Raw genomic sequence first — 47,193 nt, forward strand, 5'->3', positions numbered from 1 at the left:
AGTAGATCAGCGAAATGAACAGGTACGCCTCCACCCCGAATCCGCGCCATGCCGCGTCGGACAAGGCTGCCTTGGCCGCCAGCGTCAGGTCGAAAATGCCGATGATCACCACCAGCGACGTGTCCTTGAACAGCGCGATGAAAATGCTGACCAGCGGCGGAATCACGATCTTGAGCGCCTGCGGCAGGATGATCTTGCGCATCTGCTGCCAGTAGTTCAGGCCCAGCGAATCCGCGCCTTCGTACTGCCCCTTCGGGATGGCCTGCAGGCCGCCGCGCACCGTTTCCGCGATGTAAGCCGCGGCGAACATGATGATGGCGATTTGGGCGCGCAGAAGCTTGTCGATCGAAAAGCCTTCCGGCAGGAACAGCGGCAGCATCACCGACGACATGAACAGCAGGCTGATGAGCGGCACGCCGCGGATCAGCTCGATGTACACGACGCACAGCGCCTTGATGGCCGGCATCTTCGAGCGCCGGCCCAGGGCCAGCAGCACGCCGATCGGGAACGCGAAGGCGATGCCGAACGTGGACAGGATGAGCGTCAGCGGCAGGCCGCCCCAACGCGCGTTTTCCACGTAGGTCAGGCCAAACACGCCGCCCCACATCAGGAGCGCCACGGCCGTCAGGCCCACGGTCCAGATGACGGCCAGCTTCCAGTTCCAGAAGCGGCGGATGCCGCTGCAGACGATCACCGCCACCAGGATGATGGTGGCGATCAACGGCCGCCATTGCTCATCGTAGGGATAGGTGCCGAACAGGATCAGCCGGTGTTTTTCAATGATGAACGCCCAGCAGGCGCCGCCGGCTGCGCGGCATTCCTGCGCGTTGGCCGCGTCGAAACTGGCCTTGATGAGGGCCCACTCGACCAGCGCCGGGATGGACATCAACAGGAACCACGCCAGCAGCACCGTGATGAGGATGTTCAGCGGCGACGAGAAGAGGCGCGTGCGGAGCCACGCCCACGGTCCCGTCTGATTGCTGGGCGGCGGCAGGGCTTCGCTGGGGGTATGCGTAGTGCTGCTCATATCAACGCTCCACCAGCGCAATGCGCTTGTTGTACCAGTTCATGAAGATCGAGATCGACAGGCTGACCGTGAGGTACGCGCCCATGATGATGAGAATGCCCTCGATGGCCTGGCCCGTCTGGTTCAACGTCGTGTTCACCACCGACACGATGTCGGGGTAGCCGATGGCGACTGCCAGCGAGCTGTTCTTCGTCAGGTTCAGGTACTGGCTGGTCATCGGGGGGATGATCACGCGCAGCGCCTGCGGCAGGATCACCAGGCGCAGCACCTTGGCGCGCGGCAGGCCCAGCGAGCCGGCGGCTTCCCATTGGCCGTTGCTGACCGCCTGGATGCCAGAGCGCACCACCTCGGCGATGAACGCCGACGTGTAGATCACCAGACCAGCCAGCAGCGCGGCGAATTCCGGAGACAGCGTGAGACCGCCCGAGAAATTGAAGCCCTTGAGCTCCGGCATGTTCAGCGTCAGCGACGCGCCGCTGACCAGCCAGCCGATGAACGGCAGGCCGATCAGAAGGCCAATGGCCCAGCGGCCCAGCGGGAACATGTGGCCGGTAGCCTCGTGGCGCTTCTTGCCGTAATGGCCCAGGATGATGATCGCGAGGATCGCCAGTCCCAGTCCGCCGAGCATCCAGTCGAACGAGTTGCCTTCCAGCGCCGGGACCTTGAGGCCACGGTTGGAAATGAACACGCCCGGCAGCGGATTGTGCGCCTGGCGCGGACCCGGCATGTTCTCGGTGATCAGCGCATACCAGAAGAACAGCTGCAGCAGCAGCGGCACGTTGCGCATCACCTCGACATACACAGAGGTGATCTTGGCCACGAGCCAGTTCTTGGACAGGCGGCCGATGCCGATGAGCGTGCCGAGGATGGTCGCCAGCACGATGCCGAGGACGGCGACGCGCAGCGTGTTGAGCAGGCCGACCACGATGGCGCGGCCGTAAGTGTCTGAGGGGGAATAGGCGACAGCGGTTTCGCCGATGGCGAATCCGGCCTCGCGGTTCAGGAAGCCGAAGCCCGTGGCAATGTTGCGCACGGACAGGTTGTGGAGCGTGTTTGAAACCAGGAACCACACGGCCCAGGCTACCGCGGTCAGCGCAATCACCTGGTAGACCACGGAGCGTACGCCGGGATCGTTCCAGTTCAGACGCCGAGGGGGTGCCGAAATCGGGGCGTTTTTGTTGGGAGTCATCATGATGAATCTACAGAAGTCGGACACCGGGTGGCATGCCGGAAAAGCCGCGCCACCCACTTCTGCCGCCCGCCCGAAGGCGGGTTAGGGCCTGTCCAGAATACACGTCCTGTGCAGACAGGCCCTAGGCATGACGGAGAGCCGTGCTCCGCCATGCCAGGCAGCCGCGCGTTAGCGCACCGGCCAGCCGTACATCAAGCCACCTTGCTTGTACGAAGCGTTCAAACCGCGCTCCAGCTTCATCGCGCTGTTCTTGCCCAGCGTGGATTCGAAGCTTTCACCGTAGTTGCCCACGCTCTTGATGATGTTGTAGGCCCACTTGTCGTCCACGCCCAGGTTCTTGCCCATGCCCGGGGTCACGCCCAGGATGCGCTGGATGTTGGGGTTGGGGCTCTTGGTCATTTCATCGACGTTGGCCTTGGTGATGCCGTATTCCTCGGCTTCCAGCATCGCGTTCAGCGACCAGCGCACGATGTTGAACCACTGCTCGTCGCCCTGGCGGACCATGGGGCCCAGCGGCTCCTTGGAGAAGTCTTCCGGCAGGATGACGAACTTGTCCGGGTTCTCGAGCGTGGTGCGGGTCGAGGCGAGCTGCGACTTGTCGGTCGTGAAGGCGTCGCAACGGCCGGCCGAGAAGGCGCGGATGATTTCGTCGTACTTGTCGATCACGACCGGCTTGAATTCGATCTTCTGGCTGCGGAACCAGTCAGCGAGGTTCAGCTCGGTGGTGGTGCCCGGCTGCACGCAGATGGTGGCGCCGTTCAGTTCCTTTGCGCTCTTGACGTTCAGGTCCTTGGAGACCATGACGCCTTGGCTGTCGTAGTAGTTCACGCCCACGCCGATCAGACCGAGCGTCGTGTCGCGCGTCAGCGTGACGGTGGTGTTGCGGGTCAGCACGTCGATTTCACCGGACTGCAGCGCGGTGAAGCGTTGCTGGGTGTTCAGCGGCGTGAACTTGACCTTGCTGGCATCGCCAAACATCGTCGCGGCGATGGCGCGGCACATGTCCACGTCGATGCCCTTGTATTCGCCCTTGCTGTCGGCGATGGAGAAACCCGGAATGCCCGTCGAAACCCCACACTGGACAAACCCTTTCTTTTTGACGTTATCGAAGGTTGCGCCAGCGTTGGCAGCCGAGGATGCAGCAAACAGGGCAGCGCCAATGGCAGCGAGTTTCAGTACTTTCATCGTGATCTCCGTGTGGGATGAAGCGGAATCCAAAGCTAGGGCCGGGTTGGACCCACGCATGGGGCGGATGGTAGCGTCCGCAAAGCACGCGGCGCATCCGGGAATTCCCTTGAAATATAGGGACACTGGATGAAATGAAACGCTGTTTTTGACGAAAAACAGGGACGCGCTTTCAGCTTTGCGCACCGATGTTTCAGCCGGTGGAATGACGCCGAACCGCGCGGCCCACGCCAAGAGATGTAGGCCACCTTACTGTCCCCGAGTTACTATGGCGGCTTCATCTGACAGCCGCCATGATCGAATTCCAGCACGTATTCAAATCATATGGTCGCGGCCGCAATATCCTGGCCGACATCAACTTCCGCGTGAGCGCGGGAGAATTCGTTTTCGTATCGGGGCCGTCCGGCGCCGGCAAGTCCACCCTGCTCAAGCTGATCGGCGGGCTTGAACCCGCCAGCCGCGGTTCGATCCAGGTAAACGGCCAGCGTCTGGACAAGCTGCCCGCGCGCGCCCGGCCCTATCTGCGTCGCGCCGTGGGCGTCATCCTGCAGGACACGCACCTGCTGTTCGACCGAAGCGCGTTCGAAAACGTGATGCTGCCGCTGGCCGTCCAGGGACACCCCTGGGATTCCGCCGCGTCGCGTGCCCGTGCCGCCCTGGACAAGGTGGGGCTGTCGGGCAAGGAAGACCTCAATCCCATCGAGCTCTCGGGCGGCGAACAACAGCGCCTGGCGATCGCCCGCGCCATCGTCAACCGGCCCGCGATCCTGATTGCGGACGAACCCACCGCCAACCTCGACCACGACAACGCGCAACGCATCATGAACGTGTTCCGCGACTTCAACCGCGTCGGCGTCACCACGCTGATCGCCTCGCACGACCAGGAACTCATGGCGCGCTACGCCACCCGCACGCTGCGGATCGAGCCGGGCAAGTTCGCCGACTCCCACGGCCCCGCGACGCCGCCGGACGGCGCGGCCACCCATGGCGCGCATGGCGCAACGGCGGCGCCCGTCCGTCCCGGCCGCACCGAGCCGGGCCTCGGCCATCCGGGAGAGTCGGCATGAACGCCTGGCTGCGGCAACACCGCTACGCGCTTCTCGTCACCCTGCGCCGGCTGATCAAGCAACCCTTCTCATCGCTCGCCAACCTGCTGGTCATGGCGTTGGCGCTGGCGCTGCCGCTGCTGGGCAGCGCAATCCTGGTCTCGGTGCAACCGGTGGCGCGGGAAATGTCCGTCACGCCGGAGGTCACCGTCTTCATGCGCGTGGACGCGCCTGCGGGCGCCGCGGCCGACGTCGCCAAGCGCATTCAAGCCGACTATCCGCAAGAGGTGCGCGCGGTGCGCGTCGTGGGCCGCGAAAGCGCCCTGGCGGACCTGCGCGCCAACCCCGCCTGGCAGGAAGCGCTGGCCGTGCTGCCGGGCAACCCGCTGCCCGACGCGGTCGTCGTCACGCTGGCCGACGGCGACAACCTGGCCGGACGCGCCGACACGCTGGCCTCGGCCTGGAAGCAATGGAACCACGTGGACCTGGTGCAACTGGACAGCGCGTGGGTCCAGCGGTTGGAAGCCATTCTGCGGTTTGCCCGGATCGGCCTGGGATTCCTGGCCGCGTGCGTGGCGGTCGTGGTGCTGGCCACCGTGTTCAACACCGTACGCATGCAGGCGCTGTCGCAACGCGAGGAAATCGGCGTGGCGCGGCTGGTCGGCGCCACCGAATCGTTCGTGCGCCGGCCGTTCCTGTACCTGGGCGCGTTGTCCGGCGCGTTGGCTTCGCTGCTGGCGATTGGCGTGGCGTCCGTGGCGCTGTCTCCGCTGAACGAAGCCCTGCTGGGGCTGGCCCGCAGTTATGGGGCCGAATTTGCCCTGCACCTGCCCGGCGCCCCCGTCCTGATCGGTGCGGTGGTGGCGTCTGCCGCGCTCGGCGCGCTGTCCGCGCGCTGGTCGGTCACGCGCAGCACGCGGTTCTAAGCCGCCCCCTATAGCGGTTTGGCCGCTGGTCCGGGCGCGCTGCCCGGACCAGCCATGCGCTTCGTCCCGAGCCCAAAAGCGTGAATCTGTATAATGAGATCAATTCTCATTGCACCCAGACTCCGCTGTTTCGTCCTCATGCCAGCCCCGGACCCCGCCGCCACTGATGATTTGACCGGGCTGTATGTCGAGCACAGCACCTGGCTGCAAGGTTGGTTGCGACGGCGCGTCGGCGACACGTTCGCAGCCGCCGACCTGGCGCAGGACACGTTCCTCAGCCTGCTGGACCGCAAGACCGCGGCTTCCGAGATCCGGAAGCCGCGTCCGTTCCTGGCCACGGTCGCCGGACGGCTGCTTGCACACCGGCATCGCCGGCAACTGCTGGAAACGGCGTACCTCGAAGCGCTGGCCTGCCTGCCCGAGGAAGTGGCGCCCTCGCCGGAAATGCGGCTGATGGCGGTTGAAAGCCTGCAGCAGATCGACCGCGTGCTCGACGGCCTGCCTCCCAAAGTGCGCGAAGCCTTTCTGCTGGCGCACCTGTTCGAATTGAGCTACGCCGAGATCGCCGAACGGCTGGGCGCCTCGGCCAGTTCGGTCAAGCAGTATCTGACCCGGGCCAACCGCGAATGCATGTTCGCGCTGGCGTACTGACCACATGACCTCCCGCAGAGATACGCTGACGCTGCCCGGCGGCCGGGTCATCACCCGGGCCACAGCCGATGCGGCGGCGGACTGGCTCACTTTGCTGATGTCCGGAGAAGTTGGCGACGCGCAACGGCTGCAATGGCGGCAGTGGCGCCAGGCGCATGCCGACCATGAAGCGGCCTGGCAGCACGTGGAGTCCGTCACCGGCCGGATGAAATCATTGGAACGCGCGCCGGCTTATGCGGCCCTGTCGCCGTACGGGCCAGCTGGCAGGCCGACCCTTACCGCCCGCCGGCGGGCCACCCGGCTGCTGCTATGGGGTGGGATCGCCACCGGCGCCGGATTGCTCGGGTCCCGCACCGGCATCTGGCAGACCCGCATGGCCGACTATCGCAGCGGCACCGGTGAGCAGCGCAATTTCACGCTGGAAGACGGCACCCGTCTGACGCTCAACACGGATAGCGCCGTGAATCTGCAGTTCGATGACACCCAGCGCCGCATTCTGCTGGTGGCGGGCGAGATCATGGTCGCCACGCGGCACGAGCCGGCGCGGGCGGATGCGCGGCCGTTGCTGGTGGCGACCGCCGAAGGCACCGTCCGCTCGCTGGGCACCCGCTTCACCGTGCGGCAGCAATCCGGCTCGACCCAGGTGGCGGTTCAGGAGAGCACGGTGGAGATTGCTCCCCGGTCCGGCAACGCGCGACGGCTCCACGCCGGAGAGCAGACCCGGTTCAACCGCGACGCCGTCGAGGCGCCACAGCCGGCCGATGCGCACGCGGACGCGTGGACACGGGGACAACTGGTGGCCGACGAGCAGCGGTTGGGCGATTTCCTGGCTGAGGTGGGCCGCTACCGGACGGGCGTGCTGCGCGTCGATCCGCAGATCGCGGGACTGCGGCTTTCCGGCGTCTTCCCCCTGGCCGACACCGATCGCATCCTGGCGACCCTGTCCAGCGTGCTGCCCGTCCGCGTGCAGTGGCGCACCCGCTACTGGGCGACGGTCGGGCCGGCCAACTAGGTCGGCGAAAAATATTTTTCGCAGCGACTGCCCGATCTGCGTTTTCGCGGCACCTACCTCATGAGGGACCGGAATTTTCGGAGGTCCGATCACAAGGAAGAACATGCCGAACCAGTACCGCGCCGAAGATTCGAGGCGCCCAAATCCATCTCCCATTGCTTTGGCCGTCCTGGCGCTGACCGCCGCGCTTGCGGGTGGCGCACCGGGATCCGTGCGCGCGCAGAACGCGTCTGCGGCGGTCGATACCGCGACGGCCGATACCGCGGCGGCCGGCACCACAACCGCCGAATTCAACATCGCCGCGGGCCCGCTCGCGCCCGCCTTGCGGCAGTTGGCCAGCACGGCGGGCATCATGCTGACCTTCACCGCCGAGCAAACCGACGGCAAGCACACGGCGGGCGTACAGGGCCGCCATCCCGCCGCCAGCGCGCTGGCGCGATTGCTCGCCGGCACCGGCCTTCAGGCCGTGCGGCTGGACACGGGCGCGTTCGTGCTGCGCGTCGACGACACGCGCGCATCCGCCGCATCCGGCGCCACCACACTGCCGCTGGTCACGGTGACCGCCAGCGCTGCCGCCGACGGCACGACCGAAGGCACGGAGTCGTACACCACCGGCAGCATGAGCACGGCCACCCGGCTCAACCTGTCCATGCGCGAAACCCCGCAGTCGGTCACCGTCGTCACCCGCCAACGGATTCAGGACCAGAACCTGGCGACGGTCAACGACGTGGTGCAGACCGCCACCGGCCTGACCTTCCGGCGCTTCGGACCGGAGCGCGCGTCCTTCTATTCGCGCGGCATGTACGTCGACAACATCATGTACGACGGCTTGCCCGTGGGCCTGGACAGCTCCAACCTGTCGCAGGATCTGCTGGCGACCGACATGGCCATCTATGACCGCGTGGAGATTGTGCGTGGCGCCACCGGATTGGTGCAGGGCGCGGGCAATCCGTCGGCGGCCATCAACCTGGTCCGCAAGCGCCCGACCGCGGAGCCGCAGGTGTCCCTGGCCGCGAGCGCGGGCAATTGGGACCGCTACCGGGCGGAACTGGACGCCTCGGGTCCGCTGTCGGAAGACGGCAGCCTGCGCGGCCGCGCGGTGGTCGCCACGCAGGACTACGGCAGCTACAAACGCGGCGAAAGCAGCGACGGTCAAACGTTCTACGGAATCCTTGAAAAGGATCTGGGCGCCTCCACCACGCTGACGCTCAGCGCCCTGCACCAGGAGAACCGGCTGCACGGCAACGGCTTCACCGGCCTGCCGGTGGGTCGCGACGGCAGCGATCTGGGATTGCCCCGGTCCACGTCCTATGCCAATGACTGGGAGCATTGGAACAAGACCACCAACTCGGCCTTCGCGGGGCTCGACCACCGGTTCGGCAATGGCTGGCGCATGCACCTGTCGGCGTACTACGCGCAGGCCGACGTCGACATGCAGGGCCACTACCTCAGCTACAGCATCGCCACCGGCCGGTACAGTCAGCTGGGCGCGCGCAATGCCCACAAGGAAAAGCAGAGCAGCGTCGACCTGTACGCCAACGGCCCCTTCGATCTGCTGGGCCGCACGCACGAGCTGGTGCTGGGCGCCAGCTACCGCGACGTCGATTTTGACGGCAACAGCCGCCAGGGGCTGGTTCTGAACAGCAACCTGGACCTCTACAACTTCGACCCGAGCGCCGTCCCGGATCCCCACATTCCGCTGCGGGACTGGATGGACGCCAAGATCAAACAGCAAAGCGTGTACGCCACGACGCGCCTGAGTTTGACCGACCGGCTCAAGCTCATCCTGGGCGGCCGGCTGGACTGGTTCGACTACAACGACACCGTCAACACCTATCCGAACTTCGCGTCCAACACGCCGTCCGTCAGTGCGCATAATCGCTACCGCATCAACAGCCAACTGACCAAGTACGCCGGCGTGGTCTACGACCTGAACGACCAGCACTCGGTCTACGCCAGCTACACCGACATCTTCAAACCCCAGAACTACCTGGATGCCAGCAACAATCTGCTGGATCCGGTGATCGGCCAGAACTACGAGATCGGGATCAAGGGCGAATACTTCGGGGGTGCGCTCAATGCCTCGGCCGCGCTGTTCCGCATGGACCAGAAGAACCGTGCGTTCCGCAGCACCGACCAGAGCCAGTGCGCCGGCTACCCGACGGTCAGCTGCTATTCGGCCGCCGGCGAAGTGCGCAGCCAGGGCGTGGAATTTGAGCTGCAGGGCGCCATTACGCCCAACTGGCAGGTCAGCGCGGGCTACACGGTGGCCATCGCGCGTTACCGCAAGGATGCGAACCCCGCCAATGTGGGCGCGCTCTTTGACACGGACACGCCGCGGCACCTGTTCAAGTTGTCGACCATGTACCGGCTGCCCGGCGTCATGCAGGGCTGGCGCGTCGGCGGATCGATCTACCGTCAGGACTCGATCTATAACCAGGGCACTACAAGCGGTGTGCCCTTCCGGATCAGCCAGGGCGCTTACACCGTCACCGACCTGGTGGTGGGCTGGCAGGCAACCCCGAAGCTGGACTTGCAGTTGAACATCAACAACGTCTTTGACAAGCGCTACTACAACGCCCTGTCGGGCAGCGTCGGCTTTCCCAGCAACGTCTATGGCGACCCGCGCAACCTGATGCTGACCGCGCGCTACCAGCTCTGAGGCCCGGGTCGGGCGAAATCCGACCTTTAAACCTCCGTTTGAACCCCCTTCATCCCCGTGATCCGGGGAAAGACCCCGAACTTGCCTGTGTAGGATGGTTGCCTGCCATCCGCACAGGCTTTTTGCATGCGGGCGTCAGGAGGAAGTTCCAATAAACGACGCTTTGGTCGTGTTTACACAGTTTTCTCCCATTGACTGCCGGGATATGCAAGAATAAAGCGACATTTTTTTACATGTTTTGTCACAATTGTCGCTTTTTCCCGTATTTCTAGTGTCTCAATCGCCGTTTTTGCCCAGATATCAGTCCAATGGCCGCTCTTGAAGCCCGCGCGACGCGTCACTACTACGACAGCGCGTTCCAATCTCCGGCAGTGAAAGTGCTCCCGAACGAGTACTACGTCACCAACGAGAACATGATGATCTCGACCGTGCTGGGATCCTGCGTCGCGGCTTGCATCCACGACCCGGTCACGGGCGTGGGCGGCATGAACCACTTCATGTTGCCCGAGGGCGACATGCAGTCGCCCGCGTCGGCCACCATGCGCTACGGCGCCTTTGCGATGGAAGTGCTGATCAACGAACTGCTCAAGGCCGGCGCCTCGCGCGACCGCCTGGAAGCCAAGGTGTTCGGCGGCGGCGCGGTGCTGGCGGCCATGCAGCAGATGAACATCGGCGAGCGCAACGGCGAGTTCGTCCTGAACTACCTCAAGACCGAAGGCATCCCCGTCAAGGCGCAGGATCTGGGCGACGTGCACGCGCGCCGCATCAACTACTTCCCGCGCGACGGCCGGGTGATGGTGCGCAAGATGGCGCCGCACCACCAGCGCGCCGAAGAGATCATCGCCAAGCGTGAGCAAGAGGCGGCGCAAAGCGCGGCCGCCAAGACGGCCACGCCGCAACGGGTCGAGCGCTTTGCGCGGCCCGGCGTCGAGCGGTTTGATCGACCGGGCGTGGAACGGTTTGATCGTCCTGGCGTGGAACGGTTTGATCGTCCTGGCGTGGAACGGCTGGATCGCCCCGGCGTCGAGCGGCTGAACCGCCCGGGCGTCGAACGATTCGACCGCCCCGCCGCGCGCCCCGGCGTGGAACGCTTCGACCGCCCTGCCCGGCCGGGCGTTGAACGCTTTGACACGGGTGTGACGCGCCGCACCAAGCCTTGAACGGCGAGCGGCGCGATCCCTACCCCTGAACGGCAAGCATCCTGCCGTCCCCACGCGCTAATCAGCAAGCGCCGCGCCGCCCTGCCCCAGGCTGAAACTGGTCCGGTATTGGCTGGGCGACACGCCCAAACGACGGGTGAATGCCTCGCGTAAGTGGCGCGCATCGCGAAAGCCGCATTCATACGCGACCGTCTTGAGCGGCGCACCGTCGCGCTCCAGGCGCGCCCGCGCCGCGTCCACCCGCGCGCTTTCCACGAATTCCGCCGGCGTCACGCCCGCATCCCGCCGGAACACCCGCGAGAAATTGCGGCGGCTCATCCGGGCCACGGCGGCCAGCTCTGCCAGGCCCAAGTCGCCGGACAGGTTGGTCAGCACATGCTGCTGCACCTGCGCGACCACCGAGGTTTCCTCGACGAACGGGGTCAGAAACGGACTGAACTGCGATTGCCCGCCAGCGCGCTGCGTGAACACCACGAGCCGCTTGGCCACGTTCAGCGCGACCTCTGCGCCGTGATCCTGCGCCAGCAGATACAGCGACAGATCGATGCCTGCCGTGACACCCGCCGACGTATGCAGGCGGCCGTCCTGCACATACAACCTGTCCACCTCGACCCGTAACGCCGGATACTGCGCGGCCAACGCCTGCGCATCGTTCCAGTGCGTGGTGACGACCGCGCCATCGGGCAGTCCCGCGCGTGCCAGCAAGAAGGCGCCGTTGCAGATCGACCCGTACCGCGGCGCGCGCCGGCAGGCCGCCCGCAGCCAGACTAGCGCCTCGTCGGGCTCGCGCGCAGCCGGCAGGTTCGGGCCTCCCGCGACCAGCAACAGGTCTGGGGTGTCAGACACCTCGGCGTAATGCCGCTGCGGCAGGATCGTCATCCCGTTGGAGCACGGTACCGCGCCGCGCGTGAGGCCGATGATCTCCAGCCGGTATTGCCGGGCCGGCGCCAGAAAGCGGTTCGCTTCCGCGAACACATCCATGGGGCCGCTGACGTCCAGGGCCTGCACCCCGGGGAACACGACAAGGGCGACGGTTTTCATGGCGGGTGACGGGCGTACAAAGGAAAACCGCTACGTTAGCCCAGCGCCAACCATGTGCGGCGGCCCACGCGAATCCTTGGCCTTGAAACGCGCCATGGCGGCCCGAATCCGTCCTTGCCTGCGTCGCTGGCCCGTCCACGCGCCAGCCTGGCACGATTCCGTCCCGCCGGGCGCTCGCGGGCCTGCCCTCTTCTGCCCAGACTGGCACCTGTCCGGCGCGGCATGCCGCTGCGCCCAGCAACATAGGAATTCCGACATGACGATGCCTCCTTCCCCCGCCAGCGAACGCGTTGGGCCCGCCTTCTCCGTGGACGGCATGCTGCGGGCGCGCAACAAGACGCGCCAGGCCATTGCCGACATCGCCGCCCGCATCCAGCCCGGCATGGTGGAGGAAGACGCCGTGAGGCTCGCCAAGCAGACACTCATCGACGCCGGCATGGCCCTGAGCTGGCATCCCACGCGGGTGCGCTTTGGCGCCAACACGCTCAAGTCCATGCGCCAGCCGTCCGAGCCGGGCGCGGTGCTGGGCGAAGACGACATTTTCTTTCTGGACATCGCACCCCGCCTCGACGCCTGGGAAGGCGACGGCGGCAAGTCATTCGTATTGGGTGGCAACGCCGAGCAGGCGCGCTGCGCGCGCGATGCCGAAATCCTCTTCCACGACGTGCGCGACCGATGGTTGCGCGAACGCCTGACCGGCCATGCGCTCTATGCCCACGCCGACCGCCAGGCGCGCGCCATGGGTTGGGCGCTGAACTTCGAGCTGCCCGGCCACCGGATTTCCGACTTTCCCCACGCGGCCATTCACACCGGGTCGCTTGCCGATCTGGACATCGCGCCGTCGGACATGCGCTGGATCCTGGAGATCCACCTACTGGATCCCCAACGCCGGTTCGGCGCGTTCTTCGAGGACATGCTGCTGGACGACGAGCATTACGGCTGAAGGAAAACGGTGGGCCCGCCCCTCGCAGACGCGACCTACAATCAGCGCATGTCCACCATCCGCCTCTTCTACGCGCTGTGGCCGTCTCCCCCGCTGGCGGCGTCGCTGGCCGGCTGGGCGGAAGCCGCAAAGCCGGCCATGGGCGGACGCGCCATGCGCACCGAGACGCTGCATCTGACGCTCGCCTTCCTGGGGCCCGTCGACAGCGCCCTGGCCGACGAGCTGGCGGCCGCCACGCCCGAACGCCGCCTGACGCCGGGCGATGTGCGGCTGGACCGCTACGGGGTCTTCCACCGCCAGCGCATTCTCTGGGCGGGTCCCGCCGAGACGCCCCCGAGGCTGCAGCAGGCCCACGACGATCTCTGGGAGTGGCTGTCCGGCTATGGACTGACCCCGCCGACCCAGCCGTTCCGCCCGCACGTCACATTGCTGCGCAACATCACGCACGCCGCGCCGCCCGCCGACGCGCCCGCGCCGCTGGACTGGCATTACGACCGCATGGTGCTGGTCGCGTCCGAATCGCTGACCGGCGGCAGCCGTTACCGCATCGTGGCGCAATCCCGGCCGCTGGTCGGCTAGGGCACAATCCTACGGTTGCCAACGTTTGGGACCCCCATGATCATCCTGCTGGATCAAGACGGCGTGCTGGCCGATTTCGAACACGCCTTCATCGACGCCTGGCGCGAACGCCACCCGGACATCGCGCCCATCGCGTTCGAGGACCGCAAGTCCTTCTACATCCGCGAGGATTACGGCCCCGAACTACGCGGCATGGCCGAGGCGATCTACACCGCGCCGGGTTTCATCCGCAATCTGCCGCCCGTGCCCGGTGCGCTGGATGCCGTCAAGGAACTGCTGGCGCTTGGCATGGATGTGCGGATCTGCTCGTCGCCGCTGTCGCAGTTTGAAAACTGCGTCGCCGAAAAATACCTGTGGGTGGAAAAGAATCTGGGCCGCGAGGCCACCAACCGGCTGATCCTGACCAAGGACAAGACGCTGGTGCAGGGCCATCTGCTCATCGACGACAAGCCGCATATCGAAGGCGCCGTGCGGCCGCGCTGGAAGCACATCCTGTTCGACGCGCCCTACAACCGCGAGGTGACGGACCGCCCGCGCATCACCTGGCAGAACTGGCGCAACGTGCTGGCCGGCGAGCTCTATACGGCAGATGCCTGAGTCCTGTTCAGGCGTCATCGTTTGGGACTATCCTGTGGAGTCGTACGCCCCACCCAGGAGGAGCCCGCGCCATGAATCTGTACCGTCTGCTCAAGCAGCGAGAAGCCGACCACAAGCCGCTGCGCGTCGCATTGTTGGGCGCCGGAAAGTTCGGCGCCATGTTCATGAGTCAGGCCCCGCGCACCCCGGGGATGCGCCTGGTCGCCGTCGCGGACCTGGTGCCGGACCGGGCTCGCGCCGCGCTGACCCGGGTCGGCTGGCCCGCGGGCGCGCTCAACGCCAGCAGCATCAATGACGCGTACAAGAACGGCAAGGTCTATTTCTGCGACGATGCGCGCACCGTCATCGCCAGTCCCGACGTAGACATCGTCATCGACGCTACCGGCCAGGCCGCGGCCGGCATCACGCATGTGCTGACCTGCTGCGAATACGGCAAGCACATCATCATGGTCAATGTCGAAGCCGACGCGCTGGCCGGCCCGCTGCTGGCGCGCCGCGCCCGCGAGGCGGGCATCGTCTATTCGCTGGCCTACGGCGACCAGCCTGCGCTGATCTGCGAAATGGTGGACTGGGCGCGCGCCAGCGGCTTTGAAGTCATGGCCGCCGGCAAGGGCACCAAGTACCTGCCGGAATTCCATACGTCCACGCCCGATACCGTCTGGCCGTATTACGGCTTCACAGCGGAAATGGTGGCGGCGGGCGACTTCAACGCGCAGATGTTCAACAGCTTTCTGGATGGCACCAAGAGCGCCATCGAGATGGCGGCCGTCTCCAATGCCACGGGCCTGCTGCCCTCGCCGTCCGGCCTGCACTTTCCGCCGTGCGGCGTGGACGACCTGGCGCGCGTGCTGCGTCCCCGCGAAGATGGCGGCATGCTGCACCATCGCGGCCAGGTCGAGGTGATTTCGTCGCTGGAACGCGACGGCCGGCCGGTGTTCCGGGACCTGCGCTGGGGCGTGTACGTCACGCTGGCGGCCGACAGCGACTACGTGCGGCGCTGCTTCCAGGAATATGGCCTGGTCACCGATCCGAGCGGCAATTTCACCGCCATGTACAAGCCGTACCACCTGATCGGGCTTGAGTTGGGCATCAGCGTGGCCAGCGTAGGCCTGCGGCGCGAGCCGACGGGTGCGCCGGCCGGCTGGCATGGTGACGTCGTGGCGACGGCCAAGCGAGACCTGCAAGCCGGCCAGATCCTGGACGGCGAAGGCGGCTATACGGTGTACGGGCGCCTGATGCCGGCCCCCGATTCGGTCGAGGAAGGCTATCTGCCGCTGGGGTTGTCGAACAAGGTCAAGCTGAAGAATCCCGTGCGCCAGTCGCAGGCGATCCGCTGGCGCGATGTGGAATACGACGAACGCTCGACGGCGGTGCAGTTCCGGCGCGAGATGGAGCAGACCTTCGCGTAAAGGACGGTGCGCTCGTCATGGGATCAGACCGGGGCGCGCCAGACCGAGGCACGCTAGACCGGCGCCGGGCGCTCCGCCTGAAACAACCGCAGCCGGTCCGCCGCATTGCGCAGATGCTGTTCGGCCGCGCGCCCCGCCGCATCGGGGTCCCCGGCTTCGATGGCAGCAAAGATGGCCTGATGCTCACTCTGCACCGCGGCCATGCGCTCTGCATACATCCGCGCGGTGTTATTGCGCGCACTGCGGATGACGCGCCGCACATTCGCTTCCAGATAATCGTTCAGCGCCACCAGATGCGGGTTGTGCGTGGCCTGCACGATGGCCTGGTGGAATTGGTAGTCTTCCTCGTCACCCAGCTTGTCGTTGATGAGCGCGTACTCCATGCCCACCAGCGCCTGCCGCATCTTTTTCAAATCAGGATCGGTGCGCCGCTGCGCCGCATAGCGCGCCGCCGTGACCTCGATGGACAGCATCAGCTCAAGGATGTGTTCCAGGTCCTGGTTGTCGCCCGGCGTGGGCGCGGCGATGCGAAAGGCGTTCTTCTGGAAGTTCGGATCGACGAACACGCCGCTGCCTTGCTGCGACGTGACCAGGCCTTCGGATTTGAGGCGAGCCAGCGCTTCGCGCACGACCGCGCGGCTGACCGAATGCATTTCGGTCAATTGCTTTTCGGTGGGCAGACGGTCGCCGGGGGCCAGCACGCCTTGGCGTATCTGGTCGGCCAGGGCATCCGCCACCGCCGCGGATAGCGAACTGCGAGGCGCGGCGCGCGTCGGATCGGATTCTTGACTGGGCTGCATGGGGATCTTCAAACGTGAGGGCGGCGCGCGGGTGCGGCGGCCATGTTTATAGGAATGTCTCGCGTGGGGGTCCTGACAGGCATCTTCGCGGCAGCGCCTTGGAAATTATAGGTTTGCCGGTTTGTCCCGGCGCGCCGCGTTCCTGCACTTTAAGCGATATAGATCCCGCCATTGACCTGCATGACCTCGCCCGTCACAAATGACGCCAGCGGCGAGCACAGGAACGCGATGGTGCCCGCGATCTCCTCGGCCGTGCCGAAGCGGCGCAGCGGCGTGCTTTCCAGCAACTGCGCGCCCTTCTGCCCGATCAGGTCATGCGTCATGGACGTGGCGATGATGCCGGGCGCCACCGCGTTCACGCGGATCTGCGGGGCCAGTTCCAATGCCAGGCTGCGGGTGAAGCTCTGCACCGCGCCCTTGGACGCGGAATAGGCGGCGTGGGCATAGCTGCCGCGCTGCGCGGCCAGCGACGTCAACAGGACGATCGAACCGTCGTGGCGCAGATGGCGCTGGGCGGCGCGGCACACGTAGAACGTGCCGTCCAGATTCACACGCATCAGCGTGCGCCAGGACTCGTCGCTGGTGTCCTTGACGAGCTGTTCCGGGTAGATGCCCGCGCAGTGGACAAGGTGATCCAGCCCACCGAAATGCTTGGCCGCCGCCTCGAACACCCGTTCGCAATCGTGCGACACCGACACGTCCAGCGCATGCGTGTAGACGCGCTGCCCGCTGGGGTCGAGCTCTGCCGCCACCTCCTCCAGCCGCGCGTTGTCGATGTCGGTCAGCACCAGCCGCGCGCCATGCGCGGCCATGAGTCGCGCCGTCGCCAGCCCGATGCCGTTGCCCGCGCCAGTGATGGCGGCAACCTGCCCCTCAAACGAAATCATCCTGTCTCCTGAAGCTGTTTTTAGCGGTCCGCGGCGCTGTCGCGGCAACGGTTCAAATTCTGATTGAACTGCTGAATCCGTTGCTTGACACGAGAAAAACGCCTGGCCTATGATTTATCGGACAACTTGATAAAGTTGCCTGACAACTCGTGCTGACAGCGTAAATCAACGGACGCTTTCAGGCAAGTCAGTCAGAAAAACACGGCGACACGCCGCATAAACAGGCAGGGGACAACCAGGTGAACTTCACCGGCAGCATGACCGCATCCGCGCCCTCGGCACGTCCGACGGCGCACCTTCAGACGCCCCGGCGGCTTCGTGCCCTGCCCGGCTGGCGTTTCGCCCCGGCGCCTTGTGCGACCGTGGCCGCCGCCACTTCCCCGTCTTCGCTCCCCATCGCTTTCGCGCCCTTGCGGCGCGGCGGCGATGCGGCGCGCGCGCCTGCCTGACCCACGCAATCACCACACTCCCGTTCAACGGAGGAGACACGCATGAAATTGGCTTTCACCACCGGTCTGCTGTGCCTGGCCGGACTCGCCGCCACCGCCCACGCCGCGCCCGTCAAGATCGGCCTGATCGAAACGCTGTCGGGCCCGCAGGCCTCGACCGGCCTGATGTTCCGTGCCGCCGTCAAATACGAGCTGGATCGCATCAACGCCGCCGGCGGCTGGAACGGCCAGCCGCTGGAACTGGTGGAGTTCGACAACCAGGGCGGCCCGGTGGGCGCCTCCGACCGCTTCCGCGCCGCTGCCGCCGAGGGCGTGCAAGTGCTGGTGCAAGGGTCGTCATCGGCGATTTCCGGCCAGCTGACGGAAGACGTGCGCAAGCACAACCTGCGCAACCCCGGCAAGGAAATCGTCTTCCTGAACGTGGGCGGCGAGGCGCTTGAGCTGACCGGCCAGAAGTGCCACTTCTACCACTTCCGCTTCACCACCAACGCCGACCTGCGCGTGAAGGCGCTGGCGTCGGTGATGTCGGCCGACGGCACGCTGGGCAAGCGCGTGTACGCCATCAACCAGAACTACTCCTGGGGCCAGGACATGGAAGGCGCGACCGAGCGCTTTGCCAAGGACTACGGCTACGAGGTGGTGGGCAAGACGCTGCACGAGGTCAACAAGATCCAGGACTTCGCACCGTACGTGGCGCGCATCCGTTCGGCCACGCCAGACACGGTGGTCACCGGCAACTGGTCCAACGACCTGCTGCTGCTGATGAAGGCCACGCAGGCCGCCGGCCTGAAGGTGCGCTTTGCCACGGTGTTCCTGGACCAGGTGGGCAACCTGGCCAACGCCGGCGAAGTCGCAATGGGCCATTACATCGCGCACCCGTACAACATCGAGGCCGCGGGCGAGGAAGGCGCGAAGTTTGCCGAGGACTACAAGTCCAAGACCGGCCACTACCCCAGCTACACCGAGCCGCAGACCGTGATCGGCGTTCGCTTCCTGGGCGAAGCCTTAAAGCAGGTCAAGCCCAAGGACGGCAAGCTGTCCGTGCCCGAACTGGCTGTGGCGCTGGAGCAGGTCACGTACAAGTCGGCGCTGGGCGACTACACGATGCGCGCCGAAGACCACCAGGTGCAACTGCCGATGGTCGTGTCCAAGGTCAGCAAGAACGCCAAGTACAAGGCCGACGGCACCGACATGGGCTTTGAACCGGTCAAGGTGCTGGCCGCGGCCGACGTGTCCGCGCCGGTGCAGGCCACCTGCAAGATGCAACGTCCGAAGTGATGCCGGCGCGGCGGCCCGTGCGCTGAAACGCGAACGGGCCGCCGCCGGCACATGACAAGCGCACACCCGGCGCGGGCCGGCCAAAACAACGTGCGCAATCGCTCGCGGGACGCCCGGCGTCCCGCGCAAGAATCCTGGAGCGGACATGGAATACTTTACCGTCTCGCTGTTGAACGGCGTGATCTACGGCCTGCTGCTATTCATGGTGTCGGCAGGCCTGACATTGATTTTCGGAATGATGGGCGTGCTGAACTTTGCGCACGCCTCGTTCTACATGATTGGCGCCTACGCCGCCTACACGCTGACGCCCGTCACGGGCTTCTGGGCGGCCCTCGTGCTGGCCACGATCATTTCGGGCGTGCTGGGCATGGGCGTCGAACGCTTTTTCCTGCGCCGCGTGCACAAGTTTGGCCACGCGCAGGAATTGCTGGTGACCTTCGGGCTGGCGTTCATCGTCGCCGAGCTGGTCAAGCTTTTCTACGGCGATTTTCCCGTCGACTACCGCGTGCCGCAGTTCCTGAACTTCGCGGCGTTCCGCGTGTTCGACGCGGATTATCCGTTCTACCGCCTGCTGATGGGCGGCGTGTCGATCGCGATGTTCGCGGTGATCTACCTGCTGCTGTCGCGCACCCGCGTGGGCATCGTGGTGCGCTCGGCCATCTACCGTCCGCGCATGGCCGAGGCGCTGGGCCACAACGTGCCGCTCGTCTTCATGAGCGTGTTCGGCGTGGGCGCCGCGATGGCGGGCCTTGCCGGCGCGGTGGCGGGCGCGTTCTACACCACCAACCCGAACATGGCGCTGGAACTGGGCGTGCTGGTGTTCGTGGTGGTCGTGGTGGGCGGACTGGGTTCGCTGGAAGGCGCCATGATCGCCTCGCTGTTGATCGGCCTGATCAGCTCGTTCTCGGTCGGCATCGACGCCAGCCTTGCGACGTTGTTCGGCCTGTTCGGCGCGCGTGACTGGGCCGAAAGCGTGGGTGGCCTGATGACGGTGAAGATCTCCAGCCTGGCCGCGACGCTGCCGTTTCTGCTGATGCTGGTGGTGCTGCTGGTCAAGCCGTCGGGCCTGAAAGGAGAGCAGGCATGAGCCATTCAACCCCCTCCACCGGCCGCGCCACGGGCGCGCTGCTGTTGATCCTGTGTGTGGCCGCGCTGTGCGCGCTGCCGTGGCTGCTGCCTGCCGGCCAGCTCGTGGCGGCGGTGCAGATGCTGATCGCCGCGCTGTTTGCGTGCGCCTTCAATCTGCTGGCCGGCCAGGGCGGCATGCTGTCCTTCGGTCATGCCGCGTACTTTGGCGTCGGCACCTTTGCCACCATCCATGCGATGAATGCGCTGGGCGGCGCAGGCCTGCTGCCCACGCCGCTGATGCCGCTCGTGGGCGGCGTGGCCGGGCTGCTGTTCGGCGTGGTCGCCGGCTGGTTCGCCACCATGCGGTCAGGCGTGTACTTTTCGATGATCACGCTGGCGCTTGCCGAACTGCTGCACGCGCTGGCGCCGCACCTGAAAGGCGTCTTCGGCGGCGAGGCGGGCGTGTCCGCCATGCGCATGCCTGCGTGGGGCTTTACCTTCGGGTCCGACATCGAGGTCTATTACCTGGTGCTGGCGTGGGTGGTGGTGTCGCTGGCCGCGCTGTACGGTCTGACGCGCACACCGCTGGGCCGTCTGACGCTGGGCCTGCGCGAAAACGCCAACCGCCTGCGCTACCTGGGCTACCGCCCGCATGCGCTCAAGACCATGGTGTTCGCGCTGTCGGCGATGTTTGCCGGCATCGCGGGCGGCCTGCAGGCGCTGAACATCGAGGCCGGCAACTACGTACTGTTCGAGGTCAAGCTGTCCACCGACGCGGTGCTGTTCGCCTACATCGGCGGCGTCAACGCGTTCCTGGGTCCGGTGCTGGGCGCGTCCATCCTGACGTTTCTGTCGCAGACGCTGGCCGACATCACGCGGTCCTGGCTGCTGTATCAAGGCATTCTGTTCGTGCTGGTGATGCTGTTCGTGCCGGACGGCCTGGTCGGACTGGTGCAACGCGCGGCCAAGTCGCTGCGCGAGCGCGGCCTGGCCAACTGGCTGCCGCGCGCCGCGGTATCGGTGGCCGGGGGTCTGCTGCTGACTGGCGCCACCGTCTTCACCGTCGAACTCTTGCAACGCATGTTCGCGCGCGATTACCGCGCCCTCCTCGCCATGAACCCCGAGGCCGGCTGGCCCGCCATCCCGCTGTTCGGCCAGGAGTGGGCGCCGCTTGCCGTGTCGACCTGGCTGGTGCCGCTGGCGTTGTTCGCCGCCGGCCTTGCCGCCTGCCGCTGGGCGCTGACCCTGTGGCGCGACGCCGGCGAAGCCGCCCCTCTGCTGGAGCCCGCCAAATGAGCCACGAGATCCTGACCCTGACCGACGTGCGCAAATCCTTTGGTGAAGCGCAGATCATCCGCGGCGTGAACCTGGCGATCGAAGCCGGCGAACGCCACGCCGTCATCGGCCCCAATGGCGCGGGCAAGTCCACGCTGTTTCACCTGATGTCGGGCTCGTTCGCGCCCACGTCGGGCGACATCAGCCTGCGCTCGCGGTCCATCGGCGGCCTGGCGCCCGAGGCCATCAACCGGCTTGGCCTTGCGCGCTCGTTCCAGATCACCAACGTGTTCCCGCGCCTGTCCGTGCGCGAGAACCTGCGGCTGGCGGTGCTGCGCATGCACGGGCTGGTCTACAACTTCTGGCGGCCGATTGCGCGCAACCGCGCCGTCAATGAAGACGTGGACCGCCTGCTGGAAAAGGTGCGGTTGACGGCCAGGCAGGCCACGGCGGCCGGCGACCTGAACTACTCCGAGCAGCGCTCGCTGGAAATCGGCATGACGCTGGCGTCGCGCCCGAAGGTAATTTTGCTGGACGAACCCATGGCCGGCATGTCGCAGCACGAGGTCGACTACACGGTCGAACTCATCAAGGACGTAACGCGCGACTGCACCCTGCTGATCGTCGAACACGACATGCAGGTGGTGTTCTCGCTGGCCGATCGCATCAGCGTGCTGGTCTACGGCGAGATCCTGGCCACCGGCACGCCCGCCGCGATCCGCGGCGACGCCCGCGTGCGCGAGGCCTACCTGGGAGAGGAAACGGTATGACGACGCAATCCCCCCTCTTGTCGCTGCAGGGCGTGCATGCCCACTATGGCAAGAGCCACATCCTGCACGGCATCGATCTGTCGATCGGGCGCGGCGAGGTCGTCAGCCTGCTCGGCCGCAATGGCGCGGGCCGCTCCACCACCATGAAAAGCATCATGGGGCTGGTGGACGTGACCGGCGGCCGCATCGCCATCGAAGGCCGCGACATCACCAACAAGCGTCCCTTCGAAATCGCGCGCGCCGGCCTGGCCTTCGTGCCCGAGGAACGCGAGGTGTTCGCCAACCTGACGGTGGACGAAAACCTGCGCATGGGCGAGCAGCCCCGGCGCGACGATGCGCCGTACTGGACCGTGGCGCAGATGTTCGACTACTTCCCGCGCCTGAAGGAACGCAGCAGCACGAAGGCAGGCAACCTGTCGGGCGGCGAGCAGCAGATGCTGACCATGTGCCGCTCGCTGCTGGGCAACCCCAAGGTCATCCTGATCGACGAGCCCACCGAAGGCCTGGCGCCCAAGATCGTCGAGGTGATCGCCGACGTCATCCGGGATATCCACAAGCAGGGTGTGTCGGTGGTGCTGGTCGAGCAGAAGCTGACGATCGCGCTGAAGGTGTCCACGCGCGTGAGCGTGATGGGCCACGGCCGCATCGTGTTCGAAGGACCGCCCGCGCAGCTCCATGAGCGCCAGGACGTCGTCCAGGAATGGCTGGCGGTCTAGCCGGCCTACGTACTCATCCATTACAGGCACACATCGTGGACAACACCACTGAAGTCATCCATCCGGAGCTGCGCGGCCAGACGGTCGTCATCACCGGCGGCGCGAAGGGCATCGGCTACAGCACGGCGCAGGCTTTTGCGCGCCAGGGCGCGCGCGTCGCGCTGCTGGACATGGACGCCGCCGCGCTGGAGGCGGCTGTCGCAAGTCTGGCGGCAGCGGGAACCGGCGCGCAGGCCATGGCCGTGCAGGCGTCCGTCACCGATGCCGACGCGGTCGAGCGCGCCTTCGCGCAGGTTGCCGAGACCTGGGGCGGCATCGACGTGCTGGTCAACAACGCCGGCATCTCGGCCAACAAGCCCACGCTGGAAGTCACCGTGGACGAATGGCGCCGCGCCGTGGACATCAACCTGACCGGCGTCTTCCTGTGCGCGCAGGCCGCGGGCCGGCGCATGGTGCCCGCGGGCTCGGGCAGCATCATCAACCTGGCCTCCATGTACGGGGTGGTTGCCGCCCCCGACCGCGCGGCCTACTGCGCCACCAAGGGCGCGGTGGTGCTGCTGACCGAGACGCTGGCCGTCGAATGGGGCCCGTCGGGCGTGCGCGTCAACGCGCTGGCGCCGGGCTACGTCGAAACCGACCTGGTGCGCGACCTGGCGGCGCGCGGCCGGCTGGACCCCGAACGCCTCAAGCAACGCACGCCGCTACGCCGCATGGCGCAGCCGGCCGAAATGGCCGACCTGGCGGTTTTCCTGGCGTCGCGCCAGGCCGCCTACATCACCGGACACACCCTGGTGGCCGACGGCGGCTGGAGCCGCTACAGCTACCTCTGATTGCCCCCGACGCTTACAAAAACACTCTGGAGATTCATTCATGGCCACCTACCAACCGCTTGAGCCCCAGGCGCCCTGGCGGCAACTGACGGCCGAGGCCTCGGACTGGCAGCACGCTGACCCCGCACTGCTCGGCACGATGCTGACCCAACTGCACTGGATCCGCGCTTTCGAGGAAGCCGTGCTGGAGCTGGCCGCCGAAGGCCTGGTGCACGGCCCCGCGCACTCGTCGGTGGGCCAGGAAGGCGGCGCCGTCGGTTCGGTGCTGGCCCTGGGCGCAGGCGACCAGATCAACGGCTCGCATCGCGGCCACCACCAGTTCCTGGCGAAGGCGCTGCAACACGTCGCGCCGCTTGGACTGGATCCGCGCAACCCGCTGACGCCCGCCATCGACGAAGTCCTGCACAAGACGCTGGCCGAGATCATGGGCCTGGCCAACGGCTATTGCCGCGGCCGCGGCGGCAGCATGCACTTGCGCTGGCTGGAAGCCGGCGCATTGGGCACCAACGCGATCGTTGGCGGCGGCGCGCCGCTGGCCGCCGGCGCGGGCTGGGCGCACAAGCATGCGGGCACGGACCGCGTAGCCGTCACGTACTTTGGCGACGGCGCGGTCAACATCGGGTCGGTCCTGGAAACGATGAACCTGACCGCCGCGTGGAAGACGCCGCTGTGCTTCTTCATCGAGAACAACCGCTACGCCGTGTCCACCACCGTGGAAGAATCCACCGCCGAGCCGCGCCTGTCCGCGCGCGGGCTGGCCTTCAACATTCCGTCCTGGAAGGTCGACGGGATGGATCCGCTGGCCGTGCACCTGGCCATGTCGGAAGCCGTTGCGCACATGCGTGCCGGCAACGGTCCGACCATCGTCGAAGTGGACGTCTACCGCTTCTTCCACCAGAACGGCCCCTTCCCCGGCAGCGCCTTCGGCTACCGCACCAAGGACGAAGAGGCGCAGTGGCGCCAGCGCGATCCGCTGGACCGCATCGCCTCGGAAATGATCGCCCGCAAGCTCGTCACGCAGGCGGACGTGGACGCGCTGCGTCAACGCTGCAAGGACGTGATGAAGGACGTGTCCGGCCGCCTGACGGAAGCGGCGGACGGCGGCAAGCGCCGCGTGCGCGCCGACCTGTGGCCCAGCCCCGATTTCCGCGACGTAGGCCTGCGCAGCGACGGCGCTGAACTGGAAGGCCTGCGCTACCAGGAAGCCGCCGACCACACCGGCGCGAAGGTGACGCGCAAGTTCGTCGATGCGGTGGCCGACGTGCTGGACCGCCGCATGGAAACCGACCCCGGCGTCGTCGTACTGGGCGAGGACGTGCACCGCCTGAAGGGCGGCACCAACGGCGCCACGCGCGGCTTGAAGGACAAGTACCCGGACCGCGTGCTGGGCACACCGATCTCGGAAAACGCCTTTGCCGGACTGGGCGGCGGGCTGGCGATGGACGGCCGCTACAAGCCCGTCGTGGAATTCATGTACCCGGACTTCATGTGGGTCGCGGCCGACCAGATCTTCAACCAGATCGGCAAGGCGCGTCACATGTTCGGCGGCGACATCGACGTGCCGTTCGTGCTGCGCACCAAGGTCGCGATGGGCACGGGCTACGGCTCGCAGCACTCGATGGACCCGGCCGGCATCTTTGCCACGGCGCCCGGCTGGCGCATCGTCGCCCCATCCACGCCGCACGATTACGTCGGCCTGATGAACACGGCGCTGGCGTCCAAGGATCCGGTGCTGGTCATTGAGCACGTGGATCTGTATGCGTCATCGGGCGACGTGCCCGACGGCGACCTGGACTACGCGATCCCCTTCGGCCGCGCACAAGTGCGCCGCGAAGGCGGCAAGGTCACCATCCTGACGTACCTGTCCATGGTCAGCCGCGCGCTGGCGGCCGCCGAACAGGCCGGCGTGGACGCCGAAGTCATCGACCTGCGCACGCTGGACCGCGCCAGCCTGGACTGGGACACCATCGGCGCCAGCATCCAGAAGACCAACAACGTGCTGATCGTGGAGCAAGGCGCGCGCGGCACGTCCTACGGCGCCATGCTGGCCGACGAGATCCAGCGCCGCTACTTCGACTGGCTGGACCAGCCGGTCAAACGCGTCACCGGCGGCGAGGCCTCGCCCAGCATCTCGAAGGTGCTGGAGCGCGCGGCGTTTGCCGACACCGACGAGGTGATGGCGGGCCTGGCCGACGTGCTGGCCGATCTTGGAGAGCAGTCATGAGCGCCCTGCACATGACCGTGCCGATGGAGGTCGGCATCTGCTGCGCGGATCTGGATGCGCTGGCCGCGTTCTACACCGGCGTCATGGGATTGACGCTGGTGAACCGCGTGACGGTGCCCGCCGACAAGGCGCGGGCAACGGGCCTCACGGCGCACGGCTACGACGTCGCGCGCCTGCAGACGCCGTACGGCGAGCGCATCAAGCTGCTGCAACCGGCCGTTGCCCCTGAACCCGCCGTGCGCGGCGCGGCGATTCTGGACCGCCAGGGCGCCGCCTACCTCACCTTCATCGTGCGCGACCTGCGCGGCGTGGTGCGCGATCTGGAATCTAAGGGCGTCGTCTTCGACAGCGCGCCCGCGCCCATGGAAGTGCGGCCCGGCACGTGGCTCGCCTTCTTCCGCGACCCCGAAGGCAATGTGCTCGAACTCGTCGAATACGACGACCCCGCCGCGTACCGGCCCGACCTGGCCGGCGCCGCTGAATAGGAAGAACATCGTGGCAACCCTCATCAAACTCCCATCCGTAGCCGCCGACGCCTCGGGCGGCATCCTGCATCAGTGGCTCAAGCAGGAAGGCGACCGCGTTGCCGTCGGCGATGCGCTGGCGGAAATCGAAACCGAAAAGGCCATCGTCGAGCTCAACGCTGAACAGGCCGGCGTGCTGGGCCGCATCGTGGTCCAGGCCGGGCCGGCGTCGGTGCCGATCAACACCGTGATCGGCGTGCTGATCGCGGATGGTGAAGACGCGGCGGCGATTGATCGTGCGCTGGCTGAGCAGGGTGGTGCGGCCGTTGCAACGGGGTCGGCTGCTGGGTCCGATGCTGGCGGGGCAACGGGCGCCTCGGCGGCGGCTGGTGCAGCGTTGGCCTCGGGATCGCCGTCTGGCGCGTCTGCCGCCGCCCCGCAGCAAGCCGGCAACGCAGCCGCGCACGCCGCATCCTCGACCGCAGCCGTCCCCGGCGGCCGGCTCTTCGCCAGCCCCGTCGCCCGGCGCCTTGCCGCGCAGTGGCACGTCGACCTGCTGGGCGTCACCGGCACCGGCCCGCATGGCCGCATCGTGCGGCGCGATGTTGAAGCCGCGCGCGACCATGCGCCGGCCGCAGCGCCCGCCGCCGCGCCACTTTCCGCCCACACCGCAGGCCGGCCGGCCGCACGCCGCGTGCCGCACTCCGGCATGCGCCGCGCCATCGCGCGCCGCCTCACCGAAAGCAAGCAGCACGTGCCGCACTTCTACCTGACGGTCGACTGCCGCATGGACGCGCTGCTGGCCCTGCGCGCGCAGGCCAACCAGGGCGGCGCGGTCAAGTTGTCGGTCAATGACTTCATCGTGCGCGCCGCCGCCCTGGCGCTGCGCGAGGTGCCCGAGGTCAACGCGTCTTGGCACGACGACGACATCGAATACCACGCCGGCGCCGATATCTCCGTCGCGGTGGCCACCGACGGCGGCCTGGTCACGCCCATCGTGCGCGACGCCGACGTGAAGTCCCTGTCCGTCATCGGCGCAGAGATCGTCGAGCTGGCCAAGCGCGCCAAGGTCAACCGCTTGAAGCCCGAGGAATTCACCGGCGGCTCGCTGACGGTCAGCAATCTGGGGATGTACGGCATCAGCCAGTTCGCCGCCATCATCAATCCGCCGCAGGCCGCCATCCTGGCCGTCGGCGCGGCCGAACGCCGGCCGGTGGTGGACGCCGATGGCCAGCTGGTTGCCGCCACCGTGATGACGGTGACGTTGTCGGCCGACCATCGCGTCGTGGACGGCGCGGTCGGCGCACGCTGGCTGGCCGCCTTCCGCGCGCTGATCGAAAACCCTGTGCGCATCCTGCTGTGAGCCCCGCCATGACGAAGACGAGTTTTGATCTGGTTTTGGTGGGCGGCGGACCGGGCGGCTACGTGGCCGCGATTCGCGCCGCGCAGTTGGGTATGTCGGTCGCGCTGGTCGAGCGCGCCGAACTGGGCGGCATCTGCCTGAACTGGGGCTGCATTCCGACGAAGGCCCTGCTGCACAGCGCCACCGTGCTGCGCGCCTGCCGCGAGGCCGCGCACTACGGCGTGACGGGTGCGGGCGAGGCGCGCCCGGATCTGGCCGCGATGGTCGCCCGGTCGCGCAAGGTGGCCGGCCGGCTGGGGCAAGGCGTGGCGCATCTGATGAAAAAGAATGGCGTCACCGTGTTCGCCGCCAGCGCCAGGCTTGCCGGGTCCGGCAAGCTGGCGCTGGACGACGGCGCCACGCTGTCGGCCAAGCACATCATCCTGGCCACCGGCGCACGCGCCCGCGACCTGCCGGCGCTGCCCGTGGGCGAGCGCATCTGGGCCTACCGGCAGGCGCTGGTGCCGACCGAGATCCCGAAGTCACTGCTGGTCGTGGGCGCGGGCGCCATCGGCGCCGAGTTCGCCAGCTTCTATCGCGCGGTGGGCGCCGAGGTCACGCTGATCGACATGACGCCGGAGATTCTGCCGCAGGAAGACGCCGAGATCTCGCAGCTGGCGCGCAAGGCCTTTGAAAAGCAAGGCATCCGCGTGCTGACGCGTTGCGCGGTGACGGCCTCGTCCACCACGGCCGACGGCGTCAAGGTCACGCTGGAGCACGAGGGCAAGAAGCTCGAACAGACCTTCGACCGCGTCATCGTCGCCGCCGGCATTGTCGGCAACGTCGAGAATCTGGGACTGGAGAAGACGCGCGTCAAGGTCGAGAAGACGCACATCGTCACCGACGGCCTGTGCCGCACCGGCGAGTCCGGCGTCTACGCGATCGGCGACGTGGCCGGCGCCCCATGGCTTGCCCACAAGGCCAGCCACGAAGCCGTGCTGTGCGTCGAAGCCATCGCCGGCCTGCCCGTGCACGCCATCGATCCGCTGCGCATTCCCGCCTGCACGTATTCCTACCCGCAGGTCGCGAGCATCGGCATGACCGAAGCCCGCGCGCGTGAACACGCAACGAAGACTGGCGGCGAAATCCGCGTCGGAAAGTTCACCTTCGCCGGCAACGGCAAGGCGATCGCGATGGGCGAGGACCAGGGCCTGGTCAAGACGGTGTTCGACGCCAAGTCAGGCGAACTGCTCGGCGCGCACATCATCCACCCGGAGGCGTCCGAGCTCATCACGGGGTATGGCGTGGCGGCGTCGTTGGAAGCGACCGAAGAAGACCTGATGCACACCGTGTTCGCCCACCCGACGCTGTCGGAAACGCTGCACGAGTCGGTGCTGGCGGCGTTTGGAAGAGCGCTGCACGCATAGCAGTTGTCCACAGGTGTCAGACACCCTCCACTGAGATGTCTGACACCGGCGCATTACGCGATTCGGCTGTCAGACACCCGCGCATCACCTCAAATCCTGCCCGCGTAAAAATCCAGAAAACACGCGATACGCCGCGACAGCTGCGTGTTGCGGTGATACACCGCGTGCATCGGCTGCAGGTGATCGGTGTATTCGCTTTCCAGCACTTTCACCAGCCGCCCCGACTCGATATCCTCGCGCACGACAAAGTCCGACAGGCACGCGATGCCGACGCCGCGCAGCGCCAGTTGCCGCTGCGTCTCGCCGCTGGACGTCGCAAGCGTCGGCGTCGCCTGAAAACTCGAACCGCCGGCATGACGTAGCGGCCAGAGGTTCAGGCTTTCGGGCTGCGTGAAACCCAGCACCTCGTGATCCGCCAGATCCTCCACCGTGCGCGGCGCGCCACGCCGCGCGATGTAATCGGGACTAGCCATCATCCAGCGCGGCGACGGCCGCAGCGTGCGCGCATGCAGCGTGGAATCGGTCAGCGGCCCCATGCGCAGCGCCACGTCGGTGCGATGCTCCATCAGGTCCACGATGCGGTCGTTGCTGGTGAGTTCCAGCGAGATCTCCGGATACGCACGCCGGAACTCGGCAACGTGGGGCACCACGCAGTGCAGCATCACCGGCACCGACGCGTCCACACGCAAGCGGCCCGCAGGCCGCTGATGCACCATGCGCATGCACTCCTCGGCCTCTTCCAGCGCCGCCACGATCTGGCGCGCCTTGGGCAGAAAATGCCGGCCTTCTTCGGTCAGCTCCATGCGGCGCGTCGTCCGGTTCAGCAGCGTGACGCCCAGGTCCTCTTCAAGCCGATGCAGGCCACGGCTGACGCCGGATGCGGTCTGGCCGAGCATTTCGGCGGCGGCGCTCAACGACCCGGCGTCGACCACGCCGAGGAAGAGGCGCAAGGCGTCGGAGTTCAGGGACATGATTTCGGGACCCGGGAAGAGATTGGGGGATTTTATCGGTTCGTCATCGTCGGCCCATCCCCAAAAAGCGCCCGGCGCTGCCAGCCCGGTAGTCAGAAGCGGGCAGCGCTCCACACCAAAACCTCATCCGGCTTAGAAGGCGTACTTTACCGTCAGCATCGCTTTTTGCGGCGATCCATAGAAGCCCTGCCCGTCGCCCGTCAGATCGAAGTACTTCTTGTCGAACAGGTTACTGATGTTCAACTGCGCCGACAGATTCGGCGTGAACCGGTAATTCGCCATCACGCTGGTCAGCAGCACCGAGCCCTGTTCACGCCGGGCCTTCACGCCTGCCGACGTCGTCTGGTCGATGTAAACGCCGCTGCGCCATTGCACGCCTCCGCCCACCGTCAACTTGCCCGAGGTGCCCGGCACCAGATAGGTCGTGAACAGGTGCGCAAGATTCTGCGGGCGGTACGTGTTGAAGCGCTTGCCCTCCGCGTCGCGCACCAGCGCGCGGGAGAAGCCCGCCGTCAGTTGCCATCCGGGATTCACTTCACCCGACGCCTGCAACTCGAAACCTTCGCTGGTCAGTCCTTTGGCGCCGCGATAGGCGAACTCCGACGTGCCATCGACGAAGCGCGAGCCATCGCGCTCGGCCACGTTGTCCTCTTCGATGCGGAACACCGAGAAAGAGGTGCTGAGCCTGCCGTCGAGATAGTCGGCCTTCACGCCCGTCTCGTAGCTTTTGCCTTGGACAGGATCCAGATACCTGCCGCTGGCGTCGCGATATGCCTGCGGCTGGAAGATGTCGGTATAGCTGACATAGCCGGTGTATGTGTCGTTAAAGTCGTAGACCACGCCGGCGTATGGCGTGAACTCCGTGCTGCGCAGCTCGTCGTCGCCGCTGTCACGCACCCAACGATTCTGCCGGCCGCCAACGATCAGTTTGAGCGAATCCGTGACCGACAGGCGCAGCGCGCCGTATGCCGCGGTCTGGCGCGTCTTGTTCTTGCCCAGGGTATTGAATTCGCCCCAACCCGGATCCGGGTAGGAGCCATCCCATTCGAATATGTTGCCCACGGGACTGGTATTGAGGGCGGGATAGTTGCCATAGCGCAGCGTGGACCTGCTGCCAACGAGGCCGAACACGGCTTCATGCTGGCGTCCGAACAATTCGAACGGCCCGCCCGCCTGGATCGAAGCGCTGTTCTGATCGAACTCCTGGTGCGAGCGGTTCAGCCAGACGTTCAGGCCCATTCCGGTATCGCGATCCGGTTGCCCCATCAGATACAGCAGCCTGGAATCGTATTCACTGTCGAGCCGGCTGACGTTGGCGGTGATGTTCCAGCCGTTGTCGAACTGGTGCTCCACCGAGGCGTAGATCGTGTTGTTGGTAGTGCTCCACCGCGTCCAGTCGGCCCCGATGCTGAAGCTGCGCCGCCAGCTTGCCGGCGAGCCGTCGCTATACAGCATCGGCAGTCCGCCCCACGTCACGTCGGTCGGCCGTTTGTTCTGGTGCTCGAAGCCAACGCGCACGGTGGTGTTGGCCGTCACGTCGGCCTCTACCGTGGCCAGAAAGGCCTGATTGCGCGTGTGGTAGCGGTCCAGATACGAATCGCGCTCTTCCATCATGCCCGCCACCCGGGCTCGCACAGAGCCATCCGCGTTGACCGGCGTGGACAGATCCACCGTCGCGCGGCGGTCATCCCAGGACCCGATGCCCAAGCTGACCGCGCCCGTGAACTCCTTGCTCGTGGCGCGCTTGCGCACCACGTTGACCGATGCGCCCGGATTGCCGGTGCCGGTCATCAGACCGGTCGCGCCGCGCACGACTTCGACGCGATCGTAAAGAATGGGATCGAAGTTCGACGTGCCGAAGAAATCGTTTTGCGTGGACACCGGCATGCCGTCGTAGGAATAGCTGTCGACATAAAAGCCACGCGAATGGATATCGGTGCGATCGATGTCGGATGACGTCGTCACCAGGCCCGTGACCGTTTTCAACGTTTCCCCAAGCGATGTCAGGTTCATGTCTTCGATCTGCTGGCGCGTCACCACGCTCACCGACTGCGGCGTTTCTCGCGGAGACAGCCGCAGTCCGGTCGCCGCGGTGGTTGCGCGCACCGTGTAGGAGCCCGTTCCTTCCGTGGTCAGCAGGTTGCGCCCTTCCACCGTTACCGGCTCGAGCTGCGTCGCCCGGGCGGCCGGTGGGCGCGACAAGGTGACCGTGTCGCCCCGGCGGTCATATTGCAGGCCACTGCCCGCAAGCAGACGGCGCAACGCCTCTTCGGGGGGCAGCGCGCCGGACACGGCCGGCGCCTGAATGCCTGCGACCAAGTCCTGGGCAAAGAAGATCTGCAACGAGGTCTGCCTCCCCAACTGCAGCAACGACTGCTCCAGCGGTTGGGCTGCGATGCTGATGTGCGCGGCGGGCGTCTGAGCCTGCACCCCTGCCGGCGCGCCACCCAGCGTCAGGGCCAATGACAGGGAAAGGGTGCCAAGCACGAAGGGCGTGCGTAACGCGCTCGTGCGGCTTGCAACTTCGGTATTCACGGTGTTCCGTTCCAATCAATCAAACCGGCGCCTATGCGCCACAACCCTTGGCCAAGGTTCTCCCGGAGCCCGCGCCGCATGGCAACGCACGCCCCCTCGTAGGAACAAACGAGCGGGCGCGGCAAACACCTCAACGCAAATGAAAACTATTTTGTAACCGTGCCGATTATGGCCACGCGCGGCGTCCGCGGTCCGGCAGGGACTTGCGCATGGAGCAATGGGGAGGCGCCGCTGTCAGCGCGGCACAATGACTGCGCCGCCGCCGGCCAGTGGGCGTACCTGAACCGGCGCAACGGCCGGCAAGGCGGCCAGAATGTCTTGCGGCTTATCGATACTGAAAACGCCGGCCACGCGATAGTCGCGCAGCGCGGGGGCATCGAGTTTGGCGGGATGTTCCAGGTAGCGGTTCATCTCGGCCACCACCTGCGCCAGCGGCGCATTTCGGAATACGATCTTGCCCTGCCGCCACGCCAACAGGTTTTCGATCTGAACGGGTGTCGCGGCACTCAACAGCCCATCTCCGTCACGTTCGACCGATTGCCCGGCGATGAGCTGACGCTCGGCCCGGTTCCACCAGCGACCCGTGGTGACCTGCACCGAACCCGACTCCACCGCCACCCGCGAATCGTCCGAGCGCACGTCGAAGCGTGTACCGGTCACGGTCACGGTCACCGCCGGCGCATGCACGACGAATTGGCGCTCGCCATCGTGCTGAACGGCAAAAAAAGCCTGACCCGACGTCAGCGTGATATCGCGTCGCCCTTCAAAGAAGGCGACTTCCAGGCGCGTGTTCACGTTCAGGCTGACGACCGATCCATCCGGCAGTGTCACCTCGCGCCGTTCGCCGGCCTGGGTCTGAAAAGCCGCGCGGTAGGACGGCGCCTCGCTGTTGAGCAGGGGTACTGCCACCGCCGCCACCGCAGCCGCCGTGCAAGCGGCCGCCGCCCATCCGAATACGCGGCGGCGCGGCGTTGGCGCACCGCTTGTCGCGGCACGGCTGGCGGCCAGCATGGCGCGCAGCTCGTCTTGCGGCAACTGATCCGTGGCCCGCCACAGATACTCGATCTTGCGATATGCCTCGTCGTGCAAGGGGTGGGCGCGACGCCATGACGCACAGGCGTCGATCTCGTCGTGCGTAGCCTCCCCCGACTGGACACGCGCGAACCATTGCGCCGCGCGGGCACGCAGTTCGTCGGCGGAGGATTCGTCTTGGCGGGTCATCGGGAAATCATCTTAATCGGACGGCGCATGCTGCTTCAGCCTTTCACCGATGTGTTGCAGCGCACGGATCATGTGCTTTTCGACCATACTGCGCGAAATACCCATATCCGCCGCAATCTCGGCATGGGTCCAGCCTTCCAGCCGGTGCTGCAGATAGACGCGCTGACAGGCAGGCGGTAGCTCCTGCAGCGCCGCCATCAGCGCCGTCAACAGTTCGCCAGCGTAGTACGCGGACTGCCCGTCCGCCACCGTCGGATGCTCACGCTCGGCAAGCTCATCGATTGCCCGCACCGGCAGGATGGCACGGCGCCGGTGCTGGTCGATCACGCCATTTGAGACGCCGCGCGCCAGATACGCGCGCGGTTCCTCGATATCCACGATGCCGCGTTCAAGCAGCTTCACCGCCACGTCCTGAACGGCATCCTCGCCATCCGGCGAATTCTTGTTGCGCCATGCGCCAAGCAACTCGCGGTAATGAGCGAGCCAGCCTTGCTTGCGCTTGAGCGATGCAGACATTCGAGCCGGGCGAAGATCGGGAAGACGCGAATAATAGCAATTATTCTCATTCCGAGGCATCTAGCGCCGTGCCGCATGCACGCCTTGGCTATCCCGCCAGTCTGTCTGCCGCGGCCTGCAGCCCCTGGAGGATGGTATCGGCCACGTGCTCGGGAAACGCGGGCGGCAAAATTTCTCGCACCGCGCGCACCACGTGCGGCGTACGCGAAACCAGATCGTCGACCACCGTCTCCACGCTCCGGCCGTCCGGCGCCACGACTCCATGTTCCGCACCGACCGCAAGCCAATGCCGCCGCAGAATGTCGCGCATGAGCCAGTGGGTGTTCTTGGTGCGCACAGCCATGGCCATGCGTGCCTTGAACGGCGACAGCTGGTTGGCGCCGGTACCGATGACGGGATAGGCAGACAGTACGTCGTACAACGGCGTGAGCTCGTACGCGCCGCCGGGTCGCAGAAAAATGCTGAAGTTCTTCGCGTGGCCATCCGTGGCGCGCAGCATCCAGAACAGGACCTGCGACTGGAAAAACGTCCGCCGGTCGCGATCGGGGTCGCGCGAGGTGGCCAGCAGCTTCATGATGCTGCGCATGCCGGGGCCGCCGTCCGATTCGTACTTCAGATGCGGCGGCGTGCCCGTCGCCTGGCACATGTCTTCCTGCGGCAGGCGGATCAGCCAGCGCTTGCCATCATCGTTGCGCCACCACAGGCGGTCGAACCGCTCGACCGCCAGCACCTTCATGTCTTCGAACATCAACGGCTGGGTGCGCGCCACCGGCAGCCCGTAGGCATGGAGAATCTCGGAACACAGCCACTCGTTCTCCACCGAATGGCTCATGTCGAACTTCAGGTTGCCGACGAGGCCGAGCGGCATCTTGAAGATATGCGTGGTCGGGGTGGCGCCGTGAGGTCTGCACCAACGGCCATCGAGCCACAGCATGGCCGTCTTTTCCTGGGCCCCGGCGATCGAGATGCGGAACCCGTCATCGGCGTCCGCATTGCGCCCGCCCAAAGGTCCGGGAATCAGGGTGCTGCGCAGCGCCTGGGCCACTTGCGCATCGCTGAGGGGAATGGCGTCGACCTGCGTCACGGGGTCAGGCGCCACGCCGCGGGGCATGACCTGAACAGCGCCCACACAATCCCGACCAACTTCGGCCAACAACGAGAACGCATCAGTGGAACCCGCCTGGAACCGCCGCGCGACGCGTTCGCGAATGTTCTGGCTGTCGGGCAGCAGATTCTCGAAATAGCTGCGCACGATCTGTCCGCGATGCGGCGGGTTGCCCGGCGTGAAGGGGAGCGAAAGCGAAAGTGGCCGCCCCCGGCCCGAGGCAGTCCATGCCTCGTCGTACTGGAGCGTCTCGCCGATCTGGGGCTGGACGCTCCAGACGCCCACGAAGTCCCCGTTCATCCAGAGATCCAGAGCGCGGTGGTGCGATCGTCGGCCCATGGCTACCAATCCGGTGTGGCCGATGTTTTGGACGCGGAGGATTTTTCCCGTTGCCGCAACACGACTTCCACGCCCAGGATGCCGAGAATCTCCAGCAACCTGTCAGCGCCAAGCTTGCCGGCATTGCGCTCAAACGCCGAAAGCGTTTGCTGCGTGACGCCCAAACGCAGCGCAGCTTCGGCCTGGGTCATGCCAGCCTGTTTGCGGAATGCCCGGAGCAAGGCGGGAAGCTGGTCCGCCGTGCGGACGGTGAAGTCGGACATGCCAGCCCTTGAAGGTGAGGTTTACAGATTCTAGGTTGTAAAACTGGAATACGCAATGTAGGCTGTATTTATCAAATACAACTCATAAGCTGTATTTCAAAAATACAACGTGCAAGCTGTAATTGATCCTCGCTTTCCCGATGCAGGCAACAGCAAGATGCGCATCGAATATCGTCAGTTGAAAAAAAAACGGCGCACCAAGTGCGCCGCCTTTCACAACAACTCGCCATCAACCGATCAGCGCTTGCCCTTCAGCTTGAGCTGCGACAGATCGCGCACCGCGCCGCGGTCGGCCGACGTGGCCAGCGCCGCATACGCCTGCAGCGCCTGCGACACCACGCGTTCGCGGCCCACCGGCTCCCAGCCGTCGGCGCGCGCGTCCATGGCGGCGCGGCGGCAGGCCAGTTCCTCGTCGGAAACGGCCAGGTGAATCTTGCGGTTGGGGATGTCGATCTCGATCGTGTCGCCTTCTTCGACCAGACCGATCGTGCCGCCTTCCGCCGCTTCCGGCGAGGCATGGCCGATCACCAGGCCCGACGAGCCGCCCGAGAAGCGGCCGTCGGTGAAGAGCGCGCAGGTCTTGCCCAGGCCCTTGGACTTCAGGTAGGACGTGGGATACAGCATTTCCTGCATGCCGGGGCCGCCCTTGGGGCCTTCGTAGCGGATCACCACCACGTCGCCCGCCACGACCTTGTCGCCCAGGATGCCTTCGACGGCGTCGTCCTGGCTTTCGAAGACGCGCGCGCGCCCCGTGAAGACCCACTGCGATTCGTCCACGCCGGCCGTCTTGACGATGCAACCCTTTTCAGCGAGGTTGCCGTACAGCACGGCCAAGCCGCCGTCCTTGGAATAGGCGCTTTCCTTGCTGCGGATGCAGCCCGTCTTGCGGTCGGTGTCCAGCGTCAGGAACGTGGCGTCCTGGCTGAAGGCGACCGTGGTCGGGATGCCGCCGGGGGCTGCACGGTAGAACTTCTTGGCTTCTTCGCCCGCGTCGCCGGCCACGTCCCATTTCTGGATGGCGTTGCCCAGCGTTCCGCTGTGCACGTTGCCGCAGGACAGATCCAGCAGGTCGGCGCGCGCCAGTTCACCCAGGATGCCCAGGATGCCGCCAGCGCGGTGCACGTCTTCGATGTGGTACTTGTCGGTGGCGGGCGCTGCCTTGCACAGGCACGGCACCTTGCGCGAGATGCGGTCGATGTCGGCCATGGTGAAGTCCACGCCGGCTTCCTGTGCCGCGGCCAGCAAGTGCAGCACGGTGTTGGTCGACCCGCCCATCGCCACATCCAGCGCCATCGCGTTCTGGAACGCGCTCTTGGTGGCGATGTTGCGCGGCAGGACCGATTCGTCTTCTTCGACGTAGTAGCGGCGGCACAGGTCCACGACCAGGCGGCCAGCTTGTTCAAACAGGCCCTTGCGCCAGGCGTGCGTGGCGACGATGGTGCCGTTGCCGGGCAACGCCAGACCGATGGCTTCGGTCAGGCAGTTCATCGAGTTGGCGGTGAACATGCCGGAACAGGAGCCGCACGTGGGGCAGGCGCTGCGTTCGACTTCGGCCACTTCGGCGTCCGACACGTTGGGGTCGGCGGCCTTGATCATGGCGTCGACGAGGTCGATCTTGGCGATGACCTTGCCGTCGGTCGGCGACTTGACCTTGCCCGCTTCCATCGGACCGCCCGACACGAACACGACCGGGATGTTCAGGCGCATGGCGGCCATCAGCATCCCCGGGGTGATCTTGTCGCAGTTCGAGATGCAGACCATGGCGTCGGCGCAGTGCGCGTTGACCATGTATTCCACCGAGTCCGCGATCAGTTCGCGCGACGGCAGCGAATACAGCATGCCGCCGTGACCCATGGCGATGCCATCGTCCACGGCGATGGTGTTGAATTCCTTGGCGACGCCGCCGGCGGCTTCGATTTCCTTGGCCACCAGCGCGCCCAGGTCGCGCAGATGCACGTGGCCCGGAACGAACTGCGTGAACGAGTTCACCACGGCGATGATCGGCTTGCCGAAGTCGCCATCCTTCATGCCGGTTGCGCGCCACAAGGCGCGGGCGCCGGCCATGTTGCGGCCGTGGGTCGAAGTGCGGGAGCGGTAGTGCGGCATGATCTGTCTCAGGCTGTAGCTGTTAGCGTGGGCGGCAAAACGCTAAATAATACGCTGCTTCCGCACCCGGCCGCCCGTGCGCGCCCCGGAAACGGACGCGCGGCGGTCGGCCGGCCACCAGCCGGCCCGCCGGCGGCCATCAGGCGGACGCCACGCCGCGCGCCGCGAAAGCGCTGGGCGACTCCCCCAGCGCCTTGCGGAACATCGCTGCGAATGCGCTGGGGCTTTCGTACCCCAGGTCCAGCGCCACATCCAGCACCCGATCACCCCGCGCCAACCGCTCCATCGCCGCCAAAAGCCTTGCCTGCTGGCGCCAACGGCCGAACGTCATACCCGTGTGGCGCACGAAGAGCCGGTGCACCGTCTTGGGATCCACGCCCAATTCCCGCGCCCAGTCCGCTGCCCCGTCCTGCCGTTCCGGATGGCGCACAATGGCGCGGCAGATGCGCGCCAGCCGGGGTTCCGACGGCTGTGGCAGATGCAGCGGCAGCACGGGTTCCTGGCGCAACTCATCCAGCAGCAGCATCATCAGCCGCCCGTCGCGCGTGTCCGGCTCCCAATCCAGCGGCACCTCGGCAGCGGCCGCCATCAATTCGCGCAGCAGCGGTGACACGGACAGCACACAGCACTGCGCCGGCAGGTGTGCCGCCGCCCCCGGCTCGACGAAAACGGTGCGCATGCGCGGTTCGCCGCTCATGCGAATGCCGTGCGACACCCACGCCGGCACCCACACGCCGCGCGTCGGCGGCACGACCCAGATGCCCGCGTCCGTATCCACTACCATCACGCCCGACATCGCGTACACGAGCTGGCCGCGCCGATGGCGGTGTCGCTTGACCCGGTGACCGTCGGGATAGTCGATGGCCAGCCCCGCCAGCGGACGGCGCGAGGATTCGTAGGGATAGAGATCGGGTTCGGCGAGGGGTCGCGTCGTATGGCTCGTACGGGCCATCCGGGTCTTATGTAGCGAAGGGGCTGTAGCGACCGAAGGAGTCGTAGTGGTCGTAGGACTTGTACGCGTCGTTCGGGTCGTAGAAACGGTAGAAGCCCTAGCGATCGAAGGCGCCACACGAGTCGAGCCGGACCTGCGTGAAGCCGTCATGACGCCCGCCCCCCCAACGCCAGCAGCGCGTCCTGCAAATGCCGCAGCCCGCGGCTGAGCGGCTTGTCGCGCCGCAGGACGATCGCCAGATCGCGCGACAGCCTTGGCGTCAGCGAACGCACTTCAAGCGCGTCACGCCGTCCGGCGCCGGATACCGCCAGCCGGGGCAGCACCGCGCAGCCCAGCCCCGCCCCCACGATCTCCTTCATCGCCTCCGTGCTGCCCAGCTCCATGATCGGCTTGGCCGCCACGCCCGCCGCCTCGAACCAGTCATCCACCAGCCGTCGCGTGCGTGCGCCCGGCTCGAACAGCACCAGCGGCAGCCGCGCCAGCGACTGCGGCGTCACGACCTCAGGGATGGCGGCCGGATCGCGCGAAGGAAAGATCGCCACGAACTCGTCCTCCATCACCGGCGTCGCCTGGAACATGCGGCCCGGCGCCGGCAGCGTGATCAGCACGATATCCAACGTATTGGCCTCCAGCCCGCGCAGCATGTCCGCCGTATTGCCCGTGCTGGCCACGATGTCCAGCGCCGGAAACCGCTGACGCAGATCCGCCAGCACCGGCGGCAGCAGATAGGTGCACGCCGTCGCGCCCGTGCCAAGCCGGATCCGCCCCGACACCTGCGACGCATGCGACGCCATCGCCTGCTCGGCCTGCGCAATCGCGCCCTCGATCACGCGGATATGGGCCAGCAATTCCCGCCCCGCCGCCGTCGGCCCCGCGCGGCGTCCCACGCGCTCCACCAACTTCAGCCCGAAACGCCGCTCCAGCTGGCGGATCTGCAGACTGACGGCGGGCTGCGTCACGCCCGCTCGTTCCGCGGCGGCGGAAAAACTGCCCAGTTCGATGACCTGCGCAAACGTGCGCAAGTGGTCCAGATTCAAGCCGCGCATGATCTAACCAAAGTTTTGCTTATGCAAATCATAATAGACCAAAGCTTTATTAATGAATCAGCTTGGCCCACACTGGCGTTTTCGATCGGCCCTGCGTACTCCCACCCTCGGACACCTCCCAACTCATGTGTCCGTTGGTGCGGCGCCTTGCACACCCGATTGCCTACTAAATCTCCGGCCATTTCCATGTCGCCCCATTCGCCCACCGTCCTCATCCGCGACAGCGCGGAAGCCGATCTGCCCGCCATCAAGACCATCTACGCGCATCACGTGCAGCACGGCACCGCGTCCTTTGAACTCGAGCCGCCCTCCATCGCCGAAATGCGCCAGCGCCGCGCCGGCGTCCTAGAAAAGGAAATGCCTTACCTCGTGGCCGAGATCAACGGCGAGGTCGTTGGCTACGCCTACGTCACCCCCTACCGCCCGCGCCCCGCCTACCGGCACACCGTCGAAGACTCTGTCTACGTCAAGGCCGGCCGCGCCGGCCTCGGCATCGGCGGCAAGCTGCTCGCCGCCCTGGTCGAGCGCTGCACCGCCGCCGGCTGGCGGCAGATGCTTGCCGTCGTCGGAGACAGCCGCAACGCCGCTTCGCTTGCCCTGCACGCCAGCCAGGGCTTTCACCCCGTCGGCACCCTGCGGTCCGTGGGCCACAAGCACGGCGAATGGCGCGACACCGTCCTCATGCAGCGCAGCCTCGGCGACGGCGACACCACGCCCCCGCAACGTCCATGATCCGTGCCCGCGCCGTCATCTGCCTGGGCCTGACCCAGCTCATCGGCTGGGGCGTCACCTTCTACCTCATCGGCGCGCTCGGCCCGGCCATGACCGCCGACCTCGGCTGGAGCACCGCCACCGTCTACGGCGGCTTCTCCGCCGCCATCGTCGTCATGGCCCTCGTCTCCCCCGCCGCCGGCGCCGCGGTGGACCGTTGGGGCGGCCACCTCGTCATGCCCGCAGGCGCCACACTATCCGCACTCGGCTGCGCCCTGCTCGCCATCACGCACTCGCCCACGCTCTACTTCGCCGCCTGGGCCGCGCTCGGCGTCGGCATGCGCCTGTGCCTCTACGACGCCGCCTTCGCCGCGCTGGCCCGCGCCGCCGGCCCCGCCGCCCGCAGGCCCATGTCCCAGATCACCCTCTTCGGCGGACTGGCATCCACCGTCATGTGGCCCGTCGGCCACTTCCTGGCCGAATGGCTTGGCTGGCGCGGCGCCGCCTGGTGCTACGCCGCCCTCGCCCTCGCCACCATCCCGTTCTACCTGGCCCTGCCCCGCCGCCGCTACACCGCGTCCACCACCGACCCCGGCAGGGCCACCACCGGCCTCACCCGCACCGCCGCCGAACGCCGCCTGGCCGGCACCCTCTACGCCGTCATGGCGATGCTGACCAACTTCCTGGCAGCCGGCAACGCCGCGCACCTTTTCTCGCTGCTGACCGGCCTGGGCCTGGCCACCGCCGCCGCGGTCACCGTCGCATCGCTCTGGGGCATCGGCCAATTCGCTGCTCGTTTAGGCGACGTCCTCGTCGGCGCCCGCCTTCATCCGCTGACGCTCAACCTGGCAGTAGCCCTGGTCCTCCCACTGTGCATCCTGCTCGCCCTCGTCCCCGGCGGCAACCTCTACGCCACCGCCGCCTACACCTTGCTCTACGGCGCGTGCAACGGCCTCTTGACCATCACCCGCGGCACGCTGCCGCTGGCGCTCTTTGACTTTCGCAGCTACGGCGCGCTGGTTGGGGCGTTGCTGATTCCCAGTTTTCTACTGACCGCTGCGGCGCCTGTTGCGTATGCGTTCGTCATTGAATGGCAGGGCGCGAAAGCAGCAATGATGGTGTCCGCCGTGCTCGCAGCGGTGATTGCGGCTGCGGCGGTGATGTTGAGATGGAAGTTCATCGGGCGGGTGAAGGAGGCTGCGGTGACAGCGGCCGTCACACCCAATGTTGCGCCGGCGGCGCGGGATGGTGTTTAGCATTGGTGTCTCAGTCAATTTGGTTCATTAATAAGACTCCTCTGATTTACACGCAGTATTGGCAGCTTCTAAAAGCGGTAGTGCCATCTGGCACCAAGGACGACCCGTGCGGTCCGTCGCTACCCGGAAGCTCGCCATGCCAACTCAAACCGATCTGCATTCCGCTAGCGCCCTCGGCGAAGCGCCCTTTCAGCTCGTCAAATTCACGCTGCCTGGATGCCTGTCCGAGACGATCCCGCTTGGAGTGGCGCTGGCCAAGGCCGAGCCAGCCGTTCACTTCGGCAGAGCGATGGAGCGCGCCAGGTGATGCGGAGCGCCGTACAGGAATTTGCCCGTAACGGACGCGCATCCAACGACCATCTTTACCTTTTGCTGGACCCGCTGTCGCCGTGTCCGCCAACAGATCCTCTAAGTATTCAATCGTTGACCCAAGCGTTGGGCGCACAGGCGATCACGCCCATAATGCGGCCGGACCTCGCCCATACGCCAGACGCGTGTCCCGCGCTCGTACAGTTGGCGGCACCTGGCGACACAGCGAACATGTCGCTGCTCGCATCCGCTGAACGTCATGCAATTGACGACGCAAGTTATAGGAAGCGCTATGTCTGCGGATGGCTGACTAGTGATCGGCCCATCAATACCGTTGCCGATCACTTAGCTGCGCGCTGCCTGGATGTCATCAAGCCTGTGGCTGGCAAACGGATGACACCCTGGTTCGAGCCATTGCGACTCGAACTGCTCGCGGCATCGATGGAACGTGCCTTTCCTGCACTGCTATGGCCGGTAAAGCGTTGGCTATGCCCGACCAGTTGGGGCACCTACACCTTGCTTCGCGGTGCTCCCACCGGGGCCGGCACGGAAGAACTCGTGCTAGCTCGACAGGCTCAACAACTAGCCCCGCTCGTTGGCGACTTCCTGGATGTGTGGCGCCTGGCGTTAACGCTTCCGATGCCGTATGCCCCCATGCGCTGGCGTGGCGTCACGATTCTGCCGCCGCAAGCCGCCGTGCATGCATTCCGGATGATCCGCGACGCTCGCAAACTGGGATTACGCCAAAGCGCAGACATCATCGACCTGTGCACACATCGTGTTCATTCATCCCGGTCTTCCACGGCATCCAAAAGTTCAAGCCGATATCGCGATCGCAGCCGCAGGCCAGTCCACATTGCAAGCGCGTTTTGAAAGCTACGACGACTTTGCGTGGCAACGCATCGTTGCGTCATTACCTCCCGCCGCGGACTACACATGAACACCAGCAAAACCCTGACCCAGGCCCGGCGCCAGGCGGCTCCCAATCCCACCGGCACTTGCGCCGCCTGCGAACGTACCGGTTTACCGATCCTGCCGCTACGCCTTGCAATCATGCCGGTCACCGACGGGCTCAGCCAGCATGGCGCACTGAGTCAAAAATCAATTCAGACTGCATTGCGCGTACTGCGGCAAGGTTATGTCTACGTCTTGCTGGACAAAGAAATCTGGCATGCCTATCAGGTCACCCCGGAAGGGTACTTACGCCAGTTCAATCCATTCTCCATGCCGCGGGCGAAGCCCGAGCCGCTAGCCACCTCATGCGTGGACGCGGGCCATGATCTGCGCGCGGCATTCATCAATATCGACACCGCAACGCATAAGCAAGCCTGGATCGCGTTTTCACAAGATCCTTGGCCGAAGGCGACGCTCGATGCTTATCGCACCGGTAAATACGTTGATGGAAAGGCACTGCCGGCTGATTATCGTGAACGGTTCAGGGTGGTCAACCTCTTGACGCTCAAGCAAGATCCGACTGGTGGCAACCAGGCGCTTGCCCTTGAGAACGGCGATGATCTCCACCAGCATGTCGCCGAGTATGCGATCGGCACCCACGATTTCGGTAGCGTTCATGATTGGCATCCCCGTCATGCGCGCTTGGAAGCCATGCAGGCGCAACTGCGCATGCTCGAAAAGCAGCATGGGCTTCCAAAGGGAGTGGCCGGCCTCGTCCTGCCCGACCCGGTGGGAATGGCTGCTGAGCTCAACAGCCTGCGGCTCTCCGTCAACACGATGCGTCAGCGGTGGCGTGAAGAACCCACAAGGCGGTATGCCTATCTCACCTCTCAGTGCCTGCTCGGCATCAAGGCTTACATCGCTCAGCAGGTCGAGGCTGCACACCCGCCGCCGCCGCCACCCAGCGATTACTGGACGTCCAGCGAATCCGGCGTCCCGCCCGTATTCCACGACCCAGCACAACAACGTGCTGGCGTGGTCAATCGCGAGACCGCGCGTCGCATGGCCCGGCTAGAAGATCGTTACTGGGAAACTGGCCCTGCGGGACGAAAGACCTTTCAGGATGCGTACGACAAGGAAGACGAGAACTTTCAGAAGCAGATCGACGCCTATGCAACCGACTGGGCCGACTTGGTGACGGGCGCTAGCTGGCGCCGGATCATGGCCCTGGACTATGCGGATTCCGATTCTCGTTCGCAGCAATGCCGCCTGAACACCGCCGCGGCTTGTCTCGCGGGCGGCATTACGGATGCCCCGCCCCAGCAAACCAAAGCGGCGGACGAGAGAGAAGCTGGCGAGAAGCCCACTCGAGAAGTGTTGGGTCCCAGCAATCAGGCTTGGCAAGACCTTCTGTCCGACGGTGGTAGCCCGGCCTATACCGCACTCAACGGGCAACACAGCGACTTGCAGCAAGCCTTCGAACCGCAGTTCACGGACGCAATGCCCTCCGAGGCAGGCAAAAAGTACTTTGACGCGATAAAAATGGTCGCCACCAGCAAGGAGGGTGGCGATTGGCGCAGCGCGCTTGTTGTTGAAGCCGCAGACCAGCTGTTGGCGGCCATCCACGATGCGAGCAACCGCCTCGAAAACACCCTGAGCATCGGCGCCAAGGCGGCGTTGGACAACCTCCAGTCCGGCGCCGCCTGGCTATACGGTAAAGCCAAGTTCACCCAGATCACCATCCAGCTCACGGTGGGGGAGTGCTTCGAGCTGCTGTCGAGCGAGATCCGTGAGCATGCCAACTCGGCCCAAAAGGCGGCCGGAAAGCGCGCACGCGCCATGCTGCTGGGTAGTTTGATCACAATCCCGAATGCCAACGTCCGCAATGTGCTCATCAACGTCACGCTATGGGCGCATGGAACTGCCGAAGAGGTCAGGGAACGCATCTTGGATTTCAGCCGGGAAGCCCAGGAGGGTGCGCAGGACATCAAGCAAGCAGCCGGCGCACTTGGGCAGGATATCAAGCGGGAATCTCAACATGCCTTACGTCAAGTTAATGCCGGCCTGAAAAATCTGGAACCCGCAGCGGCCGCGGTGCTAAATGGAATGCAGGTTGGCGCAGCGGGAGCTCGACGTGTCGCCGGCAGCACCTTTGCGAGCTTAAAGGGCCTGGCCGTCGGTAGCGTGGACGGCGGCTTATCTTTTATCGGGCTGCACTTTCTACGGGACAGTTTGAAAAGCGCGATTGCCGACCTGGATGCGAAGGTGGGAGCGCAGCATCCGGAGGCCGTCGCAGCGTTTTATAGCGTAGCTCTGGGCTTCATGGGAGCGAGTGTGGAAGCGGCCGGGCTGGCGATAAAGGTGCCGGCGGACGCCGCCAGGGGCTTTATGTTGCGATGGGGCGCGGAGAAAACTCCTGTGCTAACTCGTGTGGTGGGGTTGGGCTCGAAGATGGTGATGGTTGGTGGAGCCATTTCAGCTTTGGCGGGAATTGCGGATGCCGGTGCGAGTTTTAGTGCGGCTATGCGCGTATCCAAAGCAGGTGATGTAGGTGCCGCCGGCACCTACATAGTTTCCGCCTTTTTATCACTGGCTGCGACAGCCCTGACTGCGGGGGGAGCAGCAGGCTTGCTCGCGCTGTTCGGCGCGTTGGGAGCGGGCATTGCTGTAGGCCTCCTCGCCTACGGGATACTACAAATAGCAAAGAGCCTCGAATCTGACGCATTGGAAAAGTGGGCCCGGCGATGCTACTTCGGCCAAACAAAAAGCAATGATCGCTGGCGCGATGCAAATGACATGGACGTCGCCATCGCCGCACTCAATGCCGCAGTGCTCGGTATGGATGTTGACCTCCGTTTCTCCGAAGAACGACGGGCTAGATCAAATGATGAGCTCTACGTTGAAGACATTGAGGTTCTCAAACACGGCGGCGCAACCGAGAATGTCAAACTGCTTGTTTACAGCGCAACCCTACCCGGCTTCGATGCCGAACGATCACGCTACCAATTTACGCTCACCACTGAGCGTTTTGGTTTAGCGCAAGACGGTAAGCGTATCCCTGTTCTGACTTCCCACGTCATGGCATCAGGGCAGTTTAACGACGGCAGGGACACCATCCAGGTTTCCGCCCTGAGTAGGCCGGATTACACGCTGGACGGGGAGACGAAACCAACGTCTTCTCGGCCAGTCCTCAGCGGCCGCTACTCGCTGGATCACCTCAACAAGATCAAATCGGCAACGTTGGTCGTGGCGTTCTGGCCGGATATGAGTGATAGCGCTGGCTTCGCCGCCATCGAAATCACGGAAGAGCTCTGATGGCAAGACCTCAGCTGATCCCCCCCTGCGTCGGCTGGCAACGCGATTTGCCTGCCCCCAATGACCCTCTCAGTGAACCTCCCTTGCTGCTCTGGAAGGCTCCGAATCATATGGATGAGACGTATGTTGAATTTGCTCGGAATACGTCGAGTATTCGCGGTGTTCCCTTCTTCCTTTCACTGCTTATCCCATGGTCCTTCCTCGAGCATTCAGGCCTGGTCGCAAATACTATCCACGCGGTGGCATCGGCGAGGGTGGGCCTGCTTGGAGTCGGCATTCTTCTGCTTTTTGTAATGTCAATTGCCATCTGTGCCTGGACAGTGTGGGTTATCTATCGTGCCGAAGTCTCCCCGCCCCGCGATCTTCCGCTTCGATTCAATCGACTACGCCGCAAGGTATACATCTATGACTTCCATTCTGTATGGTGGAATCCCTTCGAGCGCGCATACGTGACCACCGCTAGCTATGATTGGGACGATCTGCGTGCGGAGAAATGGAAAGTCCGTGGCGCGACGCCAGGCGGAGGTCTCATCATCAAGGAAGGCGTCTCCATCGCAGTTGTGGAACCGGGACTGTCAGTATTTTTGTGTTTGAGGCGTTAGAAGCGTGATAGTTGGTTCTATCAGGCTTATTGATGCTATCTCAGCGATACGGGTCAGTGAAGCGTTCTGCATAAATCACGGCGAACTGGTTC

41 protein-coding genes (1 of these 41 cut by a window edge) are annotated in these 47,193 nt (G+C 65.6%); 26 read left to right on the forward strand and 15 right to left on the reverse strand.

Annotation, left to right across the window (positions count from 1 at the left end; genetic code table 11):
- The 3 genes from MHZ91_RS18660 to MHZ91_RS18670 form a co-directional block, all read right to left on the reverse strand.
- Positions 1-1,027: the 5' portion of an amino acid ABC transporter permease gene (locus MHZ91_RS18660; protein ID WP_239215138.1), read on the reverse strand. 74 nt of this gene lie to the left of the window's left edge; only the first 1,027 of its 1,101 coding nucleotides appear in the window; it begins with the start codon at positions 1,025-1,027; the stop codon falls past the left edge of the window.
- A gap of 1 nt (position 1,028) precedes the next feature.
- Positions 1,029-2,219, reverse strand: coding sequence for an amino acid ABC transporter permease (locus tag MHZ91_RS18665; protein WP_175139552.1), 1,191 nt, complete (start codon positions 2,217-2,219; stop codon positions 1,029-1,031).
- A 168-nt stretch (positions 2,220-2,387) separates the two neighbouring features.
- On the reverse strand, positions 2,388-3,404 hold the full coding sequence (locus MHZ91_RS18670; protein WP_105240917.1) for an amino acid ABC transporter substrate-binding protein: 1,017 nt from the start codon (positions 3,402-3,404) through the stop codon (positions 2,388-2,390).
- 293 nt (positions 3,405-3,697) lie between these two features.
- Between MHZ91_RS18670 and MHZ91_RS18675 the strand changes: the two genes are divergently transcribed.
- The 6 genes from MHZ91_RS18675 (at position 3,698) to cheD (ending at position 10,861) form a co-directional block, all read left to right on the forward strand.
- Positions 3,698-4,471, forward strand: coding sequence for a cell division ATP-binding protein FtsE (locus MHZ91_RS18675; protein WP_175139551.1), 774 nt, complete (start codon positions 3,698-3,700; stop codon positions 4,469-4,471).
- The gene (locus MHZ91_RS18680; RefSeq protein WP_175122199.1) at positions 4,468-5,376 is read left to right on the forward strand and encodes an ABC transporter permease; all 909 of its coding nucleotides are present in this window, start codon (positions 4,468-4,470) and stop codon (positions 5,374-5,376) included. The genes MHZ91_RS18675 and MHZ91_RS18680 overlap by 4 nt, the downstream gene beginning before the upstream one ends.
- 138 nt (positions 5,377-5,514) lie before the next feature.
- Positions 5,515-6,027, forward strand: a complete 513-nt coding sequence (locus MHZ91_RS18685; protein WP_239215140.1) for a sigma-70 family RNA polymerase sigma factor — start codon at positions 5,515-5,517, stop codon at positions 6,025-6,027.
- Between the two features lie 4 nt (positions 6,028-6,031).
- Positions 6,032-7,039, forward strand: coding sequence for a FecR domain-containing protein (locus tag MHZ91_RS18690; RefSeq protein WP_255809838.1), 1,008 nt, complete (start codon positions 6,032-6,034; stop codon positions 7,037-7,039).
- Positions 7,040-7,142: 103 nt separating this feature from the next.
- Entirely contained in the window at positions 7,143-9,701 is a 2,559-nt protein-coding gene (locus MHZ91_RS18695) for a TonB-dependent siderophore receptor (protein ID WP_239215142.1), read from the forward strand.
- 308 nt (positions 9,702-10,009) lie between these two features.
- On the forward strand, positions 10,010-10,861 hold the full coding sequence (cheD, locus tag MHZ91_RS18700) for a chemoreceptor glutamine deamidase CheD (RefSeq protein ID WP_239215143.1): 852 nt from the start codon (positions 10,010-10,012) through the stop codon (positions 10,859-10,861).
- 57 nt (positions 10,862-10,918) lie between these two features.
- Here the strand turns inward: cheD and MHZ91_RS18705 are convergent, their stop codons facing one another.
- The gene (locus MHZ91_RS18705) at positions 10,919-11,902 is read right to left on the reverse strand and encodes a GlxA family transcriptional regulator (RefSeq protein ID WP_239215144.1); all 984 of its coding nucleotides are present in this window, start codon (positions 11,900-11,902) and stop codon (positions 10,919-10,921) included.
- A 256-nt stretch (positions 11,903-12,158) separates the two neighbouring features.
- Here MHZ91_RS18705 and MHZ91_RS18710 point away from each other — a divergent pair, with 256 nt between their 5' ends.
- The 4 genes from MHZ91_RS18710 (at position 12,159) to MHZ91_RS18725 (ending at position 15,430) form a co-directional block, all read left to right on the forward strand.
- Complete coding sequence (locus MHZ91_RS18710; RefSeq protein WP_175122196.1) at positions 12,159-12,845, forward strand: M24 family metallopeptidase; 687 nt, start codon at positions 12,159-12,161, stop codon at positions 12,843-12,845.
- Between the two features lie 48 nt (positions 12,846-12,893).
- A complete protein-coding gene (thpR, locus tag MHZ91_RS18715; protein WP_239215145.1) occupies positions 12,894-13,424 on the forward strand; it encodes an RNA 2',3'-cyclic phosphodiesterase in 531 nt (176 codons plus the stop codon).
- Positions 13,425-13,460: 36 nt separating this feature from the next.
- A complete protein-coding gene (locus MHZ91_RS18720; protein WP_175122194.1) occupies positions 13,461-14,021 on the forward strand; it encodes a 5'-3'-deoxyribonucleotidase in 561 nt (186 codons plus the stop codon).
- A 71-nt stretch (positions 14,022-14,092) separates the two neighbouring features.
- Positions 14,093-15,430, forward strand: coding sequence for an NAD(P)H-dependent oxidoreductase (locus tag MHZ91_RS18725; RefSeq protein ID WP_056559741.1), 1,338 nt, complete (start codon positions 14,093-14,095; stop codon positions 15,428-15,430).
- Between the two features lie 53 nt (positions 15,431-15,483).
- On the opposite strand, the gene MHZ91_RS18730 is transcribed toward MHZ91_RS18725, so the two are convergent.
- Together MHZ91_RS18730 and MHZ91_RS18735 are read right to left on the reverse strand one after the other, a co-directional pair.
- Positions 15,484-16,230 carry a FadR/GntR family transcriptional regulator gene (locus MHZ91_RS18730; protein ID WP_175139547.1) on the reverse strand — a complete coding sequence of 249 codons (747 nt, stop codon included), beginning with the start codon at positions 16,228-16,230 and terminating at the stop codon, positions 15,484-15,486.
- A gap of 149 nt (positions 16,231-16,379) precedes the next feature.
- Positions 16,380-17,117 (reverse strand): SDR family NAD(P)-dependent oxidoreductase, encoded by a 738-nt coding sequence (locus MHZ91_RS18735; RefSeq protein ID WP_105240926.1) that lies wholly within the window; start codon positions 17,115-17,117, stop codon positions 16,380-16,382.
- 491 nt (positions 17,118-17,608) lie between these two features.
- On the opposite strand from MHZ91_RS18735, the gene MHZ91_RS18740 reads away from it, so the two are divergent.
- From MHZ91_RS18740 to lpdA, 10 genes are all read left to right on the forward strand, one after another.
- Complete coding sequence (locus MHZ91_RS18740) at positions 17,609-18,844, forward strand: branched-chain amino acid ABC transporter substrate-binding protein (protein ID WP_239215146.1); 1,236 nt, start codon at positions 17,609-17,611, stop codon at positions 18,842-18,844.
- A 145-nt stretch (positions 18,845-18,989) separates the two neighbouring features.
- The gene (locus tag MHZ91_RS18745) at positions 18,990-19,931 is read left to right on the forward strand and encodes a branched-chain amino acid ABC transporter permease (protein WP_056559748.1); all 942 of its coding nucleotides are present in this window, start codon (positions 18,990-18,992) and stop codon (positions 19,929-19,931) included.
- Positions 19,928-21,208: a branched-chain amino acid ABC transporter permease gene (locus MHZ91_RS18750; RefSeq protein ID WP_239215147.1), complete on the forward strand. Its 1,281-nt coding sequence runs from the start codon at positions 19,928-19,930 to the stop codon at positions 21,206-21,208. Before MHZ91_RS18745 ends, MHZ91_RS18750 begins: the two co-directional genes overlap by 4 nt.
- The gene (locus MHZ91_RS18755) at positions 21,205-21,957 is read left to right on the forward strand and encodes an ABC transporter ATP-binding protein (RefSeq protein ID WP_239215148.1); all 753 of its coding nucleotides are present in this window, start codon (positions 21,205-21,207) and stop codon (positions 21,955-21,957) included. Before MHZ91_RS18750 ends, MHZ91_RS18755 begins: the two co-directional genes overlap by 4 nt.
- Positions 21,954-22,673 carry an ABC transporter ATP-binding protein gene (locus MHZ91_RS18760; RefSeq protein ID WP_056559753.1) on the forward strand — a complete coding sequence of 240 codons (720 nt, stop codon included), beginning with the start codon at positions 21,954-21,956 and terminating at the stop codon, positions 22,671-22,673. The genes MHZ91_RS18755 and MHZ91_RS18760 overlap by 4 nt, the downstream gene beginning before the upstream one ends.
- 35 nt (positions 22,674-22,708) lie before the next feature.
- Positions 22,709-23,503 carry an SDR family oxidoreductase gene (locus tag MHZ91_RS18765; RefSeq protein WP_239215149.1) on the forward strand — a complete coding sequence of 265 codons (795 nt, stop codon included), beginning with the start codon at positions 22,709-22,711 and terminating at the stop codon, positions 23,501-23,503.
- Between the two features lie 40 nt (positions 23,504-23,543).
- Complete coding sequence (locus MHZ91_RS18770; RefSeq protein ID WP_239215150.1) at positions 23,544-25,727, forward strand: thiamine pyrophosphate-dependent enzyme; 2,184 nt, start codon at positions 23,544-23,546, stop codon at positions 25,725-25,727.
- Positions 25,724-26,212: a VOC family protein gene (locus MHZ91_RS18775; RefSeq protein ID WP_239215151.1), complete on the forward strand. Its 489-nt coding sequence runs from the start codon at positions 25,724-25,726 to the stop codon at positions 26,210-26,212. The genes MHZ91_RS18770 and MHZ91_RS18775 overlap by 4 nt, the downstream gene beginning before the upstream one ends.
- 10 nt (positions 26,213-26,222) lie before the next feature.
- Positions 26,223-27,554 carry a pyruvate dehydrogenase complex dihydrolipoamide acetyltransferase gene (locus MHZ91_RS18780; protein ID WP_239215152.1) on the forward strand — a complete coding sequence of 444 codons (1,332 nt, stop codon included), beginning with the start codon at positions 26,223-26,225 and terminating at the stop codon, positions 27,552-27,554.
- A gap of 8 nt (positions 27,555-27,562) precedes the next feature.
- A complete protein-coding gene (gene lpdA, locus MHZ91_RS18785) occupies positions 27,563-28,960 on the forward strand; it encodes a dihydrolipoyl dehydrogenase (RefSeq protein WP_239215153.1) in 1,398 nt (465 codons plus the stop codon).
- A gap of 89 nt (positions 28,961-29,049) precedes the next feature.
- On the opposite strand, the gene MHZ91_RS18790 is transcribed toward lpdA, so the two are convergent.
- The 9 genes from MHZ91_RS18790 to MHZ91_RS18830 all read right to left on the reverse strand — a co-directional run bounded on the left by MHZ91_RS18790 (position 29,050) and on the right by MHZ91_RS18830 (position 40,014).
- Positions 29,050-29,931 (reverse strand): LysR family transcriptional regulator, encoded by an 882-nt coding sequence (locus MHZ91_RS18790; RefSeq protein ID WP_239215154.1) that lies wholly within the window; start codon positions 29,929-29,931, stop codon positions 29,050-29,052.
- A 132-nt stretch (positions 29,932-30,063) separates the two neighbouring features.
- Positions 30,064-32,466: a TonB-dependent siderophore receptor gene (locus tag MHZ91_RS18795; protein ID WP_239215155.1), complete on the reverse strand. Its 2,403-nt coding sequence runs from the start codon at positions 32,464-32,466 to the stop codon at positions 30,064-30,066.
- A 234-nt stretch (positions 32,467-32,700) separates the two neighbouring features.
- Positions 32,701-33,687, reverse strand: a complete 987-nt coding sequence (locus MHZ91_RS18800) for a FecR domain-containing protein (protein WP_239215157.1) — start codon at positions 33,685-33,687, stop codon at positions 32,701-32,703.
- Between the two features lie 12 nt (positions 33,688-33,699).
- Positions 33,700-34,263, reverse strand: coding sequence for a sigma-70 family RNA polymerase sigma factor (locus MHZ91_RS18805; RefSeq protein WP_239215159.1), 564 nt, complete (start codon positions 34,261-34,263; stop codon positions 33,700-33,702).
- Positions 34,264-34,291: 28 nt separating this feature from the next.
- On the reverse strand, positions 34,292-35,608 hold the full coding sequence (locus MHZ91_RS18810; RefSeq protein ID WP_239215161.1) for a type II toxin-antitoxin system HipA family toxin: 1,317 nt from the start codon (positions 35,606-35,608) through the stop codon (positions 34,292-34,294).
- 41 nt (positions 35,609-35,649) lie between these two features.
- A complete protein-coding gene (locus MHZ91_RS18815) occupies positions 35,650-35,910 on the reverse strand; it encodes a helix-turn-helix transcriptional regulator (RefSeq protein ID WP_175139537.1) in 261 nt (86 codons plus the stop codon).
- A 237-nt stretch (positions 35,911-36,147) separates the two neighbouring features.
- Positions 36,148-38,016 carry a dihydroxy-acid dehydratase gene (ilvD, locus tag MHZ91_RS18820; protein ID WP_239215163.1) on the reverse strand — a complete coding sequence of 623 codons (1,869 nt, stop codon included), beginning with the start codon at positions 38,014-38,016 and terminating at the stop codon, positions 36,148-36,150.
- Between the two features lie 139 nt (positions 38,017-38,155).
- Entirely contained in the window at positions 38,156-38,968 is an 813-nt protein-coding gene (locus MHZ91_RS18825) for a helix-turn-helix domain-containing protein (RefSeq protein ID WP_239215165.1), read from the reverse strand.
- Positions 38,969-39,114: 146 nt separating this feature from the next.
- Positions 39,115-40,014, reverse strand: a complete 900-nt coding sequence (locus tag MHZ91_RS18830) for a LysR family transcriptional regulator (RefSeq protein ID WP_239215167.1) — start codon at positions 40,012-40,014, stop codon at positions 39,115-39,117.
- Positions 40,015-40,200: 186 nt separating this feature from the next.
- On the opposite strand from MHZ91_RS18830, the gene MHZ91_RS18835 reads away from it, so the two are divergent.
- The 6 genes from MHZ91_RS18835 to MHZ91_RS18860 all read left to right on the forward strand — a co-directional run bounded on the left by MHZ91_RS18835 (position 40,201) and on the right by MHZ91_RS18860 (position 47,101).
- Positions 40,201-40,746: a GNAT family N-acetyltransferase gene (locus MHZ91_RS18835; RefSeq protein ID WP_175122177.1), complete on the forward strand. Its 546-nt coding sequence runs from the start codon at positions 40,201-40,203 to the stop codon at positions 40,744-40,746.
- Complete coding sequence (locus MHZ91_RS18840; RefSeq protein ID WP_239215169.1) at positions 40,743-41,981, forward strand: MFS transporter; 1,239 nt, start codon at positions 40,743-40,745, stop codon at positions 41,979-41,981. The genes MHZ91_RS18835 and MHZ91_RS18840 overlap by 4 nt, the downstream gene beginning before the upstream one ends.
- A gap of 136 nt (positions 41,982-42,117) precedes the next feature.
- Positions 42,118-42,288, forward strand: a complete 171-nt coding sequence (locus MHZ91_RS18845) for a hypothetical protein (RefSeq protein ID WP_239215171.1) — start codon at positions 42,118-42,120, stop codon at positions 42,286-42,288.
- A 233-nt stretch (positions 42,289-42,521) separates the two neighbouring features.
- A complete protein-coding gene (locus tag MHZ91_RS18850; protein WP_239215173.1) occupies positions 42,522-43,163 on the forward strand; it encodes a hypothetical protein in 642 nt (213 codons plus the stop codon).
- 63 nt (positions 43,164-43,226) lie between these two features.
- Positions 43,227-46,499 (forward strand): T6SS effector BTH_I2691 family protein, encoded by a 3,273-nt coding sequence (locus tag MHZ91_RS18855; protein ID WP_239215175.1) that lies wholly within the window; start codon positions 43,227-43,229, stop codon positions 46,497-46,499.
- Entirely contained in the window at positions 46,499-47,101 is a 603-nt protein-coding gene (locus MHZ91_RS18860) for a DUF6708 domain-containing protein (RefSeq protein WP_239215177.1), read from the forward strand. The genes MHZ91_RS18855 and MHZ91_RS18860 overlap by 1 nt, the downstream gene beginning before the upstream one ends.
- Positions 47,102-47,193 lie beyond the last annotated feature (92 nt).

Origin of the sequence: Achromobacter sp. ACRQX, assembly GCF_022346505.1 — a bacterium.
In the GTDB taxonomy this organism is placed as follows: Bacteria; Pseudomonadota; Gammaproteobacteria; order Burkholderiales; family Burkholderiaceae_B; genus Achromobacter; species Achromobacter animicus.

Bases quoted from the DNA above. Each gene is read 5' to 3' on its own strand.
- MHZ91_RS18665 (WP_175139552.1), bottom strand. From the start codon at position 2,219: ATGATGACTCCCAACAAAAACGCCCCGATTTCGGCACCCCCTCGGCGT.
- MHZ91_RS18670 (WP_105240917.1), bottom strand. From the start codon at position 3,404: ATGAAAGTACTGAAACTCGCTGCCATTGGCGCTGCCCTGTTTGCTGCA.
- MHZ91_RS18675 (WP_175139551.1), top strand. From the start codon at position 3,698: ATGATCGAATTCCAGCACGTATTCAAATCATATGGTCGCGGCCGCAAT.
- MHZ91_RS18680 (WP_175122199.1), top strand. From the start codon at position 4,468: ATGAACGCCTGGCTGCGGCAACACCGCTACGCGCTTCTCGTCACCCTG.
- MHZ91_RS18685 (WP_239215140.1), top strand. From the start codon at position 5,515: ATGCCAGCCCCGGACCCCGCCGCCACTGATGATTTGACCGGGCTGTAT.
- MHZ91_RS18690 (WP_255809838.1), top strand. From the start codon at position 6,032: ATGACCTCCCGCAGAGATACGCTGACGCTGCCCGGCGGCCGGGTCATC.
- MHZ91_RS18695 (WP_239215142.1), top strand. From the start codon at position 7,143: ATGCCGAACCAGTACCGCGCCGAAGATTCGAGGCGCCCAAATCCATCT.
- cheD (WP_239215143.1), top strand. From the start codon at position 10,010: ATGGCCGCTCTTGAAGCCCGCGCGACGCGTCACTACTACGACAGCGCG.
- MHZ91_RS18705 (WP_239215144.1), bottom strand. From the start codon at position 11,902: ATGAAAACCGTCGCCCTTGTCGTGTTCCCCGGGGTGCAGGCCCTGGAC.
- MHZ91_RS18710 (WP_175122196.1), top strand. From the start codon at position 12,159: ATGACGATGCCTCCTTCCCCCGCCAGCGAACGCGTTGGGCCCGCCTTC.
- thpR (WP_239215145.1), top strand. From the start codon at position 12,894: ATGTCCACCATCCGCCTCTTCTACGCGCTGTGGCCGTCTCCCCCGCTG.
- MHZ91_RS18720 (WP_175122194.1), top strand. From the start codon at position 13,461: ATGATCATCCTGCTGGATCAAGACGGCGTGCTGGCCGATTTCGAACAC.
- MHZ91_RS18725 (WP_056559741.1), top strand. From the start codon at position 14,093: ATGAATCTGTACCGTCTGCTCAAGCAGCGAGAAGCCGACCACAAGCCG.
- MHZ91_RS18730 (WP_175139547.1), bottom strand. From the start codon at position 16,230: ATGCAGCCCAGTCAAGAATCCGATCCGACGCGCGCCGCGCCTCGCAGT.
- MHZ91_RS18735 (WP_105240926.1), bottom strand. From the start codon at position 17,117: ATGATTTCGTTTGAGGGGCAGGTTGCCGCCATCACTGGCGCGGGCAAC.
- MHZ91_RS18740 (WP_239215146.1), top strand. From the start codon at position 17,609: ATGAAATTGGCTTTCACCACCGGTCTGCTGTGCCTGGCCGGACTCGCC.
- MHZ91_RS18745 (WP_056559748.1), top strand. From the start codon at position 18,990: ATGGAATACTTTACCGTCTCGCTGTTGAACGGCGTGATCTACGGCCTG.
- MHZ91_RS18750 (WP_239215147.1), top strand. From the start codon at position 19,928: ATGAGCCATTCAACCCCCTCCACCGGCCGCGCCACGGGCGCGCTGCTG.
- MHZ91_RS18755 (WP_239215148.1), top strand. From the start codon at position 21,205: ATGAGCCACGAGATCCTGACCCTGACCGACGTGCGCAAATCCTTTGGT.
- MHZ91_RS18760 (WP_056559753.1), top strand. From the start codon at position 21,954: ATGACGACGCAATCCCCCCTCTTGTCGCTGCAGGGCGTGCATGCCCAC.
- MHZ91_RS18770 (WP_239215150.1), top strand. From the start codon at position 23,544: ATGGCCACCTACCAACCGCTTGAGCCCCAGGCGCCCTGGCGGCAACTG.
- MHZ91_RS18775 (WP_239215151.1), top strand. From the start codon at position 25,724: ATGAGCGCCCTGCACATGACCGTGCCGATGGAGGTCGGCATCTGCTGC.
- lpdA (WP_239215153.1), top strand. From the start codon at position 27,563: ATGACGAAGACGAGTTTTGATCTGGTTTTGGTGGGCGGCGGACCGGGC.
- MHZ91_RS18790 (WP_239215154.1), bottom strand. From the start codon at position 29,931: ATGTCCCTGAACTCCGACGCCTTGCGCCTCTTCCTCGGCGTGGTCGAC.
- MHZ91_RS18800 (WP_239215157.1), bottom strand. From the start codon at position 33,687: ATGACCCGCCAAGACGAATCCTCCGCCGACGAACTGCGTGCCCGCGCG.
- MHZ91_RS18805 (WP_239215159.1), bottom strand. From the start codon at position 34,263: ATGCCTCGGAATGAGAATAATTGCTATTATTCGCGTCTTCCCGATCTT.
- MHZ91_RS18810 (WP_239215161.1), bottom strand. From the start codon at position 35,608: ATGAACGGGGACTTCGTGGGCGTCTGGAGCGTCCAGCCCCAGATCGGC.
- MHZ91_RS18815 (WP_175139537.1), bottom strand. From the start codon at position 35,910: ATGTCCGACTTCACCGTCCGCACGGCGGACCAGCTTCCCGCCTTGCTC.
- ilvD (WP_239215163.1), bottom strand. From the start codon at position 38,016: ATGCCGCACTACCGCTCCCGCACTTCGACCCACGGCCGCAACATGGCC.
- MHZ91_RS18825 (WP_239215165.1), bottom strand. From the start codon at position 38,968: ATGGCCCGTACGAGCCATACGACGCGACCCCTCGCCGAACCCGATCTC.
- MHZ91_RS18830 (WP_239215167.1), bottom strand. From the start codon at position 40,014: ATGCGCGGCTTGAATCTGGACCACTTGCGCACGTTTGCGCAGGTCATC.
- MHZ91_RS18835 (WP_175122177.1), top strand. From the start codon at position 40,201: ATGTCGCCCCATTCGCCCACCGTCCTCATCCGCGACAGCGCGGAAGCC.
- MHZ91_RS18840 (WP_239215169.1), top strand. From the start codon at position 40,743: ATGATCCGTGCCCGCGCCGTCATCTGCCTGGGCCTGACCCAGCTCATC.
- MHZ91_RS18845 (WP_239215171.1), top strand. From the start codon at position 42,118: ATGCCAACTCAAACCGATCTGCATTCCGCTAGCGCCCTCGGCGAAGCG.
- MHZ91_RS18850 (WP_239215173.1), top strand. From the start codon at position 42,522: ATGTCGCTGCTCGCATCCGCTGAACGTCATGCAATTGACGACGCAAGT.
- MHZ91_RS18855 (WP_239215175.1), top strand. From the start codon at position 43,227: ATGAACACCAGCAAAACCCTGACCCAGGCCCGGCGCCAGGCGGCTCCC.
- MHZ91_RS18860 (WP_239215177.1), top strand. From the start codon at position 46,499: ATGGCAAGACCTCAGCTGATCCCCCCCTGCGTCGGCTGGCAACGCGAT.